Source organism: Sporomusa sp. (assembly GCF_035561155.1).
Lineage (GTDB): Bacteria > Bacillota > Negativicutes > Sporomusales > Sporomusaceae > Sporomusa.
In genome coordinates, this window is record NZ_DATMYD010000006.1 from 1 (window position 1) to 49,847 (window position 49,847).

Sequence of the window (49,847 nt, forward strand, 5' to 3'; positions counted from 1 at the left end):
GAGACAGTAATAAAAGACATACCGCAATTAACTTTTTCAATTGAATCCCCCTACTTATTCTAATTTCGACGTTAGGCATACAGCGCTGGAATAGAATTCATACTGAATCGAACATCCCTTCGCTGCTGATATGTAATCTAAGCCTTTCAAGCTATTGACTGGTGAGTGGCCGGGAAGGCTTGGAACTACCCGAAACGAGAGCAGAAACCCCCTGTTGTTCAGCCGTGCCAGAGCGTATACATCCACTCTGCTGCTTAGCCTTTGCCGGAGCATATAAAAAGCCCCTCTCAATGAGAAGGGCAAAACACGTATACGTATTCTCCTCTCATCTTCCAGGATTATCCTGCTGGATTTAGCACCACTGCATTTCTGCCAGTTGCCGGGTGTCATCGGGCCAGTCCCTCGACCACTCTAGATAAGAGCTCTATTAAATTGTGTATAATCTTAGCATAAAAAAATAATGAATGTCAATACATCAGCCAAGCCAGCACCAGTTAATAAATAGCGCTGTACTCAACAGTAACCCCACGGCATTCACACAGATCAAGCAATAAAATACTACTTTAGGAAGTCTGGCAAAAAATAAATAAAGTGGGAATACGACAAGAACAAACCGGGCCATGCTATACAGCGGGTAAATCGGCGAGGTCGAAAACAACGGAACCAAAAACCATAGCCAGCCAATCAGCACATACGGCCAGGGAATTCTATATTTGGGTACAGTCGATACGAAGACTAATGCGATAAAGGCCATCGCAGCAAGTAAAATATCTAAATAAATACCGATTTCAACAATAGGAACACCGGAGTATATTAGGCAAATGTCGTTCCAAATATTATCCCAAGGGAGACCAAACCGCCTTCCCCATGATTGCTGTGAGTTAATGAAGGCTAAAGGATCTCCAAACATGCTATTGTTATAAGCGCAAAAAGCACCTAACGCCAATACCGGAAAAAACAGTGAAAGCATCGATAGTTTTAGTTTACGCTTTTTAAAGTAGTGTCTGACAAACTCACACAATAAAACAACTGTCAGCAATATTCCCAAATTCCGCGTCAGCGCCGCCAGTGCTGCAAATAATCCAGCCCACCACCAGCTTTTAGTCCGGACACAGTAAATACAGGCGAATGAAAAAACGATAAAAACCGGTTCGGTATATACACTGTTTAAGAAAAAAGATGTTGGTAGTGTTGCATAGGCGAACAGTGCCCGCTGAGTTTCAGATTCAGGAAAGTCCAACAAAAATGTTTTAGCCATTACATAATAACTAATTAGGGTAAATAGATTACAAACCACAAAGCCTGCAGTCACATAGCCTAAGCCAATACCGGCCAATGCCTTGATTAGCAGAATGGTAAGGGGGAAAAAAACTACACTTTGAATATCATAACCATGCTCAGCAATATAGGTATACCAGTGAGCATCCCACTTAATAAACTTCTCTACTATAGGCGGCGTTCCCCCTGCACTAGGATTGAGAAATCCGGCTACTTCCCGGCTGGGTAGTGCATCAATTAAAAACAGCGCAGCAACTACCAGCAGGGTATGGAAACAAAAGGTTATCGCAACCATTTTTAGGGCAGTTACATCTCTGATAACGTTAGTGCCAACTACTCTGGAAACAAAATTAGCTAGCATATTCCCGTTTGGCAAGCCAGTCGGTACCTCCAGTTATTGAAATAACTTACCATAATAGAATGGCTTTCTGTGATTTATATATACGTCGAAGATTAAAAACCGGCGCTGCAGCCTATCAATAGTATTTATGTTGCTTCTAGGATTTGAGATTTTTCCCTGCCGGTGAGTTAGGGAAAAATAACGGTTCACCGTATTTGTCTTTGCCAAAGTCGCGAATCACTTTCTGCCCCTCTTCTGAGGTCAGCCATTCCACAAACTTCATGGCCTCGGCATTCTTTACACTGGGGAATTTATTGTGATTAACGGGTATAACCGAAATGAAATTCAGCATAGAATCATCTTTTTCAACCAGAACCTGAATTTTGATTTCCTTTTTCATCGTAATATATGTGGCCCTGTCCATAATGGTATAGCCATTTTGCTCATCTACATATTTAAGCGTCTTACTATTACCCTCTGCACCTTTTTCATATACGCGGTACCACTCGCCTTTAGGCTGAAGCCCGGCCAGCTTCCATAGCTCCATTTCTTTTATATGGGTACCCGATTTGTCACCGCGAGATATAAACAGACTCTTAGTATCCATTATTTTTTTCAATGCAGTAGAGATGCTCTTTTCGCCTTTGACTTTGGCCGGATCATCCGCGGAGCCGACAAGGACAAAATCATTGTACATGACATCATAGCGTTTGAGGCCGAAGCCATCGGCAACAAATTTTTCCTCCAGCGCTTTAGCGTGAACCAGAACAACATCAAATTGACCGCCCTCTGCCATTTTGAGAGTAGCCCCCGTACCTGCCCCTACATGCCGAACCACAATGCCGGTTTTCTTCTGGAACTCGGTCTCCAAAGCATCTACAATGCCTGCATCGATAGGTCCGATTGTACTCGAAAGTAGGATTTGTTTATAACCTGAATCTCCCTTCTGGGTTGCTGGTTGCCCTGTCCCGCATGCTGTAAGTGCTAAGAGCATGATTAGCAGGATACCTACAAGAAAAAATTTATTTCGCCAAATCATTTGACACACCCCTTTATAAATGAAAGTAAAAAAACCAGAGTACCAGGAAAATGTGGTACTCTGGCATGACCGAGCAAGCCAGTTTCTCACTCCTTTCCTCAATGGGAGGCTTGCCAGTTTCCCGGTAAACCCTACAGCCCTGGAAATCATAGTTCATAACATTAGATGACCAAGGTCGGAGCATATTCATCTTTTAAAGCATTAAAAATGGATTTATGCATATTTCTACATAAACCCATTATATCCTTTATTTACCTGCCTATTTTTCTTTATATAATGTACTATTCTCCCTCGTGACTACACGCAGGAGCATTTAGAACCTTGACACAATATTGCCCCCGGCTTTGCGTCAGCATGTTCATACAGCCATAGTCCTGCCCAATGCGGAAAATGTTGGCGATAGGCATTTCTAAAATAGAGCAGAGCAACAGACGGTTGATTCCCGCATGACCTACTATGAGAACATTCCCTTCATTGGATGCCGCAATATCAGCAAATGCTGTGATAACTCTAGCCTGGCCTTCACTAAAACTTTCCCCGCCTGGCACGCGATAGTCCGCTATATTCTGCCCGCGTCTAGAATACTCTTCCGGATAGTTTTGCTCAATCTCCCGAAAAGATTTCCCCTCCCACTCGCCCATAGAAATTTCCCGAATATCCGGCCTGATTATGGGCTGCTTGTTTACGCTCCGGGAAATAATCCTGGCAGTTAAAACTGACCGTGACAGATCGCTGCAAAAGATACTTACAATGTTTTTTCTGCTTAACACATTCCCCAACACTTGTGCCTGACGAATCCCTTCATCTGACAAAGGGACATCAATATGACCTATATACCGGCGGTCATGGCCATCGACTGTGATTTTTCCATGACGAATTATATATATAATCCTGCCTTTCATATCGTGTCACCGCTTCCAACCGTAGACTCACGCCTACCGGAAATGTTGATTATTCTTTTACCAGGATCAATTACAAAACCGTCTTCATAGCTTACTACCGCTGCCGCTAGTATTACTTGTCCAGTCGTTTCGGCCGCCCGAATACTGGATATTTGCCGCAAAGCGCTAAGAATAACGGATTTCTCAGGTACCGGCCCCAGTACATAAGCGATTACCTGCAACCTGATTAGAGAGTCAATATAGCTAATTGCAGCACTGAAGTTAATAATGCCAGTCACCGGGAAAAGCACTTCATCAAGCTCAGCTATTGTCAGCCACTTACCGTCTCCCAGGCATACCCTTCCCGTTATCCTGCTCTGTACACGTTCCAGACGACGCAGCCTACTGCCGCACAGGCATTGACCAGGAATGACTCGTGAAATATCACCTGTCCGGTAGCGGATAAGTGGCATTCCCCGTCGTGTTAGAGTAGTAAAAACCACCTCACCATACTCGCCCTCAGGGAGTGGTTGTGCCGAAACCGGGTCAATGATTTCAATATATAGATCGGCTTCCCGCATGTGATAGCCATTATGAGCCGCGCATTCGAGCCCGCCCCCGAGTCCCATCTCGGTCATTCCATAATGCTCAAATACTTCACAATTCCAGATCCGCTTCAATTCTCGTACAATCGCCACAGGAATATAGTCAGTACTCACCAACGCACAGCTTGGCGCCCATGTACTTTTTCCCCATTGTTCCCAATAACGGGCCATCGCCAGAATTTGGACAGGTACACCAACAAGGCAGGTTGCCTGTTCCTTGCACATCTTAGTAACTGCATCTGGTATATTTCTGACAAGCCCATAATGAGCAGGCAGCACCCCGCTGCGCAATAGGCCTTTGCCCAAAAGATCACCTACACTGCCTGGACGCTCTCCGGGCAGCAGGATCAAGACCCGATCTCCTGGGCCTACTAAGGTTGACATACCACACCGGAAAAAATCTATTGTCAACTCCTGATCAGTAGCAGTGAAATAAAGGCGCTTGGGATTTCCGGTAGTACCTGAAGTGGCAAGTGTCACCACCCGGTTGATTTCACCCTGGGAAACACATACCATCTGCAAGCCGTATTCACCCACGTCAGCAGGTGTCATCAAGGGATAACTGGCAAGTTCCTCCAACCGTGAGAGACTATGTGGTACCCCACCAGCCCAATGACGTTGGTAAAAAGGGCTGAAACTTCGTGCGCATGCTATTGTTTCATTGAGCCGGGCCAACTGATAGCGGCTGAGTTCCTCCCTTGTCACGAAGTCACCGGAGGTTTCTGTCTTTTTTACTATCCAAGCATCTAACGGCGTTATTGGCATACCAACAGTCATAATCTCCCCCGATAGAGCGACCGTCCTTGCCGGTCAGTCAGGTTATAGGCGCAAAAAGGAATCAACCGGTTATCTGGCCCGACAACATGAATAAAGCACTGCTTTAACCGGTCCAGATCCAAGGTCCAGGCATCCTGAAACGCCATTCCTGAAACAGCAAGCGTATGGGTGCTTACTCGTTCCAAAAACTCATCCAGGCTAGTTAGGTCACCAGCAGCCTTCCCTGAGTTACTTTGTTCCTTGTTGATAAATTCTGTTCTTTTGGCAGCCGACCATTGCCTGGCAACGAACTGCCGGGCCCGTTTGGAGCCTTGGGTTGAGCGCGCCTGGCAGCAACCAGTATTACTTGTTTCCTGCAATAAGGGTTTCAAAGACCCATCAGGCATCAGAACAAAGTTTCCATGAAAAGAGCAATGGGCGTGTTCACCGCCTGGGGGCCGGAAATGCCCGGTTTTTATTTGACCGCCGGTCTGCTTCTCAATCTCCCTGATAAGTTGGGGAATGGTCATACGATCAGCATCCTGAGGATCTTCCGGACATCTCCCAAAGTAGCTTACCGGCTGAAAATGGACTCCCCTTACTACCGGCATCCTGCTGACGGCAAATTGCAGGATATCGCCAATCTGTTCATCATTTACACCCGGTACCAAAGTAGGCACAAGCACAACCCCAATATCATGGGCAGCACAAACATCGATCACTTGCTTCTTGATGTCGAGCAGCGGCCTGCCACGCAACTCAGTGTAGACGCTGTCGCTCATCCCATCAAACTGCAGAAAAACACAATTTAAACCTGCTGCTTTCAACTTACCGGCATACCGGTCATCAGTTGCTAACCGCAGGCCATTGGTATTGACCTGAAAAAAATCAAATCCTAATTTTTTCCCCAGTGCAATAATCTCCGGCAAATCATCCCGAACAGTAGGCTCGCCGCCTGACAACTGGATATTATACGGGCCGCCGCTATTCATGAGCATCCGGTACCACCCCTCAATGACCAGCAGATCTGGTTCTACTCTGCCATCTGGTGTGGCTGCAGCAAAACAAACAGGGCAGTGCAGGTTGCATTTGTTGGTCACTTCCAGCAGCACACAACAAGTCTGTTGACGATGCTCCGGGCATAAGCCGCAGTCAAACGGACAGCCGCTACTGCCTGGTGTTAAGTCTGTCGCTGGCAAAGCTGGGTTTTGAGAGTTATTCCAGTTTAGATAGGCGGGCTCCCCCTGCCACACGCACACTTGATACTCGCCATGCTCAGGACAACTTTTTTTTAAGAATACACTGTCACCCCGTGCCACTCGCGTGGCCGGAATACGCCGTAAGCATTCGGGGCAGACACTTTGTGTTTCGGAAAGTACAATTTCTTCTTGTTCACAGACGCCATCCATGTGTAAATTATCTCTCCCTCCCAAAACGCTGGTTTATCAGTTCTGCCAAGAATATCTCAAATCGATCTTTGCTGCCCTCCCAATCACCCTGCGGAAAGCTAACCTTAATCACCGAATCAGCAATTACCCCTTTTATCGCTGTACCATCAGCAAGGATTGCCTGAAAGAAGGGGCGTGGAAAATTTCGATGATATTTGATCGAACCTGATGCGCTCAGACACTCGATAAACCCCTCATCAGCTTTAATCGCCAGGCGGTATTCATAAATGTTGGACCCGCCGAAGCAGTTCTCAGCCTTCTTCCATTCATACTGTTTCATGCAGCATCTCACCTATGGCTTGCAGGCTGTAATCAATTTCTTGCTCTGTAGTAAAACGCGACAAACTAAAACGTATCGTTCCAGCAGGGGCCGTACCCAGGCAGGAGTGAATCCGGGGGGCACAGTGAAGCCCGGTGCGGCAGACTATGCCGAAACTCTTGTGCAACACATCACCGACATCCTCTACCTCCCAGTTTGGCAGTGTGAAAGAAATAACAGGCGTCCTTGGCGGTTCTACATAAATGACATTGGCTCCCGCTGCAGCCAGTCCTCTAGCCAACCGCTCAGTCTTGCCCAGTAGACTGTCAGTATCAAGAACACAAATTGTTCCCCAGGCCACAGCTGCCGCCAAACCGGCAAATGCCGGATCATTGGGTGTACCGGCTTCAAAACGGACAGGCATGACCGCAGGCATCTCTTCAAGGTCACTTTGAATCCCTGTTCCGCCCACCCACACAGGCTCTAGATCTGATGAGGGTGCGATGTATAGTCCGCCCGTGCCAGCCGGGCCTAACAGATACTTATGCCCGGTAAAAGCTACCATATCAATCCCCCATACTTCAGGCAGGACAGGCACAATCCCCAGACTTTGTGACGCATCCAGCAGGGTTACTGCGCCCGCCTGTTTGGCCAGCCTGCCAAGCAGCGCCGCATCATTAACCGCCCCGGTAACATTAGACGCATGCGTAAAGACAGCCAGTTGCGGCTTAACCCTCTGCACAGCATTTTCCCACGCCTCAGGGTTAATCCGCCCCATTTTATCCACAGGAATAAAGTGAACGTTTATTCCCTTGGTCTTAGACAGATAGTACAGGGGACGCAGGACAGAGTTGTGCTCGGCAGCCGTAGTCACCACTGCTGCACCAGGCTGCCACCGCATTCCTTGCAGCGCGATATTTAGCGCATGGGTAGCATTGGGACTAAAAACAATACGGTCAGGTTCGTTTACTTGAAGCAAACTAGCCAATAAACTACGGCACTCTCCCGGAACATCCGGTCCACTAAAGCCTGCACGTCCGGCGTGGTATGGCAGTCTGTCTATACACGCAGCTACCTTTTCTTCTACCTGTGGCGCCTTTGGCCATGAAGTTGCAGCATTATTTAAGTAAACAGGCTTCATCGACCTCTCCCCCCTATTGTAATACCAATTCGTCGAAACTGCTGATCCCCAAAAGACTCAGCATTCGGTTCCTAATTGCTTCTGCTGTCCGCATTCTTCGTGCAATCGAATCCATTATCTCAGGGCTTCCCGAAAACTTTTCTAATGCCGGACTAAAACGCTCAACAAGAGATACTAATCTGTCACCCTGAACTAACTTGTCAGCAAGGAAGACAATAGCAGCCTCGTCAATTACATAATCTGCCGCCAACTCCATATCCATGTGAGAGGCAACGATACCGGAAAGGGTAGGAAATCCCATACTCTTGACCATCCGCTCGCCCCGTTTGGGGTGATTGGGCTTACCCTTAGCCAAATCATGGACAAGCCCTCCGGCGACAACCAAATCAACATCGAGATTCAAACCTCCTCTATTGAGTAAACCGGCCATACTGCGGCCCACAGCAGCAACAGCCTGCCCATGCCGCATTACTTTACCGTCAACCTGATGCTGACTAAGCATGGCAAGACATTCGGCATAAGTCGGAATCTCCCGCCGTGCATGAAACTCAATTAGTTTCTCGTAGTCCTCAATAGAGTCAATGTCAAGCAGAACCCCCTGATCTGCCAGTTCAACTTCTGCGGTATCAGTGGTGAACCGGGCGAGAATATCCCGCAGCCCGCCAGCCCCATCACTGCTGAGGATACTTTCAAAACACCCGGCACTGATAAGCGGCGGATGGCCCCTGTGGCCGTTAAAAACGGGATAAACCACAGTTGCACCGGTCTTGCGGTACGCCTGCACCATATCCTTAATACTACGTCGTCTTATAAGCGGAGTATCGCCAGGCAGCAGAAAGAATGCCTCTGCTTCGCCAGCTAGGGTTTTAAGACCGGCAATAATAGAAGAAAACATGCCTTCCGCATACCTTGGGTTCTCAATAATACGGACATTCAACCGTTTTAACACAGGACGAAGCTCTTCCGCTCGGTGACCGACCACCACCCTTACATCAGTTACTCCTCCATGATGCAAACTATTTACTGCTGTTTCGATCACCGTTTTACCGCCTAATGGCAACAGCGGCTTGAAGGCTCCCATTCGTGACGAATATCCTGCAGCAACAATTAACCCTGCTATCTTTCTACTGTTACACATCTTTCCCGCTCCACTCTGGCTTTAATTAGCTCAGCCACAATGCTTACTGCAATTTCTTCCGGTGTCTCAGCATAAATGTCGATACCGATAGGCGAATATACCCGCTTTAGGTCCTCCTTGCTGAATCCCTGGGCCTCTAGCGCCTGGAACAGTTTATCCCGTTTCTTTTTGCTGCCGATCATACCAATGTATCCGGCAGTTGTCCGGAGAGCCTGTTCCAGCACAATGCTGTCATGAAGATGTCCTCTTGTAACAATGACAAGATAACTGTCTTTATTGATAACCAGTTCCGGGAGAGGCTTAAAGGTATCGATAACAACAATTTCCGCCTTAGGAAACCGCTCCTTGTTGGCAAACGTCGAACGATCATCCAAAACTATTGTATTAAAACCCACCATATCCGTAAGTCGCGCAATTTGTTGCGAAACATGGCCTGCGCCGAACAAGTATACTACACCTGTGGTTCTGATAGGTTCCACGATAAAGCGACGACCATCCTTAATGTCAGCATGGATAGAAATCTTAGCCGGACCGGATGACAGCTTAGCCATAAACTCTGGCTCACATTGAAAACTGCCGATTACCGTTCCATCGTGTTCAACCAGACATTGCTGCCGTATTTTTCCGTCCGCCGGTTCTTCTGCTAATTCGGTTATTAGCCAAGCCTTTTGTGCTTTATCCATATTTGAGACAATTGCTTCAAACACTTTATGGTTTTCAGCATTGCCAGCATCGATATAATCCAAGAGGATTTCGCCCGCCCCGCCGCAAATCATTCCAACCCCGGCAGCGTCTGTCCCGGTCAAGTCGAAGGCCTGTATTACAGATCGCCGGCATTCCATAACTTTTTTCGCTAGCACGATAGTTTCAGCTTCCAAGCGTCCTCCGCCAACCGTTCCAATTATGGAACCATCAGCCCGTACGACCATCTTCGCTCCTGCCGAACGCGGGGCCGACCCCGCACTCTGAAAGATGGTAGCCAATACAATGCTCTCGCCGCAAGAAAGTAGGTCAACTACGTTTTGATAGAACCTTTTCAAGTACATCCTCCCCTCCTCTACTTGCCAACGTTTGAAGTATGCCTAATCAGAATTGGCCAGAGACGTCGTACCCATTGGCAGATAGAATTTCCTCAACTTTTTCAAGTGTCTTATGGACAAGCTGCGGACACCTCGCCATCCGGTTCATCGGATTATTCTCCAAAATATTGTCGCAGGCGATTCCTCCATACTGGGAGACAGCCTCTTCTTCAAACCATCCGACAAGTTCCCGTACCATGTCATTAAGGCGGCTGTCCTCCATTTCTTCGGCCGTCCCCTTGCCGGCATAGAGCCCGATAAGACATACTCCACCGGTTAAAGCACCACAGGTTTTACCAGAGAAGCCCATTCCCCCGACCAGACCAGACATGGCCCGCACTACATCAGGATTCTCTTTACCTTGAGCCTCCAGCCCGATAATAAGCAGTATCTGGCTGCAATAAAAGCCTGCTTGTGATAGCTCTACCATCTTAAAAAACGTGTCTGTCATACTCTCCCGCCTTTCCAATTAAACCACGGAGCAGCAAATCTCAAATTAAATGATCTGGATAAATACCTCCATGACACCCCCACAGACCATTCCTTCATCGGCAGCCACTTCGTTCAGCATCGTCACTGTGTATAACCTGGACCGGTTTTCATCAAGTGCCGTTAAAGCCTGACGTCTAACTTCCGCTTCACCGCAACCGCCCCCAATTGTCCCGAAAGATTTGCCATCAGGTAAAATCAGCATTTTGCTACCTGCCTTACGGGGCGTCGAGCCGCGTGTTTCAACAATAGTAACCAGAACAGCTTTTTCTTCATTTTTTTGTATTTCGCAAATGGTGTTTACCATTGTCCGGTCCATCAGAATACCTCCTTATGGCCACTCAATGGGCAATCGGAACCATCCCGAAAAACCGAAACCACTTCAGCTGCAATACTCACTGCTATCTCAGCAGGCGTTTCGGCTTTGATGTCTAACCCAATGGGAGCTCTAAGCCGCCTTGCAAGCCCCTCCGGCGCACCTTCATCCTGTAGGAGATTTACAATCTCTCTAATCCGCCGTCTACTCCCAATCATCCCCAGATACCGGGCATTGCTCCGCATGGTAGCACGCAAACAATCCATGTCATACCTGTGCCCCCGGGTTACAATAACGATGGCAGTATCATTGTCTACAGTCAGGTCTTTCAAAACCAGCTGAAAACTATTGCAAATTACTCTGTGTGCTCCGGGAAATCTGGCCTGATTGGCGAATTCGGGACGATCGTCAATAACCGTCACTTCAAAATCTAATAATGATAACATTTGCACCAGAGGCTGGCTAATATGTCCGCCGCCAAACACTATAGCGCGAAATTTATTCACAATTCTATCCCAAAAAAACCGGTACTTGCCGCCGGCCTGATCTTCAATCCAAATTGTCAGTGGTTTAACCCATACTGTTGTCCGTACTATATCCAGTATTTTCTCACTAACAAATTCATCGAACTGGCAGCCATCCAGCCTTCCATTCGTATGAATAAGCAGCATTTGCCCAATGTGGTTAAGGTTATCCGGAGTACTGTCAATAACAGTCAATATATCCACTGTACCTCCGCTATCCATAACCGGCAACAGATTATTAAATATCATTCTAGCTCCCCCTCATAACAAATTGTAAATACACAAGAATTTATTTGTCACTACAACGGGGAGAGTCCGGTCCCTTACCAAGCAGCTCATTTATTTTTGCGAGGGCGGCCTCGGACAAGAAGTTAATCTGTGATGGACTACCGTCTATTGTTTCGCCAGACAATACTATCCCATTATCAGTTTCCAAATAATTTACCGGCAGGTTTCGTCTAAACATTTTTCCAGTGTTTTTGTCGATGACTTCAACAATAATTGAATCTGCTTCAATTTTGTCAAGAAAATCAGTTTCTTTCTTCATCATATCAACCTCTAAATACAAAAATAATTACTGCTCTTTATACCATTATTTTTTTGATGAAAGTATCAAACGTGAACCCATCTTGCATTTTGGACAAGCCCGACCATCATTGGTATCCTCACAATTCTTGCAATATATAGTAAAGCACCTACAACACTGATACAGTGGGTCTTCAGTCATTTCACCAGCGCAGCGTGGACATGTCTTTTTCTCCAATGCAATTCATCCTTTCGTTTAGGTCTTTTCGGCAACAAGCAGAAAATAGCCTAGCTTGGTCGTTTTTGGTGATGGCTCACATATTTGTCTGTCATTACTCCTTGTAGATAAACATTGCCAAAGTTTTTCAGCTGAACCATGTTCCATAATAAAGCGAGCAACAAACTCCCGCAAAAAAGCAGATTGGTCTTCCCATACAATGATATTAAAACCGTTCTCCTCTAACATCTTTGTCAATTCACCATAAGTCAGATAACCGGATATACAGCCCGAACCCTGCATATTGCAGGGTGGTGAGGTACCGTCCGTGTTACGGACATAAATATCAGTTAATGCCAGTTTCCCCGCAGGAATAACTACACGGCTAAATTCGGCTAAAGCCTTACCGGTATCCTGCATAACCGACAGACTACATTCAGCCAAAACTCCGTCTACTGAAGCGGCGGTAAATGGCAAATCTTCACCCGCCGCCTGAATCAATTCCAAACCGGCTGAACGTTCCCTTCCTTGCCTGAGTCGTTCCTCCGACAAATCAACACCTACTACATTTAACCCATGGGCATCGCGCAAGTATTCCACTGTAATTCCGGTACCACAGCCGACATCTACTATCTTGGCAAGTGGTGGGAAGGCGCAATAATCAAGCAACCGTTTAGTCAGCAACACTCCACCAGGACGTACAACTCCGCCTGTCATCATTTATCCTCTAACGCTGCTTCCACCTGCTGCATTTTACCATTCGCCAGTTCCTCCGGAATGTAAACTAAACCGCACTCAGAACACTTGTAAAGTTCAACTGGAAAGCTGCTGCCAAGGTATGATAAAGTTACCTTACCCAGCGTCAGTTTAATACCGCACTTAACGCAAACAATATTCAATTGTTGCTGAGTTACCTGTTTGCTCATTTGTCTCCCCCGCTATCCGGTAATTTCCAATCTGTGACAATAGGCATTATGGACAACAAATTCGTCTCCTTGTGGCGAATACTCTACCCAATATGTTACGCTGACAGGTTGGAAATACGCAATGTAATGACCGCTCTCATCTTGTTTTAATTTGTTACCGGTGCTTTCGGCGTAGGCAATAACTTTTGTGATGTCATCGACAAGAATCCGCCTGTCATCCATAATACGTCTTATATTTTCCGGAATAATGACTTTGATATTAACTTGTGACTCCTCCACAGCCTCACCCCACACTTCACGCTGCAGCATTGTCTTCAATTTTGCCCGGTTTTCTTGGCGCTGAGAATAGCCTGGCCCTTCTTGGTCTGCTAGATTATCCTCGCCAGATCCAAAGATTAAATCCAACAAATGGTACACGCGCTTGCCCTGACTGGCAAAATTATCACGGCACATTGCACAATAGGCAAGATAGTCTGTTTCGCTTTCCTCAATGCGCCTGTTTATCATTTTATGCGCAACTTCCTTGTTGGCATAAATCATCAAGCCCCCATAGCCGCAACATACCGTACTGTCACGATTAAAAGGCAATTCTTCAATTTCAACGTTCAGCTTGTTTAAAATATTTCGAATACTCTCATGCAGCAGTGCCTCATATCTTGTAGTACAACTGTCATGAATAGCCAATTTTTGTGGAGCAGCTGCCTGCCAAACCCTGTCAGGCAAACCGGTGCGCTCTAATAATGTCCATAAATTCTCCACAGACATATCAGAAATATTATGATTAAACATGCTAAAACATGTCGGACAAGCGGTAATTATCTTAGGACTCCCTAGTTCTTTCCAGTTACATTCCATATTTTTCATTGTTTCCTGAAATAAACCCTCTTGCCCAGCCCAGTTGGCCGGAGCTCCGCAGCACCCCAGCATAAGCCCTACGCCGCCATCAAGCCTTTCATACAGAAATTCATAAATTTTCTTTACATATTGTGGTGAGGATGCAGCAAGCTGACAACCAGGATAGAATACCCATTCACTGGACGCAAACCCAGGCTGATGGCGATTAAGAGCAAAATCATCGCCATTACTGAACTGCATATCCCGCAGTGCAAAATCATGCGCCGAAGGCGGCATTTTACCCTTTTGCACCATCATATTCCTCGCCTCCTGGCAAATCTCGGCCATACTCAAATTCCCAGGACACACATGTTCACAAAGTCCGCATAGGCTACATGAATTTATCAACTTGTTGGCATGGTGAATACCCATTACAATTGACAAATTATTATAGATTTCGCGTACGAACTTCTTGGAATAACCACGGAAATGAGCCAGATATTCACAAGCTTTCGCGCACTCAAGGCACTCACAGGCCAAACAACGGTTAGCTTCCTGTAAAGTCTCTTCTTTAGTATAGCGGTTAAAAGAGTCTGCAGCTTTTACCATAGGCTGTGGTTTTACACCGGCAATATTGGTATAAAGAGTTGTCTTATATGGTCCTGCCGCTTGTCTATTAGCAGTAAGTGAAACATTTTGCAAATGTCGGTCAATAGAATTTGCGGCAATTTTCCCATCAGAAATCGATAAGATTGGCGATCTACCTTCACAGCCCAAATGTAAACTACCACCAGCAAAGACCTTGGGATGACTTGTCGCCAAAGTGAAAGAATCAACTACCAGCTTCTCACTGTCATCTAGTTCAAGCCCAAAGTCCCGGGAATTGGCATTCTTGCAGCCCACGCTCAAATAGACAGCGTCAAAATTCTCGTATAGGCTGACAAATGTCATATTTGCGTCGGTGTTGTTGCCAATTACTGTTTTATAATGTATTTCTAAAGGTAATTTTTCTATAATTAAAAAATCGTTGTGGATCAATTGCCGGGGCAACTGGCTTTCCGGAATATCCCAGATACTTCCCCCTAAACGGTCCGTTGCTTCGAAAATTACCACCTTATACCCTTTGCGGGTAAGCTCTACTGCCGCAGTCAAACCACTCAAGCCAGCTCCCACTATTGCTACCTTTTGACCCTTTAGTGGTGGAATCGCCATTTTGGGTACAGAGGAATTATTGTCAACACATATTTTTTCCATGGCACCTATAAGAATAGGCTCATCAAGCTCGTTTCGTTTGCAACCTTGCCGGCAGGGCTGGTCGCAAATCCTGCTAATAATTCCCGTAAAAGGAACCATTCTGTTAAACAAAGCGAAGCCTGACGCGTAGTCACCCTTACGAACAGCGGCGACCATGCCACGGACATCAACATGGACCGGACACCCGGCAGTACAGCCTGGCGGATTATCTTGGACGCATTTTGCTTCCCGTTCACGCAATAATTTTTGATCCATACTATTCTCTCGTTTCCTTTAATTTTTTATAAAGAGAGACTTAGCTTCAGGTGGAGTTTTAACCCCATCTGAAGTTTAGTCGACCTTATCCAGGGACTTAGCCGCTCGCCTGTGCCCTTTGGGTATAACTCCCGCCTATAGAGGACGGGAGTCTTAGAGCGGGTTAGTCATCGGATAAACAATTAAAGTTTCTCGCATATAGGGGAAACCTAAAACGAACGGAAAACCTGTTTGGCTTCCCAGTTCGTTTTAGGCTGCTTACTTAAAACTCACACATATTGTTGGTTATCGATCAACTATATCCTTCGCAGTGATAAATTATTTTTTTGGCATAGCTGCCAGAATTTTTTCAGGCAGTGCAGGTACTGACAGCACCCGTGCGCCACAAGCATTGTAGATAGCGTTAAGGATAGCAGGATGCGGAGAAGTCAGTGGGCCTTCGCCAATGCCGGAAGCACCATACGGGCCATGCTCACGCGGGGTTTGAACGTAAATGATCTTCATGTTATCAGGAATGTCTTTAATGAATGGCAGACCACAACCAACCAAGCTGGTGTGTTTTTTGAGGTCATCAAAGTCTTCAGTGAGAGCAAGACCGATACCTTGAGCCAGACCGCCATAGACTTGACCATCAGTAGTTTGCTTGTTGGTTATTGTGCCACAATCAATAACAGTGGTGAAATCTACTACTGTTGCTTTACCAGTCTTCATGTCAACTTCAACTTCTGGCATGAAGAGTTCGTATACATAGGCGCAGAATGGATTGCCTTGGCAGGTTTCAGGACTGCAGTCGGTGCACATGGAGGCAGCCCATTTACCTTCGTAATGAACGGGGATGTTCTCAGCTATCATTTCGTCATAAGTACGGAAGGTTCCGTCAGCTTTGCGCATTGCGTTCACAAGCATTTCGCAGCCAACGCGAATGGCGTTACCAGTCATAACGTTTTGACGGCTGCCGCCAGAAGGACCGCTGGCAGGAGTAAAGGCCGTGTCATTCATAACAAGCTTGATTTGTTCTGGCGTGATACCCATCTGACGGAGGGTTTCATGAGCATGGGTCAAAGTAGCAAGATCTGCGCCTTGACCATGGTCTTGCCAGGAGTCACCAACACTTACAGTACCATCTTTATTGAGTTCAACCCAGCACACAGAACCGTCAGGGCCGTCAAGACCGCAGCCATACATGCCGACTGCCAGACCAACGCCGCGTTTCTTTTCAGGGGTTGAGAGTTCTTTACAACGTATTTTGGCTTCTTCATACAACGGCTTGAGTATATCCATCATTTCTTCTAAACAGAATACTTCCGGTACTTGGCCGGTAGGAGTGGTAGCGCCTGGACGGTAAATATTCTTATAGCGAAGGTCGAATGGATCCATGCCGAGTTTTTCGGCTAAAACGTCGATAGCGATTTCAGAAGACAGGAAGGCTTTCGGCGAGCCATAGGCGCGGAAAGCGGAGCCCCAGGCATGGTTTGTGCACACGGTTTGGCCTTTACCACGAATGTTCGGGATATTATAGCCAGCACCAGTGAACTGACCTTGACGTACAGTATTGAGGTCACCGAATTCGCTGTACGGACCATGATCGAGCCACCATGCAGTTTCCATTGCAACTAATTTACCAGTTTTATCGGCAGCAAGTTTGCATTTCACGAGAGCAGGCGAACGCTTGCCGGTGTAAGTAATTTGTTGGTACATATTGAAATCAAGAGCAACAGGTTTGCCGTCGCAGGCCATGCAAGCAACTCCGAGTAAAGCTTCGTTGGTCGGGCTGAACTTGTAGCCGAAAGTAGCGCCGGTCGGGTTAGCAACAAGACGCAGTTTTTCTGGTTCAATACCAAGACCAGGGGCAATCATGGCATGATGCAGGTGAAGGGCGATACTCTTGGAGTGAATAGTCAGGCGACCTTCTTCATCGATGTAGGCGCAACCGGTATCTGGCTCGAGCGGAAGATGCGGCTGACGGCTGCAGTAGGTTTCAGCTTCTGCAGTTACATATTCGGAGCTTTCCATGTACGGCTTGACTTCTTCACCTTTTTTAACACCCTGCTCGTAATAAATATTGGGTGTGCCGGGGTGAATTTCGATAGCATCTGGGGCCATAGCTGCCCAACCGCTCATGTAAGCAGGCAGCACTTCCAGATCTACCTTAACTGCCGCAGCTGCTGCTTTAGCGTGTTCTTCAGTATCAGCAGCAACGATAGCAATAGCGTCGCCAAACTGGAATACTTTCTCATCATTAAGGATCGGACGATCCCAGCCGTCACCTTTATTGCTCGGAAAGGTGATAAGACCTGTAATCCGGTTTTTACCTTTAACGTCTTTATGAGTAATTACTTTGTAAACGCCAGGCATTTTTTCGGCTGCAGAAGTATCAATACCCTTAATATTAGCATGGGAGACTTCAGCTTGAACCAAGGCCAGCCGCAAGGTGCCTTTAGGCATTTGCAGGTTAACATCGGCACCGTAGTCCCAGGTACCGGTAACTTTTTGCAAAGCAGACGGACGATGATATGTAGTTCCATAGATCTTGTTGCCAACAGGCTTAAATAACAGATCTTCTTTACGCATTTCACCGCGAACAACTTTAGCAGCTGCCATAACAGCATCAACTAACGGCTGATAACCGGTACAACGGCAAGCATTACGGTTCTTCTGGAACCATTCTCGAATCTCTTCTCTGGTAGGATTGGGGTTCTCATCAAGCAAAACCTTTGCCGACAGAATAAAGCCAGGGCTGCAGAAACCGCATTGGGCGCAACCGTATGCCATCCAGGCTACTTGCAGCGGATGAAGGTTGTCGGGTGTAGCAAGACCTTCGATGGTGGTAATAACAGCTTGATCAGGCACCCTCTTCATTTTCACAACACAAGACCTTACAACTCTGCCATCCATGATAATAGAGCAAGTACCGCATTGACCTTGATTACAGCCAACCTTACAGCCGGTCAAGAGAAGTTGTTCGCGAAGCACGCTCGCCAGAGTGGCTTCAGTGTTAACAATCAACGTTCTGGGTAGGCCATTGATGTTCAGAATCTTCTTTTGCATCTGTTTTCTTTCTCTCCTTTATGAATGTTCTTATATCTCAGGGGATTGACATGTCCCCGAAATACACGTGTCTTCCTAAAAACATAATATTATACACCTTTTCCAAATCCACATTCTGGATAGCGGCATTCTTCGCATACCAGGCACAACCCGCCATGGCCAAGCCGTATGATATCTTTACGGGACAGTTCCTCGCCGGCCAATATCCGTGGTACAACCAGGTCAAATATAGTGCTCTTGTGATACATTACACAACCAGGCAGACCTAACACCGGAACTTGCCCAAAATAAGCAAGCATAAACATAGCTCCTGGTAAAGTCGGCGCTCCATATGTCACTATCCGGCCGCCAGCTGCCCGGATACCGGAAGGGGTTACGTCGTCAGGATCAACAGACATACCGCCTGTAGTAACAATCAGGTCAGCGCCAGCTGCAAGTAAGCTATGAATTGCTTCAGCAATCATAGAAATATCATCTGGCACAAAGATTTGCTGCAAAACGGAACTGCCTAAGCGTTGAAACTTATCTGTCAGCACAGGTCCGAAACAATCCTGTATCCGGCCGTGGTAAACCTCGCTGCCGGTAGTCACAACCCCCACCTTACATGCGTGTAGTTTTTTGACTTCCACCACCGGATAATAAGCAGCACATATCTGTTCAATTTTTTCGATTTTGTTTGTACCGATGACTAAGGGAATAATTTTGCATCCCGCAACCTTGCGATCAGCGTCTACCATCTGGTTCGAGTGCAAGGTAGCCACTGCAGTCTGATCAATATCGTTGATTCTTTCCAATGCCTCGGTATTTACTTTTAATAAACCGCTTATCCCGGCCTTTATTTCAACTTTGCCCTCGGCGGCCTCTTCCAAAAACAGCCCTGGGCCAGCCACCGCCTTCGCCAATCTTGCCGCAGCTTCATTCTCATGAAGTTTTTGCGCATTTACCTCCCAGACGTAAATATGTTCTTTGCCGATCGTAAGCAACTTTTGAATGTCTTCTCTTCGAATTATATGTCCTTTCTTAAACGCTCTGCCTTTGCACTTGCCAGGAACAATTTCAGTAACATCGTGGCAAAGAACCATACCTTCAGCCTGATACACGGGAACTACTCTCATTAACCACCCTCCTTTCTTAGTACATAACAGTCTACGCTTATTGCCCTTTTTATCGCTGTACTGTTTACAAATTTATAATCGCAAGATTTATGCCAACTATAAAAACATAAAGAAAACACGGCTTGCGCCGAGCCTTTGGCGAAAGCGGAAGCCGATGTTGCCCTTATCCAGGCGGAAAGTTATGCTTTCTAACAGGACAATAAAAAGGGGAACCAACCGTCTCCTGACAGCTGGCTCCCCTCATTTTATTGTTGCGCCACGCTACATTTTCCTCAACAGGTGTCACCTCAAAGTGACACCTGTTCCACTTTACACTTTAGCTCTTTATATATCGCATGCTGTTTCATTTTCCGATACAGAGTGTTCCGGGAAACCCCCATATCGCGCGCTGTCATGCTAACATTACCGCCATGGTTATATAGCAACTCAAGGATTTCCTGTTTTTCATTTTCATCCAGCACGCGACGGCGCTGTTCTCTCCTGCAAAATGTTTCTACAATATTAGTCGCTGGAAAAAGCAATCTTTCACGGCCTGCATTGTCGTTGGCAGGCTGGCAATTACATATTTCCTGTGGCAGATTGGCTAAAGTTACTGTCTGCCCTTCAGTAAGGCTGACGATCCTTTCCACCACGTTTTGAAGTTCACGTACATTGCCAGGCCAATTATATCTTACGATTCGCTCAATGACATCTGGATTCACGATAAATCTCCGGCAGTGCTTATCTTGTTTTTCTAAAAAATAATTAAACAGCGCCACTATATCATCTGACCGTTCCCGTAGTGGCGGTATTGTAATTGAGATAACATCCAACCGGTAATACAGGTCTTTTCGAAAAGTACCTTTCTCCACTTCCTTCATCAAGCATTTGTTGGTGGCACAGATTACCCTGACATCCACAGGAATTACCTTATCACAGCCAATCCGGATCACTCTTCGCTCTTGCAAAACCCGTAATAGGGCCACTTGCTGTTCTAATGGCATATCGCCGATTTCATCCAAAAACAGCGTGCCGCCGCAGGCAAGTTCAAATTTGCCCGGTTTTCCTCCGCGTTTGGCACCGGTGAAAGCCCCCTCCGCATAACCGAACAGCTCACTACCAATAAGTTCCCGTGGTATTGCCCCACAGTTTACCGCGATAAAAGGTCCGGCTTGACGATTACTCCGATTATGAATGGCCTGTGCAAATATCTCTTTTCCTGTACCGCTTTCGCCTTGGAGCAACACGTTAGACATTGAGGTTGCGGCAAGAGAGGCTACCCGGACAGCTTCCAGCAGGGCCTTACTTCCGCCAATTATGTCGCTAAACTGCAAGGTCCCGTAGTGGCCGCTGAACCTGTTTACCAAGCTTTGAATTTGTTTGATCGGTCGTAGAATAATAACCCCACCGGTTACTGCACCCTGAGCATCGGTAACCGTCTCGCTAGAGGCCAGGCAATGACAAAGTCCCTGACTAGTGTCCAGCATAATTTCCACTTCAGCACATGCTTCTTTGTGCTTTAGCATCTTTTCGATTAGCGTATTTTTAGTCCCGAAAATACTTTCCACTTGAATGCCTGGTTTAGCCTCAATCTTGCTTAAACCAGAACCAAGAATTTGTTTTGCTACTGGATTTAGTTCGCTAATTACACCATGTTGGTCAACTAATATTACGCCATCTGACATAGTGTTGAAGATATTGGTAAGACGATTATTAATTACACTTAATTCATTGTTTTTTCTCTGGATACTAATTTGAGCCATGATCGCCTCCGCTGCTGCCACAACCATGCCCAAAGTATGAAGATGGGCAGCCGTTGCAGCCCCGGAAACATCTAAAATCCCCAGAACCTCTCCCTTCGCGTCAAGAATAGGAGCCGCGGAACAGGTCAAAGAGTGATGTTCAAAGCAGTAATGTTCAGAACCTGATACTTGAATAGGCTTTTTTATAACCAACGCCGTCCCAATTGCGTTCGTACCTACTTGAGATTCACTCCAATTGGCCCCGCGAAAAAAGCTCACCGTCATAGGGTTAGTTAACGCATCCTCATCACCAAATAGTTCCATGATATAACCGCGTATGTCTGTTAATACCACAACAAAACCAGAGCCTTCGACAACCTCATACAAATTGGTCATAAAGGGTTTGGCTATATTAATAAGCTCCCGGTTTTGTCTTAGCATCACCCGAAGGCTGATGCTGTCAAGTTGCGGATGAATGCACATATCATTGGGATTAACCTTGGCATGGCGACAACGCCTCCACGAGTCTAGAATTTCCGTTCTGACAGAATAATCATAGGCTTTGTCTGCACTATTTATAGTAGTGGTAAACTGTTGCCAAGAATCAGAAATGCAATTATTACTATTTTCGACATACAGACTCATATACTCACCTGCCTGTTCTTGATATTATAGAATCGGTGCGGTTGATTAGAGCGAGCGAGTAGAACGGAAGCAGCAAAAAAAAAACAGAGCACGCCAAAAGAAGCGAGCACCCTGTCTCAATAATAGGTAGCACAGACTCCTTTCCGCACCGGGAGGCCTACCGGTTTCCCGGTAAACCCATCGATCAGGCTGTCGTAGTTTCCATTAGACAACCAGATTCGGAGTAACTAAATATTCAATTTATTCCAATATATTCGTGATAAATTATGAAACTCCTGCTCTCCATTATAATATAATTTCCATAATTTGAAAAACGTAGTTTTCACGATAGCTAAATCACCTTATCCATATATACAGTCTCAAGCCTATCAAAGCTCTTCTGTCGAATCAGATATTGTTGGCTCAGCCAAAAAGGAAAACCATCTACACTTCTTCTCCTTATTAAAATAGACAGTCCCAGAATAACTCAATCTGGAACTGTCTATTTTCTAAGTCTCGCTTATGTGGATTTTTGTACACACAGGTACTCGGATGTTTCAATCTGAATAGCCACTTGCTGAATCTTAAACTTTTCGCGCATAGCGCTTGTGGCCTGCATCAATATGTTTTGTCCGTTAGCTGTATGCTCAGTTACCAAATGACAACTGAGCGCATTACACCCGCTCGTCAGGCTCCACACCCGCAACTCGTGGACTTCTCTTACACCATTAATAGAAGCAAGGCAGATTTGTACCTGATTTGTATCGATATTAGGCGGCACACCCTCCATGAGGATGTGAAGTGCCTGCGTGGCCACTTTTAAAGCTCCTTTGCTAATGACTATGGCTACGACCACGCTAACCAGCGGGTCAACCCAATACCAGGAATATAAATATATAAGTACACCGGCGAGAATAGCTCCTGCTGAACTTAAGGCATCACCAATAACATGCAGGTAGGCACTCCGCATATTAATATTGTCTTTAACGTCCCCCTGCTTTAAGAGTGCCACCGCGCTTATTACATTGGCCAGCATGCCAATAAAGGCAATGACCATCATGGAAGTACTGTCAACGGCTTGCGGCTCTTGAAAACGCCGGTAGGCTTCGACGATAATAAAACCAGATATAGCAAACAACGTCAGAGCATTAAACAGGGCCGCTAAGATTTCAAACCGCTGATACCCAAAGGTTTTGCTTAGTGAAGGCGGCTTAGCGGCGAAAGTAATTGCCACTAAACTAAGTGCCAGTGAACTTACATCACTTAACATATGCCCTGAATCAGACAGGAGTGCCAAACTATTGGTAATCAAACCACCGAAAAACTCCAGAAACATGATGCCGGTTGTTACAATAAGGGCAATGCCTAACCCACGTTTATTATTGTGACCGCTCTCCCCATCATGAGAATGTAAACTCATCCAATCCACCTCAAAATTAAAAAATTTCGGTATTTATCTTTTTAAAAAGAGACAATAGCTGCTCGCTTTCTGCTTCAGTCAACACCCCTAAAATTTGTCTGGATAGATCTGAATGGTATTTATGGTGCTCCTCATAGGCCTTGAGTCCCTTTTCAGTAAGGCTGATTAGATACACGCGCCGATCCTGCAGACTGGGTTCCCGTTTTGCGTACTGCTTTTTTTCCAACCGATCAATTGTCACAGTTGTCGTTCCAGTCGTTACCCCCAGCTTCATCGCTACATTCTTCATATTCATCTGACCATATTGGCCAAGCACTTCAATGGCATGGGCCTCAGACACCGTCAAATCGCTCGCACGAATGACCGAGCTCTCCCAAGATGCAAACCCGTTAAAAAAGCGGAAAAGTTCGTCTGTTAAATCTTCCAAGCAGCTCCCTCCTTTTAGTTTGAATCTAATATTGTTTGATATTCTAATTATATTATAAACAAACTTAAAGTTGCTAGCAATAGCAATTTTACTATTGCAGGAAATTAAAATGAGCTATCTAAAGGACAGCTCATTTTAATACCAGATTCTTTGAATCTCATTATTATTTTATTTCGCGTACTAAGCGCATACCATTTAACGTCACCAGAAGCGCTGCACCGGTATCGGCTAAAACAGCTAGCCAGAGGTTGACAAATCCTAAAAAGGTACCAAATACAAAAAGCAGTTTAACTGCCAATGAAAAGGTAATGTTTTGCATAATAATATCCACCGTTTTGCGGCTGAGTTTCATTACATAGGAGAGTTTACTTAAATCATCGGCCATGAGGGCAATATCTGCCGTTTCCAGAGCGGTATCTGAACCAGCGACGCCCATGGCAATGCCAATATTGGCAGTCGCGAGCGCTGGCGCGTCATTTACCCCGTCACCAACCATGGCCACACTGCCGTATTGGCGGGCCAGCTGCTTGAGGGTTGTTGCTTTATCTTCCGGCAGCAACTCGCTGTAAAAGGCATCGATACCAAGCTTTTCAGCAACAGCTTGTGCTACCCGGCGGTTATCACCTGTCAACATGACGACATGCTGTACCCCGGCAGACTTAATGGCCGCTACCGCATCCGGGCTGTTATCACGCAAGGTATCGGCTACAGCAATCGCACCATATAATTCTGTACCGGTCCCCACTAACATAACCGTTTTTCCTTGCTGCTCCAGCAGTGACAAGCTACTTTCATGCGTGGTAAGTGCACAGCCTAATTCCTCAAAGAGTCTTTGATTACCCACATAGATGGTGCGTCCATCAAGGTCTGCCTGCGCGCCCCGGCCAAGAAGAGCTTTAAAGTTAGTCACTTGCGGTAAGCTTTGATTGCCTGTATGGGCAACAATAGCCTCCGCGAGCGGGTGCTCTGACCATTTTTCCACGGCAGCGGCAATTGTCAGTATCTCTTTATTATCCAGCATGCCACCTAGCTTTATAACATCAGTAACCGTTGGCTTACCTACTGTTAATGTACCAGTCTTATCAAAGGCAACTACCTGGATTTTGCCCATCTGTTCAAGATAAGCGCCGCCTTTGATCAGCACGCCGTGCCGCGAAGCATTACCAATCGCCGAGACGATAGACACTGGCGTTGAGATAACCAGCGCGCACGGACAGGAGATAACGAGAAGTACCAGCGCCCGGTAAAACCAGGTGTTAAAAGACTCACTGAAAAAAAGTGGCGGAACAATGGTTAAACCCACGGCCGCCAGAATAACCGCCGGTGTATAGTATTTCGCGAAAACATCAACAAATTGCTGCATAGGTGCTTTTTCAGCCTGGGCTTCTTCCACCATATGCATGATTTTGGCCAACGTAGAGTCTTCTGCTAGTTTAGTCACTAAGATTTCCAATGCCCCTTGTTCATTGACCGTACCAGCATACACGCTGTCGCCGGCCTGTTTTTCCACCGGCATGGATTCACCGGTGATGGCCGCCTGATTAACAGTCGAGCTACCACTTTCGACCGTTCCATCCATGGCAATGCGTTCACCTGGCTTAACAATAATTACATCGCCAACAACGATTTCTTCTACTCGCAAGCGCAGTTCTTCACCGTTTCGCTTTACCAGCGCTTCAGGCGGAGCAAGCTCCATCAAAGCCTGGATAGAACTACGGGTTTTATCCATAGTATACGCTTGCAGTGCATTACCAAGTGAAAAAAGAAAGACAACCGTTGCCCCTTCACTCCATTCACCAATAGCCGCTGCACCAAGCACGGCGATCACCATAAGGAAATTGGTGTCAAGTGTCATGCTTTTGAGCCCGTAAAAACCGCTCTTAGCTACATGATAACCGCCGACTATCATGGTAAGAATGTAAAAGGGTATTAGTACCTGCTCACTCGTCCCGATCCAATCGAGAACAAGGGCAACTGCCAGTAATAGACCTGATACAATGGTTGCCAGCATGCGCGGCTTTTGCCACCAAGCCTGTTTTTCAGCAGACAATTTCCCGGCGGCATTATCAACAACAGCTTGATAACCGGCCTGCTTCACAACTTCCATAATCTCTTTATCAGTAATGGTGTGCTCCACCGTCATTTTGCTAGCACCGAAATTTACCGTCACCGCTTGCACCCCGGCTAGCGCGGCAACTCGTTTTTCCAGTTTTGCCGCGCAGTCGGCGCAATCAAGGCCTGATAATCTCAAGACTGTTTTATGGTATCCCGGCGCATCATTCGCCGCTTTGATCAGTTTCGCATTGTAGCCAAAGCCGGAAATGACCTTTACAATTTCATCTACTCCCATAATAGTACTATCATAGATTACTTTTATTTTTGCTGCTGCAAAATTCATCTGAGCATCAGTAACACCATTAATACGCCGGACGGCTTTTTCCACCTTAGCTGCACAGTCAGCACAGTCAAGCCCTTCGACTTGAAACGTAGTATTAATCAAATGCGTGTTATCAAGTGCGATAGCACACTCGCTAGCCGCTATTGCCATTTCACCGGTACAGCACCCGCAGCCGCAATGCACCTGGTTCTGTTTATGCATATGTTTACCTCCTAGCGTTATGAGCAACATGCTCAAGTCCCTGGCACATTAAGGAAATTACATGATCATCATCAAGGGAATACCAGGCCTCTTTGCCCTCTTTACGAAACTTCACCAGTTTAGCGCTACGAAGGGTACGCAGCTGATGAGATACCGCCGACTGGTTCATACTCAGCGTTTCCGCAATATCGCAAACGCATAGTTCGTGCCTAGATAATGCATGCAATATCTTGATCCGGGTAGGGTCGCCTAATATTTTAAACATTTCCGCTAGATCCTGCACTGTATTATCATCCAACATGGCTGCTTTGGTCAGACATATTGTTTGTGGATGAATACAATGTTGCTCACAAATATCACGCTCTAATTCTTTCATAGCGTACCTCCTTATATATGATTATATGTTCATATATAATCATATGTCACTTATTACCCACTGTCAATATAAAAAAATAAGCCATTCTTTCCTAAATACAGAAAAGAGACTACCCTCAGGTAGTCCCTAAAATTATACTTTATAAAGATATGGTGCCGAGGACCGGAATCGAACCGGTACGGGCATCTCTACCCGCGGGATTTTAAGTCCCGTGCGTCTGCCAGTTCCGCCACCCCGGCATAAGTGAGTCTTGGTTGGAGCTTGCAAAGTGCAAGCAAAGAAGAAATTGGAGGCGACACCCAGATTCGAACTAGGGAATAGAGGTTTTGCAGACCTCTGCCTTACCACTTGGCTATATCGCCGTATAAATTCATTGGCAGGGGCGGCTGGACTCGAACCAACGCATGACGGAGTCAAAGTCCGTTGCCTTACCGACTTGGCGACGCCCCTATTATAAGCAGAGAACCATAAGCAGAGAACCAGGTTATTAGGAGCATCGCGACGCTAGAACCTGCGTGAATCGCTTAGTTACGAGTATAGCGAGTAACTTCCTATTATCTTGTTCCCTTGTATGCCGTCTGTTTTCTGTCGGATAAATATCGTAACATTTTATCTTAGTTATGTCAATATGACTGTTCGTGCCAATTATTTCCGCGGTTCGCAGCGACTTTTATAGATTATCATGCTCACAATGTTATTTCAACTGAAATTTATTGTTTTTTTAGAAACTGGTGCGGTTGGTGAGATTTGAACTCACACGCCGTGAAGCGCCACCCCCTCAAGATGGTGTGTCTGCCGTTCCACCACAATGGAAAATATTATAGCGTACTTTTTAAGCCGGTTATACCGGCATTTTTATGTCCCACAGTAGGGCGACCAGGGCTAACAGCCGCCGGCAGTGAACCTCGGCTATTGGCCGAAGCAAACCCGTAGGCCCGCGAGTGACATAGGATAAATACAACCTTACCTATTTTTGGTATAAAAATCACCTAAAAAACCAACTACTACTTCGACTTTATTTATGGAGGGATTTACTTGTCGCCAGTTACTCCGGAAGATTTTTATCAAGGCATGCAAATCATATATCAACTTTGGCACCATACTTATGCCTTATGGATTTCCAAAGAACTTTTTTCGTTCAGTTGGTTTGTAATTCTTATAAGTATCATAGGTATATATACCACCATGTTTATCTTTATCGACAGGAGCCGTTTGAGAGAAATCATCTTCTACGGATCACTTCTTACTGTTTCTTTTGGGTTTATGGATGTAGTCGGAACTACTATGGGTTTTTGGGCGTATAAAACGCACTTTTTACCTTTAATACCAAGCCTTCTCCCGGTTTCCTACACACTTCATCCGATACTTCATTTACTCGGCTATCAGTACACAAATTCATGGAAAAGCTTTGCCATTGTCAATACACTTATCTCCTTATATTTTGCCTTTGTTGCTCAACCCATTTATGTTTGGGCCGGGATTCTGTGGCTTGGAGGCTGGACGTACCTTTACTCCTTTATCACCACGATGGGCATTACGTTCTTTGCCAGAGCAGTTGTCATCTGGCTGGCCAATATCGAACAAAAACATGCGACCCAGCCAAGCCGGGAGTCCTTATTTCCAAAATTGCAACCAGCATTGAAGCAATTCGATAAAGAGGATGATAACAAATAGGTACTCAACGTTCGCAGGCATCTTAGGCGCAGCCCTTCTTCTAGATAATGAAGCGAACCCCCACGAGTTGCCCGCCAGATCCTAAGTCTGGTGCCAATCGCGATACAAATCTACATATAGGTTACCATTGGTCGCCAAGGCGGCAAAAGCGACTTCCTGCACATCTTCAATTTCTTTTTCCTTAAGTTTTCTATTGAGCCACTCCTGGCTTAAACCTTTACGACGCAGGTTTTGTTCCAGCACTTGTCCATCCAGAATCAACTCGGTTGCAAGGCCCTCATACTGGGTTGCTACATGAAGATCCTGCGGCGTTAACGGTCGATTTTGCGATTTTAGCTGGACGCTCAATTCGCCGCTTGGCTCTAAAACGGCAAATTCAACATGGGATATATCAAATACTTTTTCCTGCCGCAGATGTTGCGTGAGGTAATCATAGGTATAGTTCAACTTTGACAAATTGGTTTCTAATATTTTTCCATTTTGAATTAAAATAGTCGGTTCTCCCGCCAGGAATTTGCGAAACGGCCTATAGTGCAGAGAGATATATGATACTAAAACGATAATACCTGTCGTAAGGGTTAAAGCGAGAATAAAGTTTAATATATGTATAGTTACGTTAAAAGCCAGGTTTCCTGCTATGGTTCCCAGCAGAGCCGCTGCAACATAGTCATAATAAGTCAGGTTGGACAGCCTTCGTTTCGTGAGAATTTTCGTGGCTGCAAACAGGAATATCAGAGCTAACATTACGCGCAAGGCAATGTTCAACGGTTCAAACAAAATAATAACCTCCTTCGGTGGCTCAAGCCAGTAAGCAAGAGTTTGCCGATGTAGCGCAGCGCCTCTCCTTATTTTCCATGGAATCGCCTTCCAATATACGATGGTAAATACGCTAGAACGCTCTTTTTTCGCTAATAAGATGAGCGGACCCCTACCCAATAATAAAACCAGGCTGCATAACGAAGCCTGGTTTGTAATCAGCGCCCAGAAGCTATGGGCCATCGCAAACCCCATATAAACCAGGCCATACACCAAATAACCAGCAACACTCGCCGCCCTACCCGGTCAGACAGAAGTCCGGCAGGGTAAAAAATCAGCAAATAGGTGACATTCATCAACAAATACAGCAAGATGACTGCGCGGCGTCAAACCCAACAGTGCCGGTTGTAGTAAAAAACAAAGGCTTTCAGGTAAAAACCCTGAAAGCCTTGTCTTATTTGAAATTGGTGCGGGAGAAGGGACTTGAACCCCCACGGTCACCCGCCAGATCCTAAGTCTGGTGCGTCTGCCAATTCCGCCACTCCCGCGTCCTCGGAATTAATACTATACCAGCTGAACAGATTATTGTCAACATAGGGCATGACATTTTTGAGGAGAATCCATCGTCAAGCGATGATTTCTCATTTGAGTTAAGCTGGGTTACATATTCTATATCATAGTTTGTTGATGAAGCAAGACGTTTCTTGACTTGTATTCAAGTCAAAAAACGTCTTTTTTTCTTTTACTGCACTACCTAGAAGGAGTAGGACAGATTAGTAATAAAGTTGCGTCTATTATCAGCGTTGCCTTTCTTGTCTGTCACGTCGTTGTACTGCATGCTCAGGATACCGTTCTTAAATAAAGTGTACTCAAAGCCATATTCAAAGCCTTTGGTGTCGTTAAGAGCCGCTTTGTCATAAGCTGTATCGGTTGAATCCGGAGTACTCCACCATAATGGGTCGAAGTTCTTATCAGCTTTTCTATAGCCAACCCAAATACCATAAGAATGATCTTTTGAACCATCAGCACCCATGTATTTCACCTTACCATACCAAGCTTTTGCCGCAGAATCATTATTGGTATTTTTCGCAATGTCGGATGCATTGCTAGCGTATTCACCTTTTACATTAAATTTGTCGAAGGCATAACCAAAACCAACGGCCTTAGTCTTATACTGATTACTGTCTTGACTATCTGTAAAATATGCTACACGCATGTCAAAGTTAGGAGTAAAAGCATAAGCCATATCACCATACGCATAGTTAGGCGAATCCCAGCCGGCGGCATGATACTTAGCAGCACCCGCGCTAACCTTTACTTTATTACCAAAACTAATCTTAGCACCATCCCAATTATGCCATGTATCTGAAGTAATACCTTTGCCAACTGGCATGGCCATACGACCTAACGTAAAATTCACGCCATCAAGAACTTGACCTGATAAATATGCTAAATCCACATATGCGCTATTATTGCCACTGACATTTGACTCACTAAAATAACGCCCGTTAAATGTTAAATCATCAGTCAACTGAGCAGCCAGATTTAAACGCAGACGAGTTTTTAGCGCAGTTGCATCGTTTCCAGGAGTAACCTTAGTCCACTCATAGCGCTCACGGACATCCCCGGAAAACTTAACATTGCTCATTTTATTTTCCACCTTAGTTAGGCGGACATTCAGACCTTCCAGTTCAGTTTTGAACTCAACAGACAATTTGTCAATAAGGGCTTTGTCTGCAGCATCTGCTTTGTCAGCGTGAGCCATTGCCTTTGCAACAATTACTGCCATTTCATAACGGCTGATAGCTCTGTCGCCGCGGAAAGCGCCATCACCACTACCGGTAACAATACCGTCGTTTGCCAATTTCTGAACAGCCTCATACGACCAGTGTTTCGCGGGAAGATCATTGAAAGGGTTGGCGGCAAAAGCATTACCTGCCATACTTAGTCCAAGCACCAGAGCCAAAGTAGTTGCTAAATTCTTTTTCATTTATTTTCCTCCTCAGTATTTTTGTATTTGAGATGAACTTGTCCTAAAAGGGGATTTTTTAACTCAACTGGACTTAGTATTGCGTACTACATTGTCTTATCTTCCGTCTGCCTAGCAAACCCCTAAGTACATCTTCTTCACATGGTCATCCTTAGTAAGTTCGCTGGCATCTCCCTCCATTACAACCCGCCCCTGTTCCATTACATAAGCCCGGTCCGCTACTTTGAGTGTGGTATTGACGTTTTGCTCGACAATTAGCACCGTTACTTTCTCTTTTCGTAATTTTTTAATGGTCTCAAAAACCAACACAACATTTTTAGGATCTAGCCCCATAGACGGTTCATCTAAAATCAGCATTTTAGGGTTTGACATTAATCCACGGGCAATAGCCAGCATCTGTCGTTCGCCGCCACTCATTGTGCCTGCGTACTGGTTCTTTCTTTCTGCCAAACGGGGAAATAGTTCTAAGACATATTTCAAGTTTTCTTGGGCCTTTTTTGGGTCTTTTATAATATAAGCTCCCAGTTGCAAGTTTTCCATCACCGTCATAGCCGTGAAAAGATTTCTCTCCTCAGGAACGAAAGCTAAACCAAGCTTCGTCATCTCATATAAAGGAAGGCCGCTTACGTTTTGTCCGTAAAAAGTGACATTTCCGCTTTTTATCGGAATCATATTCATAATTGCTTTAAGAGTAGTGGTCTTTCCAGCGCCGTTAGATCCAAGAATAGCGACTACTTCTCCTTCTCCAATTTTTAGAGATACATCCCAAAGCACTTGCAAATGACCATATCCCGCAGCCAGATTGGAAACCTCAAGCATTGTCCCCCTCCTCCCTACATCGTTATTTGCACAAACTAGAGCAAGTAATTACACCCTAAATAGGCTTCCGTAACCCGATCATTTTTGAAAATTTCTGTTGGATTGCCTTCCGCAATCTTCTCCCCAAAGTACAAAACCGCAATTTGATCGCAGACATCCATAATCAGTTTCATTAAATGCTCAACCATAATGATAGTGGTTCCTTGTTGACGAATTTTTCGGATCAAGCTGGTTAAGTCTACTAACTCGCCAGGAGTAAGACCGGCCGCGACTTCGTCCAGCAATAGTAGTTGGCAATTTGTAGATAAAGCCCGCGCCATTTCTAATCGCTTCAGTTGAATTGTATTTAAATCGCCTGCCAAAGTCTGATGGGATAGGGGGAATTCTACAAAATCTAACATTCTGGCTGCTACCACTTCTGCCTTTTCGGTGCGCTTGGGATCACCAAAGATCGCGCCTACCATTACGTTCTCCAAAATACTCAATTGTGGAAAAGAATGAACAATTTGAAAAGTCCTAGCCATGCCACAGTGGCAAATCTTTGCGGCCGAATATCTGGTTATGTTTTTGCCATTAAACCAAACCTCCCCGTCCTCAGGGTTATAGTACCCGGCTACTGAATTTAAGAAAGTAGTTTTCCCGGCACCATTAGGGCCAATTAGCCCAAATATACTGCCGCTAGGTACCTCCATAGAAACATTTTTTACTGCCTTTAGTCCCCCAAATCTTTTGCTAACCCCTTTAGCTTGCAAGATCATTTCCTTCACTCTCTTTCTTTCAGGTGAAACCACCAAAAAAAGTTCCATCAAGACGGGGGCGGGGACGGAGAGCATCCGCCCCGCTACTGTTGTTTATGTACTAGTTCTTTAGGCTAGGAGGAACTTGCAAATCAGCTTCTTTCCAGGCTTCTGGCCAAACTATTTTTCCTTTGCCGTCAAAATATTGTATTACAGGGAACATGTAGTGCTGCTGATCTACTACCGGGTCTGGGAAGGTCTCAGGAGTATATTTATATTCCTTATGAATTATCCCGTCAGTATAGGTTAATTTGCCGGTAATAACCTTCTCCTTACCTATCTTTGCCAGCTTTTCAGTAGTTATCTCACCGTATTCCGCCTGACAAGCCTGCAGTACTTTGATGAAATACTTAGCCCAGTCATAACACATACCTGCGGAAGACGCACCTGGCTCAAAGCCGTAACGAGCTTTAAAATCATCTCTAAACTTTTTGGCTGCAGGAGTGGTGTACTGGGGAATTTGGTCTAATACGTAATTGGAAGAATCGCCTGTTAGTTTATACCATTCACCAACCCAGCCTAAACCATCGCTAATTACGAAACTTTTTAATCCAACTTCTTTACTCTGCTTGGTAAATGCGGATACCGACGGTGGATCAGACATAGTACCAGCTATTAGAGAGACATCCAATCCCTTTAATTTGCTTAACAACGGATAAAACTCCGTTTCACCCAAGGCGATCCACTCGGTAGTAACTACTTCCCAACCAGCATCTTTAAATTGCTGGGCAATTGAGGTACCAAACAGGCGCCCCCATTCGTTATCCACGCCATAAACCGCTACTTTTTTATTCTTAGGAGTCCATAGACCCTTTTGAACAGCTTCATTGATTGTCTGTACATAGCCAGTGCTTAGAAGACTAGGTGTTGGCCATGCTTTACCAAGCCAGTAATAATATTTTTCCGGGTCAGATTTATACTTTTGATTAACTATATCTGATGCACCAAAACTAAAAAAATGCGGCATCTTATATTTCGCGGCTACATCCATAGCAGATGCGGAAACCCAAGCATGCCAATCCATAAATCCAACAGTAATTTTATCCTTTACTATAGCTTGCTCGTAGGCCCGGGCACCTTTCTCAGCATCTGATTCATCATCAATCCATTTAAACTCAATCTTATAATCGCCAACCTGATTGTTAATCTCGTCAAAGGCCATAGTGATTGCTCCTTTGAACTCCTCCCCGACACGTGAAGCCGGACCAGTAAATGGAGCAATGACACCAACCTTAATCACCTTGGCTCCACTACTAGAACTGGCCTGTTTCTGATCACTCTTACCTGAACAACCTGCCGACACTACCAGTATAGCCACCAACAGCAGGGCTATCACCAACCGCATCATACGCCACCTTTTACTAACCAGTCGCACCATCTTTTTCTCCCCCTTTTTTTTAATTCGTGCAGTACAGAAAATCGAAAATTTATTAAGTGCCGCTAACCTCCTTTCGCGTGTTTTTGCTACTGAACAATATTTTACCTAGCTTTTCAGAAAGAGTGTGATAAAGGCCTGCTAGACCTGCAGGATAGAAAACCATTACAGCAATCATCAAAACCCCATAGATGATTAGACGCCATTCTAAGAGGCCCTTCATTTGTTCCATAGTTGGAATCATTAACATTGCTGCCAGCAAACCGCCCCAAATACTGCCTCTTCCCCCGACAAAAGCGATTGCCATCATCTCGACAGTATACTTGGTATGCATGACCTGGGGGGTGAGTATCCCAACAAAATGTCCATAGAAGGCTCCTACTAATCCTGCTATCGCGCAGGAAGTTGTGAAGTTAATAATCTTATAGTAGGTTACATTAATACCAGAGGCCTGTGCTGCGTGTAAATCCTGGCCAATTGCTCTAAAGGCCAATCCGATGTGAGACTTAGTCATTTTAATCAACAGCAAGTACACTAAGACAGTAATGATAAACATTACGTAAAAATAGGGTAAATTATCGGTAGTATTAAATAGCGCCGGAACGCTAAGCCCCGAATTACCTCTTGTCAAATTAACCCAGTTTCCAGCAATCGCCATCATTCCTAATGCTACAAACCAAGTCATACATGAGGCAAAAATCCCCGCCAAGCGTAACGTTAATACTCCTAACCCAAAGCCAAGCAACCCAGACATCACAGCACCTGCTATCAAACCTAACCAGGGCGACCACCCCAATTTAAGAACTAATAGCCCGGAGGTATATGCCCCTAAACCCCAGAAGGCGGCAAACCCGAAATTAGTTATATTAATAAAGCCAGCTGTGAAATCGAAGGCCATGGCCAGGCAGCCGTACATCAAGCTAGAGATTAACAACCGGATGGTAAATTCGTCATCAAGTACTAAAGGTAATATGGCAACTAAGAATAGTAAGCCTGCGCCTAGAGGGGTAAGCCCTACCAACTGCAACCGGTTGCGCAGCTTTGCAATTTTTTCTTGCCCATTCATCATATTGATCTCCCCTGCTCCTTGGATTTTCCTATTCGGAAACAGACTTAACACCCTTCTTGGCAAATAATCCTCTGGGCATAAAGATGAGGATGAGGATGATTATGACCAAACTAACTACATCCTGCCAACCAGCCCCGAATTTGATGTAAGAAATGGTCTCCAGCATACCTACGATAAAGCCACCCCAGATGCTGGCTCCGACATTGCCCATTCCCACAAGGATGAGTACAAACCATGATTTATATAAAGGCTGAACCCCCATAGTCGGATAGGCGGGGATAATGGATAACAGGATGGCTCCTGCTGCCCCTGCTAACAGACAGCTTAAACCAAAGGTGAGTGTATGAATTGTGTTGAGATTTATTCCTACCAAACTGGCCCCGGATTCATCCTGCGATACCGCCCTGATTGCCCGGCCTGACTGTGTCTTGTTTAAAAAAAACCAGAATAGCAAAATAGTCATCATGGCGATCCCGAAACCCACCAGCCGGTCATAAGACACAGACAAACCTGAGCCGAGTGAAAGGCTTCCTGGCCAATACTGAGTTACGCCTCGGTAGCTATTGCCCCATAACATTTTTGCTCCGCTTTGCATAATTATTGAGATACCAAGAGTTACCAGGAAGGTATTCATGACCCACATTTTTTTGGATCGTTTTCTTAAGTTAAAAAACAACACTCGTTCCACTACAATACCTACAATAAAAGTGCCAACGGCAGCAGTTACAAAACTAAAGATTGGATTTAGACCCAGCCCGACATGGGCAAAATAAGCAAAGTAGGCTCCTAACATATAAAACTCACCATGGGCAAAGTTGGGGATATTCATAACCCCAAATACCAGGGATAATCCTACCGCCATTAAGGCGTATAAGCCTCCCCGTAAAATACCTGTTATAAGCATATTTGTAAAATCTACAACTTCCATCTAATGCTCCTCCTTGCATAACGTTGAAAAGGAAAGTAAAAGCTTTTGGAGCAATTCCTAAGCTTCAGCTTCTGCTTGCTCAATAATTGCCTGTATTTGTCGTTGAACCTCTGCAGGCAGCACCTTGGGCTGATGACTAGCTAACATATCCCTTGCTTTTTGCGTGAGTCGCTCTTTGTATGTAGTTTTTCCACCTGCTTCCCAGGTGTGGTAGCGCTCTCTATTAATAATCTTTGGTCGCCAAAATTCACGTTTGAAATTTTTAAAGGTGTGTTCTTCTGCTAAAAAATGTCCGCCACACCCTACCTGGTTAATGACATCTACAGCCAGCGTTTCATCATCTACCCGAATACCGCCGACAATTTTGCGTACGTAGGAAATGATTTCATCGGCCATCACCAAACATTCAAGCGAAGAAGACATAGCTGATTCCAGAAAACCTACATCATGCACCAGATTAGCGCCACTTAACGCAGCACTATAGATGCTTAACGAATATTCGATAGCCGCTTGTTCATCTAAAACCTTGGAATCGCTAGCTCCCCCCGCACTAAACATTGGCAGCTCTAAATACTGGATTATTTCCGTATAAGCAGCCTGCATGACACAAAAATCCGGGGAGGAACCATAGCAATGGATCATTGTGGCCATATCCATATTGGTTGTCACACCGCCGGCAATATATGGTGCACCTTCCTTGGTGAGTTGATGGATAACCAAACCTGCCATGTTGTCAGCCAAAGCCACTACCAGCACTCCTGCCAAACTAGCCGGACCTGTTGCACACCCTTGAACCCCTGGTGTGTAAATAGCTGGCAATCCTTTCTCTGCCAGGTACATCATTTTACCCAAAGATTCACTAGGATGCTTGAGCGGAGCAACCGGCTCGCTATATAGTACAACAAACGGGTTACGCCGCAAGGCCTCTGCACTCCCGGCAACCACTTCGCACATTTCAATAATGCGCTGTTGGTTTCTTTCATTAAAGGCCCAGGTAACAAACGGCTTAGTGGTAGTAAGTAGCATGGCTTGAACCTCGTGCAAGTCTGCAAGACATGGAGTAACATCAGAAATGCAGGCCAACGACATGCAAAAGTCCATATTGGGTAAATCCTCAACCAATTTGGCTACTGCCATTACATCGTTCTTGTTAACCTTGCGCCGTTCTCCTGTCTCCACATCGTAAAAATAAGGATTGGTTGGCCCAGGACCAAAATAAGTATTCTTGCCTTCCAAAAATAGCCTGGAATTTCCATACCTGTCAGCCAGCACGACACGGGACGGTGCCGTAGTCAACGCTTGCTCCACCGCCTGAGGTGGAATACGAACCCTGCGTCCATCTACATGGCAACCGGCCTTTTTTAGTAAATTAACAGCCTGCTCATTGTATATCTCTACTCCTGTCTGCTCCAAGACTTCCAGTGCTGCCTGCCAAATTCGCTCCTTCTGAGAATCTGCCAAAACGTTAAACTGCACCGTTGTGTTACCTGTTTGCTTACCAGCACTACCGCCATTTTCCCACATTGGCCTGTCTCCTCCCCGAGTCCTTTTTTAAAATCACCCCTGCGCTACGCCGACGGAAAATACGGAAGATTGTGAAAATTTTATCTAAACCTATCCCACCTCCATAGACACTAATTTATATCTCCTTATGTTATTGTAATTGCAACTACCATGCCAATCTTTCATTGATTAGGATATATTTGCAAAAAATAGACCAGATGCCAGGAAGTCCCGTATTCCTGGCATCTGGTCTATTCATATTTGCAGAAAATCCGGCCTTATAAGATCGACAATGCCCTTAACTGCTGATTTTCGATTCGTTTGCGAATATTTGAGTCATCTACGATTCATCCGGCCATAGCAATGTTTTCTTGTTATGACTACTTGTTACACAGTATTTTTCCATGAGCCGGTGAGCTCTGCTTTGACTGATATTTAACGCGTGAGCAACCTTACGGGAGCTACCGTATTTTCGGAACGCTTCTAGTATTACTTTTCTCTCGAGTTCACTCACAGTCTTATCCAAAGCATTGGATTCGAATGCCTTGTTTTGAAAGGACCTTAATTCCAGAGACCTTATTTTCTTGGAATAAGTATCTAAAATAATCGCTGGCAGATGGTGGGTATTTATTACAGAGTCCTGTACTGTAACTGCAAGACGCTCAATCATATTCTCAAGTTCTCGAATGTTTCCCGGCCAAGAATACTCAAGCAGCAGGTCCCTGCATTCAAAAGATAAGCTGTGTTCTTTTTTATACTTCTTGTTAAATTGATTCAAAAAGTAATAAATCAAAGCCAATGTGTCTTCAGGTCGTCCCCTAAGCGGTCTTAATTCCAATTCCATAACATTGAGGCGGTAATATAGGTCTTCCCGGAATTTCCCTTGCTCCACCATTTGTCTAATATTTTTGTTTGTGGCGGTAATAATCCGGCAGGTTACCTGCTTAGCCGTACAGCCTCCAACAGGCAGAAACCGGCGCTCTTGAATAACCTCCAAAATTTTCCCCTGAAGCCGAAGGGGAATTTCCGCAATTTCATCCAGAAATAATGTCCCCTCATTGGCTAGTTCAATACGGCCTGCTTTACCTTTTTGATTAGCTCCGGTAAAGGCACCCGCTACATACCCGAACAACTCTGATTCAATAAGCTCGTTGGGAATAGCTGCACAATTGATGCTGATAAACGGCCCCTCTTTACGAAAGCCCGCTTTATGAATATATTTTGCAAGGGCGCTCTTGCCGGTTCCTGATTCACCCAAAATTAAGATATTTATGTCTACATCGGCCACCCGGTCTGCCAGCTCCAGTACATCTTGCATCTGCCTGCTATTTGCCACCAGGGTAACATCTCGAATTTCCCTCTTCCTTACCGCGGCCCCCTCTTGCCGAATGCCTCTAAGCATATGTTTTGTTTGCTCTAGATCTTGCTTAGTATCTTCCAATTGTTTTATATCCCGGCAGTTTTGCACTAGAAATTCAAGATTCCCATCCTCGTTATAGATGGAAGTCGTAGTAACAAGCATTTTTGCCCCGGTTCGGGTAGTCTGCTCAAAAGTATGCTTTCCTCCTTTGTTATCTAGTACAATCGGTGCAACCGGCGGGAAGCATCCCGCCTTCTCCATAAATTGCCACGAGTCTTTACCAATTACGTCAACAGGCCTAATCCCATAATACCTCTCAGAAGCTTTATTGGCATAAATGGTTACTCCGTTACTATCTGTGGCAAAAATCGCATCATAAGAATTATCAAGAATCTTTAGCAAAACCTGTCTGCTTAGATGACGATTGTCCTCCAAAAAATCCTCAGAATTTCCCACATGCTCCCCCCTCTTTTTGCGCACATGCTGCTGCTTATAATCCAAATACTAGTTCTAACTTAGCTTAGTGATACTGATATCCTAACATCAAATGGAACTCAAAGGGGGCTAGCCCTCACTAGTAGAACTAGTCCCCTTAATCAACTTAACTATCATCTTCCCACTCCACTGGACTGTGGGGTAAAATGGTCAAAAAGTCTTCCTGAGGCCAAGGACCAGTCATAAGTCGCCTAAGCCAAGTAAGATCACCGGACACATTCTCTGCCGGGAGGCCATGTCGTCGCAAACGGTCTTCCATATCAACTCGGGCCTGAGCCAAATCATAGGCCCCAGTATCAATAAAAAGAAATCGTTTGTAGTTGGCCAACATCATTTCATAGGCCATGGCTGTCTTACGTTCTCCCATGCGCTTCAAAGTATCGTAGTAACATTTATTGGAGAACTTAAGCCAACCAGCTGTGAGAAAAAACGTAGGAATTTGAGAAGCTTCGACTACCTTTTCCCGTGAACCCAAAAGCAAGGGCAGGCAATCGTGCACCCTGGGAATAATAAGCGTAAAATTGCCAGTAACCAGACCTTTAATCGCTCCGCCGCACAGACCGTATGCAAAGAGTACACGGCGGACTTCCGAGCCTACAGCGTTTAACTCTTGCTGGAGCGCATCCCGCATCTGGGATGTGGGTTTGTCATGTAAAGCCGCCTCGGTGAAAATTATCCGGGGCGATCCCGGCATTGCAGTCAGCACTTTACGCACCTCGTCTTCTAAGGTGCCACAACTGATTAACATTGTATCCATTCCATACTCAACCTCCTTTGAGCTTATGATGCCTATCTCCTTTAATACAAAAGCAAATACTTAGCGCTAGTAGCGATAAGCGCCCCCCAATAGCTTTGTCACGCAGTTTCCGTGCAGCTATAACACTTCTCGGCCTTCTGGATAAGGAGAAGCAACGCAGTCTCCCTATAGATGCTTAAGTTGGAGAACTGCGTTGCCATATAATTTATTACATATGTTGCACAGACTCAATGTACTTTGCATCAAACCCTTTGCCGACTAAATAATCGACCAATTGCTGATGAATATCTTGGGGGAGATGTGGCTTTTGATGACTCTCCAGCATCTTATTTATCTTGTCTCTTATTTTTTCAAGCAGTTTGTTTGACGGATCACCGGTTACAGTTCCTCTGAGACTAAGCTCAGGTATAAACGGCTCTTTCCGGCAATGCCTCATAGTATGTTCTGCAGTTAAAAATTGACCTGCAATTCCTACTTCGTTAATTACGTCCACCGCCAGGGTAGTATGATCTACCTTGACACCTGCAAGATAGCGTTTCACCATGCCGATGATTTCCAAGTCAACGATAAACTTCTCATAAGACATTGACGCATATCCGTCCATGATTCCGGAGCTTTGGAATATAAGATTCATCCCGGACCGATGAGTAACCAAGTGGGTCAGCATACTCTCATAACCAGCCTGCACCGACAGCGACTTCGCATCTGTTAGCGTACCACCACCACGGCAAGGCAGCCCATAGGCTTTCGCCAATCGTGCTGCATATTCATAACACAGTGCGCCTTCCGGAGCACCAATGGCAATGCAACCGGTTTTCATGTCTGAGGTGGTCGTCTGTGATCCGTAAACAACAGGTGCACCTGCATTCAACATCTGAGAGACAGCAATACCTGCCAACACCTCAGCATTGGTAAGTACGATAGTACCTGCTAGTGTAACCGGCGCAGTTGTTCCCGCCATTGAACATGCCGCGATGATGATCGGTTGCGAGTGTTTTACAAACACCATCATCGTTTCCAACATGTTTTTATCAAACTGCAGGGGAGTGTTGGTATTAGCAATCGCTATCGCCCGTGCCTTTTGTACCAACTCCTCCTGACCAAAGACGATCCCAAGCATGTCCATTAATCCCTGGACTTCTTCGGCTGTACCAGTCCCGGTTACAATACCCTTATCCGAATGTAGAATAGTCGCATACAGCATCATCGATATACTATGCTTACCGCTAATATCTGTAGGTTGAACCACGAAGCCCCCATTCATTTTATAGAGGTCACTTTGGTGGTACAACTTGAGAAAGTTGACATAGTCAGTCATCATTGAAGGCCGCTTTGCCCCATCACTGTCTGAAATAGCAGGCGACCCGGTCCCCGGACAGCACTCAACGTTGTTCCCGCCAACAACAATATCATATTTCGGATTACGAGCGTAAAGAGTAAAACTAGAAGGTGCTTTACCAACCCATTCGCTGATTTGATCCCTAGTAAAGAAAGCCGTTTGGTCACAGACCCTTATTCCTTTTTGCTTCAAAAGTTCAATGACTTCCGGATGATGAAATTTCATCCCGGTTTTTTCTAGAATTTGCAATGACGCTTCATGAATTTGCCTTAAGTCCTCATCCATATGATCGATTCTCATTTGTACGCCCCCTATTCTTAACTATCCACTATACACGAAACTTTACGACATTTTCCTGTAGTTCTTCCTCAGCTGATAAAAAATAACCTCCCAGATTTTCACCGACTTGCTGGTAAAAACCTGGGACATTAAATTATGCTAAAGTATTTAGGGGAGGATGTCTAGTTTGTCTTTTCCGCTAGCATGCCACATTGGGCTTCTTCTACCAATGCCACATCACTTGCTTCACTCAAAGTTAGCTTTTTGGTTTCAGGTGCCCAAGCAATAACTACGAATGTTGCAAGTAAAAGACATACTGCCAAACTAAGCATTGTGGGCATTAGCCCCATACTTGTAAGACCAACAGGTAAAAGGAAAGTACTAATCGCGGAAGCAAGCCGGCTAATCGCTGTAGCAAAACCTACACCAGATGTACGAATCTCGGTGGGAAAACTCTCGGCCGGAAAAACTCCAGTAAGGTTACTAATTGCCGATAACACGAATGTAAAGACTGAAAAAGCGATAACGACAAGGGTAGTGCTGCTGCTTGGCAAAACACTAAGCAGGAACAAACATATAGTAAGAATCACAAAAGATCCGATTGTAAACTGTCTACGCGAAAAGATTTCTGTAAACCAAATTCCCGCAAGTGCTCCTGCGATGAGAAGTCCATTTAGCAGTAAATCGGTTCCGAAATCTGACTTCAATTTCATAATATCTAATATAGATGGGAGGAAGGTATAAATTGCAAAGTATGGAAGAACGATAGCTGCAAAGAATATTGAGCTAAAAGCTGTCCGTTTTCTAAGTTTTGGACTAAACAAAACTGAGTAACTACTTTGCTCTTTTGCAGGAGTCTCGTCATCCAACACTACGTTTGAACCGACGTATTTTTTTACAATTGCGCGAGCCTCTTCAATACGGCCCATGTTAATCAGCCATCTTGGTGATTCAGGTGTCCCGATCCGCATTAATAGAATAACCAAAGCTGGTATCGCCGAGGTAGCAAGTAACACCTTCCAGGCTACAGAATCGGCACCTGCATTATGCGTCATAAAGTAACCTACAATAGTTGCACCTACATAGCCAAAGGTCCATATGACACTAAGGGCTCCGAGAAAGGCTCCCCGATACTTCCTGGGAGAAAATTCAGCAAGTAAGGTTACACCAACACTATAGTCTCCCCCTAAGCCAAATCCGATTAATAATCGCAAAATGAGCAACTCAAGCGGAGTACTCACATAAAATTGTAAAGCAGATGCTACTGTGATTAGCATGAAGTTAAAAAGAAATATTTTTTGCCTGCCTATTTTGTCTGATACTCTACCTAATAATAAACTACCAAAAAAAAGTCCAATTAAAGCCGAACTTCCGAGTAAACCAAGCCAGACAGAACCAAGCTGCATCTGCGGTTGAATAAAAGTAAGGGCGATTCCGATTACTCCGATAGCATAACCATCTGCGAGATGAGCCCCTAACGTTAGCCCAACCATTCTCGCATGAAACCAATTAAGCGGTGCATCATCAAGTTTTACTGTTTTATTAGCCATATAAGTGCCCCCCTTTTAAATTGCTATTTAATAATTGCATCAATTTTTGAATAATACAAAAATTATAACTAGGTTTATATTTTGGTATCTCTGGCCCGATTGCCAAGGGTCAAGCAAGTACTTGCCCTGCTCCCCTTGACAATAACATAACCAAGGAATGTATGTTAATTAGGCGGTGGGTAGGTTAACCATATTTTTAAGCTTGTTAAGTTCTTCTTCCGGCATACCATAGCAGTGTTCCTTCGCTGGAAACACACCTTGTTCCACTTCTTCTTTATATTGGTTTAACGCTTCTAAAATAGCGCCATTCATATTAGCATATTGCTTTACGAATTTAGGCACAAAGCGGTCAAAGAATCCTAACATATCATGTACGATCAAAAGCTGTCCATCGCAGTGAATACCCGCTCCGATGCTAATGATTGGCACTTTGCTTTTTTCAGTAATAATCTTGGCAACTTCAGGCGGGATAGCTTCCAGTAAAATTGAGCATACACCGGCAGCTTCCAAAGCTGCTGCATCTTCAATAATTTGGTAAGCTGCTTCTGCCGAACGGCCTTGGGCTTTGAAACCACCGAGTGCAGATGTGGATTGCGGCGTGAGTCCCAAATGACCCATGACAGGAATACCGGCGTTGACAATGGCTCTTACCGCTTCTGCCATGGTGGCGCCGCCCTCCAGTTTTATACAGTCAACATTAGCTTCTTTCATAAAACGGCCTGCATTCCGAACTGCTTCCTGAGGCGATACCTGGTAAGATAAAAACGGCATATCGCCAATGACAAAAGCGTTAGGTGCGCCACGTTTTACAGCTGCCGCGTGAACAATCATCATATCCATCGTTACCGGTAATGTTCCATCAAAACCATATACTGTCATTCCCAAGGAATCCCCACAAAGAATAATATCAATACCGGCTTTTTCTTCTAAAAGAGCCATGGGGTAATCGTAACCGGTGATCATGGTAATTTGCTCATTCTTGGCTTTTTTCTCCATAAGATAGGGAATTGTCACTTTTGCTCTAGCCATTTGTATTCCTCCTGTTTTTTAATAATTTCAATGGTTCTGAAAATTCTACAGTTAAAGTTTCATGCCCTAACATAGGAGTCTAGCTAAACATGTCCGTAATAATCCCGGTGGGCTACTACGGAATAAGCATAATCGAGAAGTGTTCCCCAACTATATACCGGTAGGTCAACTTCCCGCTGGATTGCTCTTGCAAAAGGCTGCATACCTGTACATTCTAACATAATTGCCCCAATAGCGGGGTTTGCTTTTACAAATTCTTTTGCTGTAGAAACCATTTGTTGTTCGGCTCTATCGTAGTATGCTTCAGGACATTCAGGCCGCGTCAGGGGATTCCACAAGTTATCAAATTCTAAACAACCATATTCGTCCTGGGCTCCAGCTATTATATAATTACTTCCCGGAGTAATGCCAACATTCCTTAGATGATCTTCACTTAAGAACTGTTTCTGGGCACAAATTATGCCGACTAATTTATTCGGACTTATAACCTGCTGAATGAAAGGAACTTGTAATAAGCTAGACATGAACACTGGTACATCAACTACTGCAGCCACGTCTTTCTGAAAAAAGGCAAAGTAGCCACATTCGGCTGCAATTGCTCTACAACCTAACCGCTCCAGTTTTCTCGCTGCAGCTACTACAGACTCCCGGCATTGAGCCGGGTTCTTATCATACACCAGCGTCTTGTTGGTTACACCTTCTGCAATCTCATATTGTATCGGATACGGAAAAGCACTGGCATTACGCACATCTCCGGGAAACCCGGGATAAGCGTCATTTAACAGTACAATTCCTAAACCCATTCCATAACACACATGGTTTTTTCGGGCTTTAATATGATTGATGCCAAAATCGCGGTTTTGCCAAAAAATCATCTCCGAATCTGCCTCCTCGCTACACATTACTTAAGGATTACTGTTTGGTAGTCCGCTCTGCGGAATTTTCACCAGGGTTTAGCTAGAACCCGGGGGTTCGACACCAAGGTGCTTGGACTAAACCCTGGTTAAAATACCGTTACGTTTGTCGACTACATGTTCCCTATAATCCCAATTTTCGTTCCCACATCGCCAATTTTTCTAATACAGAGTCATCCAGCTTCGGGACCTCATGTCCCTTCAGAATATCTGTAATTTTCAGCTTAATCTTGCCACTTACTTCGGAGAAGTCTTCGTTATTCATCTTTCTGCTGAACAGGCTGGGATACCAAACCTTACGGAAATTCTTGTTGGTGTGATTCTCTCCCAGGTAATGTCCTCCTGGTCCTACTGTTTTAATTACATCAATGGCAAAATCTTCATCGGTTACATCGATACCTGCGGTATAGTGCTTTAAGCCTTCAATAATTTCGTTAGCCAAAACGACTAATTCCGGTGACACACTCTTGCAGTGATCCATTACGCCCACATCATGAATAATATTGGCTTTACTTAACATGGTGGATAATATTTCCATAGTAGCTTCTGATACAGCTTGCTCGTCGATGACCTTGGCGTCGGAACAACCTGCTGTGCCATAGAAAGGTAGTCCATAATACGCTACTAAGTCAGCCATTGCAGCGATATTAAGATGGAACTCAGGGGCAGCGTAGCTGCCAATAGAGGTTCGCATATCAAATACAGACGGCATCGCTCCATAAATAAACGGAGCTCCCTCGCTAACTAACTGTGTAAGAACTAATCCAGCCAGAGCTTCAGCATTGCACTGTGCCAACGTTGCCGCCTTACTCATGGGTGATGTGCCCCCCATCATGCAGTAGGGCATATACACAAACGGTATGCGGTTTTCCGCGCTGATGTATATTTTCTCTGTGCTCTCTAATGGATGAGTTAGTGGGGGGATAGGCTCGCAGTAATTAAAGATAAAGGGCTTTTCCTGCAGTTTATCCAGGCCGCCTGCTATATCAGCTGCGATATCAATTATGTCCTGGAGAGATTCTATATCATTGGTAGAAAAATTGATTGTTTTACTGAAATTCTTTACTGTTTCGATGAATGTGCTTTGTGTCTGTACTTTCGGGTCAACGTCTGCCGTCATGCCTACCGATAATACAAAATATATGTTAGGCAGATAGTCGGCAACTTTACACATTGTCTGAATATCTTTTTTTAGAAATTGCCGTACTGTATTAGTAAAAGGGTCGACAAATTCGAGCTGGTCTGAATGTGTACCGAAATACACTTGATTTTCACTATTGATCACCATGGCTGGTTCCCCGTCACGTGTATACAATGTCACTTCTTTGGGAGCGCTCTTGAGCGCCTTGTCAACCATCTCACGCGTGATGCGGATTAGACCGTCATCTGCCAGGGTCGCACCGTTGGCCAGTAAGAGCTTCACGGCACGTTCTCCGGTTACCTTCATTCCTACATTTTCCATAATATACAGGCTTTTTTCATGGATTTTATCAATCTTATCTTGGTTTAGAACAGAGAAATTAATATTCCGTTTAATCGGCGTTACCATATGTTATTCTCACTTTCCTTTCTGCAGGTAGCAAAATTCGTAGTGATCTATTTCTCTTTACACACACCCTCGCGCAGATAAGCGTTCATTTCTTCTTTGTTCATATGACCGATACCCAGATAATCCAGTGTGTAGCCTAATTGATAAAAGTCTCTATTCAGTATTGCTGAAGCAAGATTAATCATGGAATCAATTACCGGGGTCCGAACACCAAATTTCTTGCCTAACTCATGATAAACGTGGCAACCTACAGGAATATCTTCAGTAATGTATCTGTTTTCCATGGTGAACGGGCCGGTGCCAAACTGAATAGGATCTTGTTGTTCAAATGGAATAACATAATCTTCACCCATGTATTCTGCTCCTAACACATTTTCCCGGGAGAAGAATTGTTCTTTCTTGTATGGTTGAATCCCGACACCCATGGCTTCAGCCAAATTGCATTCCTCTTTATAGAAGGAGTATTGTACCTCGGAAATCGATGGGCAGTAGGCATGTGAATAAATGCTGTATTGGTATTTGTCTTCTCCAAAAATGACCCCAAAGTTTTCCATAACACCTACGCCCAAAATGGTTCCAGGGCAATGAAGTACCGGATTAACATTGCTAAAACCGGTGTCCATTACTGTATCGCCGGCAACTGCGCCTTGGCCCTTTGTTACTGCATCCATCGAAGGCAGGTATTTTGAGCTTTCGAGAAATGCTTCAGTATCACAAGCTGGCAGGGCCGCACCCCTTAAAGTAATTGCTCGGTAGTAAACACGGATCTTAGGCAAAATTACTCCGCCCTTGATTTCTACGCGGCTGCCATAGGTTGAACTGGACCAGCCACCGATAATAACCTTCTTTGTACAGCCTGCTTCCCGCATCATTTTCCTCAGAATCAGAGAACCATAGTTATCAGGGAAAATGTGGATTACCATGCCATCTTCTAAAGCTGGTATTAATTTTTCAAAAAAGGGTTTATGACCGGCACAAGGGGTAGCTAAAACTACCAAACCTGCGCCCTTCACAGCCTCGGCTACATCGGTGGTAACCATATCCATTTGGGCATTACCGTTCCGTTCAAAACCATACAGATTCAGTTGATCACCAAAGAATTTAATTCCTGACTCTTTTATTCCGAATAATGTTTTCTCAGCAAACGGCGGCAGATCGCAAATACGCACTTTCGCTCCACCTAAAGCACAATCTCCTGCAATGGCTTTGCCTACAGCACCTGCACCAAGTACCGCTATCGGCTTTTCTTGTAAATACTCCATATTTTTCATTTGTTACTTCCTCCTCAAAATTCTTTTAATATTTTTCACTTTTATGACTATTCAGGATAAAACCCCTTGCGATGAGCTTTGATGTAGCCCATGCAATATTCATCCTGCCCTAACAGTGTTTTTGCTGCATAGATAAGTCCCATCATTCCCTTGTCAGTTGGATTCAGAATATATCCACCCATACCGGCCGCCATAGTTTGGGATACAAACAGACGATTCAAGTATTTACGATTTGGCAATCCATAGGAAACGTTGCTGAGCCCGCACATAAAGTGTACTCCTGGATACTGTACTTTGATCATCCGTATGGTTTCCAGTACTTCCACCCCGGCGGTCCCCACACTGCTAACCGGCTTGACAAGGGGGTCAAAATAGATGTCATCATCCTGGACACCAGCTGCCGTCAATTTGGCATATAGGTTTTTTACTACACGCAGGCGGTCACCTGCTGTATCAGGCATCCCCTGGTCATCCATGCACAAAGCTACAATCTTGGCTTTGTATTTTTGCACCAATGGTATGACAGCATCGAAACGCGGGCCTTCATCTGTGATAGAATTAATCATGGGCGTTCCGTGCTTTACCAATGCAAGGCCGGCCTCTAAAGCTTCTGGATTAGGGCTGTCAATACATAAGGGAACTTGTACTGCTTCCTGAATGGTATTTACCAGCCACCTCATATTCTCAAGCTCTTCAAACACCTTATTACCGCAGTTAACATCAATGTAACTGGCACCGGCTTCGGCCTGTTCGATAGCTACTTGCTGGATATATCGGGCATCTCTCTTTTCTACTGCTTCACCAATGGCCTTGCGGCTGGTATTAATTAATTCGCCTACGATTACCAACGCTATTCCCCCAGTTTACTATTTTGCCACCATTGCGGCAGCCATTTCCTTACAAGCTACGGCATCAACACAATAACCGTCAGCACCAATCTTTTCGGCGAACTCAGGATACAGAGGTGCACCGCCAACCAGAATCTTTACACTATCCCTCAGCCCAGCTTCAGTAATGGCATCAATGGTCTCTTTCATGGCCATCATGGTAGTCGTTAACAAAGCGCACATGCCGACAATTTGGGGCTTATGTTTTTTAATGCCTTCAACAAACTGTTCTGGTGACACGTCAATCCCCAGGTCAACAACATTGAAACCGCCGCTTTCCATAATCATGACAACCAAGTTCTTGCCAATGTCATGCAAGTCTCCTTTTACCGTCGCCATCAGGAAAGTAGACATTCCGGCCGACTCGTCTGTCGAAAGTAACGGTTTTACCAGTTTCAGCCCTTCCGCTAATGCCTTGGCTGACATCATAACTTCCGGAATAAACATTTCGCCAGATTTGAACTTAGGTGCTACAATATCCATGCCTGCCAGCAGGCCATCGCTCACAATTTCCATAGCAGCTACGCCACCATCTATCGCTTGTTGGGTAAGATTATGGACACTTTCATAATCACCCTCAAATACTGCTTCTGCTATCTTTTTTAAATCACTCATATCAAATACCTCCTCTTATTTCATCATGACATCTTACGTACCAAGCTTCTAGTTAACTGGTCTGCTACAAACTAAGCTACCACCTCCAAGAATATGAACGAGTTATACTTGGAAAATAATGATTGTATTAATCCTTACGCCTTCTATTAACGCATGTTCCGTGCCACTTTTTGCAAGAAAGCAAAAATAAAATAAATAAATGCTAAGAAAGCAAGGAATTCCTTGCTTTCTTAGCATTTATCCAAGATATTTTAAAT

Annotated in this window: 41 protein-coding genes, 4 tRNA genes, 1 pseudogene and 3 riboswitches; of the genes and pseudogenes, 1 reads left to right on the top strand and 45 read right to left on the bottom strand. The window is 45.0% G+C overall.

Features of this window, described 5'->3' with window-relative positions; genetic code table 11:
• Positions 1-322 precede the first annotated feature (322 nt).
• A riboswitch (SAM riboswitch) is annotated at positions 323-422 on the bottom strand.
• A gap of 53 nt (positions 423-475) precedes the next feature.
• The 26 genes and pseudogenes from VN447_RS01020 to VN447_RS01145 form a co-directional block, all read right to left on the bottom strand.
• Positions 476-1,654: a mannosyltransferase family protein gene (locus VN447_RS01020; protein ID WP_325521916.1), complete on the bottom strand. Its 1,179-nt coding sequence runs from the start codon at positions 1,652-1,654 to the stop codon at positions 476-478.
• Between the two features lie 121 nt (positions 1,655-1,775).
• A complete protein-coding gene (locus VN447_RS01025; RefSeq protein WP_325521918.1) occupies positions 1,776-2,657 on the bottom strand; it encodes a substrate-binding domain-containing protein in 882 nt (293 codons plus the stop codon).
• Between the two features lie 73 nt (positions 2,658-2,730).
• A riboswitch (molybdenum cofactor riboswitch) is annotated at positions 2,731-2,850 on the bottom strand.
• An 88-nt stretch (positions 2,851-2,938) separates the two neighbouring features.
• Positions 2,939-3,559 carry a histidine phosphatase family protein gene (locus VN447_RS01030; RefSeq protein WP_325521920.1) on the bottom strand — a complete coding sequence of 207 codons (621 nt, stop codon included), beginning with the start codon at positions 3,557-3,559 and terminating at the stop codon, positions 2,939-2,941.
• A complete protein-coding gene (locus tag VN447_RS01035; protein WP_325521922.1) occupies positions 3,556-4,920 on the bottom strand; it encodes a DVU_1553 family AMP-dependent CoA ligase in 1,365 nt (454 codons plus the stop codon). The genes VN447_RS01030 and VN447_RS01035 overlap by 4 nt, the downstream gene beginning before the upstream one ends.
• The gene (trsS, locus tag VN447_RS01040) at positions 4,917-6,308 is read right to left on the bottom strand and encodes a radical SAM (seleno)protein TrsS (protein WP_325521924.1); all 1,392 of its coding nucleotides are present in this window, start codon (positions 6,306-6,308) and stop codon (positions 4,917-4,919) included. Before trsS ends, VN447_RS01035 begins: the two co-directional genes overlap by 4 nt.
• A gap of 7 nt (positions 6,309-6,315) precedes the next feature.
• The gene (locus VN447_RS01045) at positions 6,316-6,627 is read right to left on the bottom strand and encodes a hypothetical protein (protein WP_325521926.1); all 312 of its coding nucleotides are present in this window, start codon (positions 6,625-6,627) and stop codon (positions 6,316-6,318) included.
• Positions 6,614-7,747, bottom strand: coding sequence for an aminotransferase class V-fold PLP-dependent enzyme (locus VN447_RS01050; protein ID WP_325521928.1), 1,134 nt, complete (start codon positions 7,745-7,747; stop codon positions 6,614-6,616). Before VN447_RS01050 ends, VN447_RS01045 begins: the two co-directional genes overlap by 14 nt.
• Before the next feature lie 13 nt (positions 7,748-7,760).
• Positions 7,761-8,885, bottom strand: a complete 1,125-nt coding sequence (locus VN447_RS01055) for a DVU_1551 family NTP transferase (RefSeq protein ID WP_325521930.1) — start codon at positions 8,883-8,885, stop codon at positions 7,761-7,763.
• On the bottom strand, positions 8,864-9,925 hold the full coding sequence (locus VN447_RS01060; RefSeq protein WP_325521932.1) for an XdhC family aldehyde oxidoreductase maturation factor: 1,062 nt from the start codon (positions 9,923-9,925) through the stop codon (positions 8,864-8,866). The genes VN447_RS01055 and VN447_RS01060 overlap by 22 nt, the downstream gene beginning before the upstream one ends.
• Before the next feature lie 46 nt (positions 9,926-9,971).
• A complete protein-coding gene (locus VN447_RS01065; RefSeq protein ID WP_325521934.1) occupies positions 9,972-10,415 on the bottom strand; it encodes a DVU_1555 family C-GCAxxG-C-C protein in 444 nt (147 codons plus the stop codon).
• A gap of 45 nt (positions 10,416-10,460) precedes the next feature.
• A complete protein-coding gene (locus tag VN447_RS01070) occupies positions 10,461-10,772 on the bottom strand; it encodes an XdhC family protein (protein ID WP_325521938.1) in 312 nt (103 codons plus the stop codon).
• A complete protein-coding gene (locus VN447_RS01075; RefSeq protein WP_325521940.1) occupies positions 10,772-11,542 on the bottom strand; it encodes an XdhC family protein in 771 nt (256 codons plus the stop codon). The genes VN447_RS01070 and VN447_RS01075 overlap by 1 nt, the downstream gene beginning before the upstream one ends.
• 40 nt (positions 11,543-11,582) lie before the next feature.
• The gene (locus VN447_RS01080) at positions 11,583-11,843 is read right to left on the bottom strand and encodes a hypothetical protein (protein ID WP_325521942.1); all 261 of its coding nucleotides are present in this window, start codon (positions 11,841-11,843) and stop codon (positions 11,583-11,585) included.
• 231 nt (positions 11,844-12,074) lie between these two features.
• Positions 12,075-12,755 (bottom strand): DVU_1556 family methyltransferase, encoded by a 681-nt coding sequence (trsM, locus tag VN447_RS01085; protein ID WP_325521944.1) that lies wholly within the window; start codon positions 12,753-12,755, stop codon positions 12,075-12,077.
• Positions 12,752-12,961, bottom strand: coding sequence for a DVU_1557 family redox protein (locus VN447_RS01090; RefSeq protein WP_325521946.1), 210 nt, complete (start codon positions 12,959-12,961; stop codon positions 12,752-12,754). The genes trsM and VN447_RS01090 overlap by 4 nt, the downstream gene beginning before the upstream one ends.
• A gap of 12 nt (positions 12,962-12,973) precedes the next feature.
• Positions 12,974-15,304, bottom strand: a complete 2,331-nt coding sequence (locus tag VN447_RS01095) for a pyridine nucleotide-disulfide oxidoreductase/dicluster-binding protein (protein WP_325521948.1) — start codon at positions 15,302-15,304, stop codon at positions 12,974-12,976.
• A 318-nt stretch (positions 15,305-15,622) separates the two neighbouring features.
• Positions 15,623-18,352 carry a molybdopterin-dependent aldehyde oxidoreductase gene (locus VN447_RS01100; protein WP_325521951.1) on the bottom strand — a complete coding sequence of 910 codons (2,730 nt, stop codon included), beginning with the start codon at positions 18,350-18,352 and terminating at the stop codon, positions 15,623-15,625.
• Between the two features lie 89 nt (positions 18,353-18,441).
• Positions 18,442-19,467 carry a molybdopterin-binding protein gene (locus VN447_RS01105; protein ID WP_325521953.1) on the bottom strand — a complete coding sequence of 342 codons (1,026 nt, stop codon included), beginning with the start codon at positions 19,465-19,467 and terminating at the stop codon, positions 18,442-18,444.
• Between the two features lie 287 nt (positions 19,468-19,754).
• Positions 19,755-21,833 carry a sigma-54-dependent Fis family transcriptional regulator gene (locus VN447_RS01110; protein ID WP_325521955.1) on the bottom strand — a complete coding sequence of 693 codons (2,079 nt, stop codon included), beginning with the start codon at positions 21,831-21,833 and terminating at the stop codon, positions 19,755-19,757.
• A gap of 121 nt (positions 21,834-21,954) precedes the next feature.
• Positions 21,955-22,069: riboswitch (molybdenum cofactor riboswitch) on the bottom strand.
• 263 nt (positions 22,070-22,332) lie between these two features.
• Entirely contained in the window at positions 22,333-23,232 is a 900-nt protein-coding gene (locus VN447_RS01115) for a cation diffusion facilitator family transporter (RefSeq protein WP_325521957.1), read from the bottom strand.
• A 16-nt stretch (positions 23,233-23,248) separates the two neighbouring features.
• Positions 23,249-23,659, bottom strand: coding sequence for a MarR family winged helix-turn-helix transcriptional regulator (locus VN447_RS01120; RefSeq protein WP_325521958.1), 411 nt, complete (start codon positions 23,657-23,659; stop codon positions 23,249-23,251).
• 163 nt (positions 23,660-23,822) lie between these two features.
• Positions 23,823-26,228, bottom strand: a pseudogene (locus tag VN447_RS01125) (heavy metal translocating P-type ATPase); the annotation flags it as partial.
• 34 nt (positions 26,229-26,262) lie between these two features.
• Positions 26,263-26,634: a metalloregulator ArsR/SmtB family transcription factor gene (locus VN447_RS01130; protein ID WP_325521960.1), complete on the bottom strand. Its 372-nt coding sequence runs from the start codon at positions 26,632-26,634 to the stop codon at positions 26,263-26,265.
• 150 nt (positions 26,635-26,784) lie between these two features.
• Positions 26,785-26,873: transfer RNA gene (locus tag VN447_RS01135), tRNA-Leu, on the bottom strand.
• 48 nt (positions 26,874-26,921) lie between these two features.
• A tRNA-Cys gene (locus VN447_RS01140) sits at positions 26,922-26,996 on the bottom strand.
• Between the two features lie 12 nt (positions 26,997-27,008).
• A tRNA-Gln gene (locus VN447_RS01145) sits at positions 27,009-27,084 on the bottom strand.
• A gap of 585 nt (positions 27,085-27,669) precedes the next feature.
• On the opposite strand from VN447_RS01145, the gene VN447_RS01150 reads away from it, so the two are divergent.
• Entirely contained in the window at positions 27,670-28,308 is a 639-nt protein-coding gene (locus VN447_RS01150; RefSeq protein ID WP_325521962.1) for a CBO0543 family protein, read from the top strand.
• Positions 28,309-28,389: 81 nt separating this feature from the next.
• On the opposite strand, the gene VN447_RS01155 is transcribed toward VN447_RS01150, so the two are convergent.
• The 19 genes from VN447_RS01155 to VN447_RS01245 form a co-directional block, all read right to left on the bottom strand.
• Positions 28,390-29,085: a DUF421 domain-containing protein gene (locus VN447_RS01155; protein ID WP_325521964.1), complete on the bottom strand. Its 696-nt coding sequence runs from the start codon at positions 29,083-29,085 to the stop codon at positions 28,390-28,392.
• Positions 29,086-29,529: 444 nt separating this feature from the next.
• Positions 29,530-29,612, bottom strand: a tRNA-Leu gene (locus tag VN447_RS01160).
• 206 nt (positions 29,613-29,818) lie between these two features.
• The gene (locus tag VN447_RS01165; protein WP_325521966.1) at positions 29,819-31,054 is read right to left on the bottom strand and encodes an S-layer homology domain-containing protein; all 1,236 of its coding nucleotides are present in this window, start codon (positions 31,052-31,054) and stop codon (positions 29,819-29,821) included.
• Positions 31,055-31,165: 111 nt separating this feature from the next.
• Positions 31,166-31,873, bottom strand: coding sequence for an ABC transporter ATP-binding protein (locus tag VN447_RS01170; RefSeq protein ID WP_325521968.1), 708 nt, complete (start codon positions 31,871-31,873; stop codon positions 31,166-31,168).
• Positions 31,874-31,908: 35 nt separating this feature from the next.
• Positions 31,909-32,631 (bottom strand): ABC transporter ATP-binding protein, encoded by a 723-nt coding sequence (locus VN447_RS01175; RefSeq protein ID WP_325521970.1) that lies wholly within the window; start codon positions 32,629-32,631, stop codon positions 31,909-31,911.
• A 100-nt stretch (positions 32,632-32,731) separates the two neighbouring features.
• Positions 32,732-34,048 (bottom strand): ABC transporter substrate-binding protein, encoded by a 1,317-nt coding sequence (locus VN447_RS01180; protein ID WP_325521972.1) that lies wholly within the window; start codon positions 34,046-34,048, stop codon positions 32,732-32,734.
• Between the two features lie 52 nt (positions 34,049-34,100).
• On the bottom strand, positions 34,101-35,114 hold the full coding sequence (locus VN447_RS01185; RefSeq protein ID WP_325521974.1) for a branched-chain amino acid ABC transporter permease: 1,014 nt from the start codon (positions 35,112-35,114) through the stop codon (positions 34,101-34,103).
• A gap of 28 nt (positions 35,115-35,142) precedes the next feature.
• Positions 35,143-36,042, bottom strand: coding sequence for a branched-chain amino acid ABC transporter permease (locus tag VN447_RS01190; protein WP_325521976.1), 900 nt, complete (start codon positions 36,040-36,042; stop codon positions 35,143-35,145).
• Between the two features lie 57 nt (positions 36,043-36,099).
• The gene (locus VN447_RS01195; RefSeq protein ID WP_325521978.1) at positions 36,100-37,566 is read right to left on the bottom strand and encodes a trimethylamine methyltransferase family protein; all 1,467 of its coding nucleotides are present in this window, start codon (positions 37,564-37,566) and stop codon (positions 36,100-36,102) included.
• Between the two features lie 319 nt (positions 37,567-37,885).
• Positions 37,886-39,361 carry a sigma-54 interaction domain-containing protein gene (locus VN447_RS01200; protein WP_325521980.1) on the bottom strand — a complete coding sequence of 492 codons (1,476 nt, stop codon included), beginning with the start codon at positions 39,359-39,361 and terminating at the stop codon, positions 37,886-37,888.
• A 145-nt stretch (positions 39,362-39,506) separates the two neighbouring features.
• A complete protein-coding gene (locus tag VN447_RS01205) occupies positions 39,507-40,157 on the bottom strand; it encodes a DUF1638 domain-containing protein (RefSeq protein ID WP_325521982.1) in 651 nt (216 codons plus the stop codon).
• Positions 40,158-40,365: 208 nt separating this feature from the next.
• Positions 40,366-41,796, bottom strand: a complete 1,431-nt coding sequence (locus VN447_RS01210; protein WP_325521984.1) for a trimethylamine methyltransferase family protein — start codon at positions 41,794-41,796, stop codon at positions 40,366-40,368.
• 161 nt (positions 41,797-41,957) lie between these two features.
• Positions 41,958-43,325 carry an MFS transporter gene (locus VN447_RS01215; RefSeq protein WP_325521986.1) on the bottom strand — a complete coding sequence of 456 codons (1,368 nt, stop codon included), beginning with the start codon at positions 43,323-43,325 and terminating at the stop codon, positions 41,958-41,960.
• 168 nt (positions 43,326-43,493) lie between these two features.
• On the bottom strand, positions 43,494-44,354 hold the full coding sequence (panB, locus tag VN447_RS01220; protein ID WP_325521988.1) for a 3-methyl-2-oxobutanoate hydroxymethyltransferase: 861 nt from the start codon (positions 44,352-44,354) through the stop codon (positions 43,494-43,496).
• Positions 44,355-44,437: 83 nt separating this feature from the next.
• Positions 44,438-45,229 (bottom strand): aspartate/glutamate racemase family protein, encoded by a 792-nt coding sequence (locus VN447_RS01225; RefSeq protein WP_325521990.1) that lies wholly within the window; start codon positions 45,227-45,229, stop codon positions 44,438-44,440.
• Between the two features lie 163 nt (positions 45,230-45,392).
• On the bottom strand, positions 45,393-46,817 hold the full coding sequence (locus VN447_RS01230) for a trimethylamine methyltransferase family protein (protein ID WP_325521992.1): 1,425 nt from the start codon (positions 46,815-46,817) through the stop codon (positions 45,393-45,395).
• 47 nt (positions 46,818-46,864) lie between these two features.
• The gene (locus tag VN447_RS01235) at positions 46,865-48,088 is read right to left on the bottom strand and encodes an NAD/NADP octopine/nopaline dehydrogenase family protein (RefSeq protein WP_325521994.1); all 1,224 of its coding nucleotides are present in this window, start codon (positions 48,086-48,088) and stop codon (positions 46,865-46,867) included.
• A gap of 47 nt (positions 48,089-48,135) precedes the next feature.
• Complete coding sequence (locus VN447_RS01240; protein ID WP_325521996.1) at positions 48,136-48,936, bottom strand: methyltetrahydrofolate cobalamin methyltransferase; 801 nt, start codon at positions 48,934-48,936, stop codon at positions 48,136-48,138.
• An 18-nt stretch (positions 48,937-48,954) separates the two neighbouring features.
• On the bottom strand, positions 48,955-49,590 hold the full coding sequence (locus VN447_RS01245) for a corrinoid protein (protein WP_325521998.1): 636 nt from the start codon (positions 49,588-49,590) through the stop codon (positions 48,955-48,957).
• Between the last annotated feature and the right edge of the window lie 257 nt (positions 49,591-49,847).

Coding starts and splice junctions, on each gene's coding strand:
- VN447_RS01190 (WP_325521976.1), bottom strand. CDS start 36,042: ATGGAAGTTGTAGATTTTACAAATATGCTTATAACAGGTATTTTACGG.
- VN447_RS01115 (WP_325521957.1), bottom strand. CDS start 23,232: ATGAGTTTACATTCTCATGATGGGGAGAGCGGTCACAATAATAAACGT.
- VN447_RS01045 (WP_325521926.1), bottom strand. CDS start 6,627: ATGAAACAGTATGAATGGAAGAAGGCTGAGAACTGCTTCGGCGGGTCC.
- VN447_RS01055 (WP_325521930.1), bottom strand. CDS start 8,885: ATGTGTAACAGTAGAAAGATAGCAGGGTTAATTGTTGCTGCAGGATAT.
- VN447_RS01185 (WP_325521974.1), bottom strand. CDS start 35,114: ATGATGAATGGGCAAGAAAAAATTGCAAAGCTGCGCAACCGGTTGCAG.
- VN447_RS01095 (WP_325521948.1), bottom strand. CDS start 15,304: ATGGATCAAAAATTATTGCGTGAACGGGAAGCAAAATGCGTCCAAGAT.
- VN447_RS01210 (WP_325521984.1), bottom strand. CDS start 41,796: ATGAGAATCGATCATATGGATGAGGACTTAAGGCAAATTCATGAAGCG.
- trsM (WP_325521944.1), bottom strand. CDS start 12,755: ATGATGACAGGCGGAGTTGTACGTCCTGGTGGAGTGTTGCTGACTAAA.
- VN447_RS01225 (WP_325521990.1), bottom strand. CDS start 45,229: ATGATTTTTTGGCAAAACCGCGATTTTGGCATCAATCATATTAAAGCC.
- VN447_RS01180 (WP_325521972.1), bottom strand. CDS start 34,048: ATGGTGCGACTGGTTAGTAAAAGGTGGCGTATGATGCGGTTGGTGATA.
- VN447_RS01165 (WP_325521966.1), bottom strand. CDS start 31,054: ATGAAAAAGAATTTAGCAACTACTTTGGCTCTGGTGCTTGGACTAAGT.
- VN447_RS01050 (WP_325521928.1), bottom strand. CDS start 7,747: ATGAAGCCTGTTTACTTAAATAATGCTGCAACTTCATGGCCAAAGGCG.
- VN447_RS01130 (WP_325521960.1), bottom strand. CDS start 26,634: ATGAAAGAATTAGAGCGTGATATTTGTGAGCAACATTGTATTCATCCA.
- VN447_RS01025 (WP_325521918.1), bottom strand. CDS start 2,657: ATGATTTGGCGAAATAAATTTTTTCTTGTAGGTATCCTGCTAATCATG.
- VN447_RS01170 (WP_325521968.1), bottom strand. CDS start 31,873: ATGCTTGAGGTTTCCAATCTGGCTGCGGGATATGGTCATTTGCAAGTG.
- VN447_RS01110 (WP_325521955.1), bottom strand. CDS start 21,833: ATGAGTCTGTATGTCGAAAATAGTAATAATTGCATTTCTGATTCTTGG.
- VN447_RS01035 (WP_325521922.1), bottom strand. CDS start 4,920: ATGACTGTTGGTATGCCAATAACGCCGTTAGATGCTTGGATAGTAAAA.
- VN447_RS01235 (WP_325521994.1), bottom strand. CDS start 48,088: ATGAAAAATATGGAGTATTTACAAGAAAAGCCGATAGCGGTACTTGGT.
- VN447_RS01090 (WP_325521946.1), bottom strand. CDS start 12,961: ATGAGCAAACAGGTAACTCAGCAACAATTGAATATTGTTTGCGTTAAG.
- VN447_RS01030 (WP_325521920.1), bottom strand. CDS start 3,559: ATGAAAGGCAGGATTATATATATAATTCGTCATGGAAAAATCACAGTC.
- VN447_RS01195 (WP_325521978.1), bottom strand. CDS start 37,566: ATGTGGGAAAATGGCGGTAGTGCTGGTAAGCAAACAGGTAACACAACG.
- VN447_RS01065 (WP_325521934.1), bottom strand. CDS start 10,415: ATGACAGACACGTTTTTTAAGATGGTAGAGCTATCACAAGCAGGCTTT.
- VN447_RS01215 (WP_325521986.1), bottom strand. CDS start 43,325: ATGGCTAATAAAACAGTAAAACTTGATGATGCACCGCTTAATTGGTTT.
- VN447_RS01070 (WP_325521938.1), bottom strand. CDS start 10,772: ATGGACCGGACAATGGTAAACACCATTTGCGAAATACAAAAAAATGAA.
- VN447_RS01245 (WP_325521998.1), bottom strand. CDS start 49,590: ATGAGTGATTTAAAAAAGATAGCAGAAGCAGTATTTGAGGGTGATTAT.
- VN447_RS01105 (WP_325521953.1), bottom strand. CDS start 19,467: ATGAGAGTAGTTCCCGTGTATCAGGCTGAAGGTATGGTTCTTTGCCAC.
- VN447_RS01080 (WP_325521942.1), bottom strand. CDS start 11,843: ATGATGAAGAAAGAAACTGATTTTCTTGACAAAATTGAAGCAGATTCA.
- panB (WP_325521988.1), bottom strand. CDS start 44,354: ATGGCTAGAGCAAAAGTGACAATTCCCTATCTTATGGAGAAAAAAGCC.
- VN447_RS01205 (WP_325521982.1), bottom strand. CDS start 40,157: ATGGATACAATGTTAATCAGTTGTGGCACCTTAGAAGACGAGGTGCGT.
- VN447_RS01075 (WP_325521940.1), bottom strand. CDS start 11,542: ATGATATTTAATAATCTGTTGCCGGTTATGGATAGCGGAGGTACAGTG.
- trsS (WP_325521924.1), bottom strand. CDS start 6,308: ATGGATGGCGTCTGTGAACAAGAAGAAATTGTACTTTCCGAAACACAA.
- VN447_RS01230 (WP_325521992.1), bottom strand. CDS start 46,817: ATGGTAACGCCGATTAAACGGAATATTAATTTCTCTGTTCTAAACCAA.
- VN447_RS01175 (WP_325521970.1), bottom strand. CDS start 32,631: ATGATCTTGCAAGCTAAAGGGGTTAGCAAAAGATTTGGGGGACTAAAG.
- VN447_RS01100 (WP_325521951.1), bottom strand. CDS start 18,352: ATGCAAAAGAAGATTCTGAACATCAATGGCCTACCCAGAACGTTGATT.